The following is a 55318-nucleotide window of genomic DNA, read 5'->3' as shown; positions in this document are numbered from 1 at the left end:
AGTCAGCATCGCCATGTCGGCCAACCTGGTCACGTTCTACATCTTTTATGAATCATTGACTTTGTAGACCTACTGGCTGGTGGCCCACAACGAAGACAAGGCGGCTTTTGCCGCCACACGCAAGTATCTGGCCTATCTGCTCGTCTCGGGATGGTTCCTGTTTGCCGCGGTGGTCCTGACCTTCGCCCTGGCGGGCACCACTCAATTTACCGACGGCGGGATCCTGAGCGCGGCGGACGCGCCCCGTTCCACGCTGGTCATCCTGTTCGTCCTGTTTGCCCTCGGCTCGATGAAGGCGGCCTGGATGCCTTTCCATGCCTGGCTTCCCAGCGCCATGGTGGCACCGACCCCGGTCAGTTCGCTGCTGCACGCCGTGGCCGTGGTCAAAGCCGGCGTATTCGGATTGGTGCGCATTGTCTGTCATGTTTTCGGCGTAGACCTGGTCGGACAGCTGGGCCTCGGCATATGGATGGGTGCCGTGGCGTCCATTACCATGATTCTGGGATCGTTTTTTGCCATCGGGGAGGATAACCTCAAACGGCGGCTGGCGTATTCCACCATCAGTCAATTGTCGTACATCCTCTTCGGTGTGGCCCTGACAAGCCCCTCCGGGGTGAAAGGCGCCATGCTGCACATCCCCTTTCACGGGTTCATGAAGATCACCCTGTTTCTGTGCGCGGGCGCCATCATGGTCGTCACCGGCAAAAAGCAAATCAGCCAATTGGCGGGCATCGGCAGGCAGATGCCGCTCACGATGACAGCCTTTACCATCGGCGCGGTGGGAATGTGCGGGGCCCCGCCCGTGGCCGGATTCATCAGCAAATGGTATCTCTGCCTGGGAACCATCGAGGCCGGCCTGATGATCTTTCTGGGCGTCATCCTGGTCAGCTCGCTTTTGGATGTGATCTACTTCTTTCCGATTGTCAAAACCGCCTTTTTCGATCCGCCGCAGGCGGGTTGCATCGAGGGCGGCAATCAGATTCGAAACCTGGAAAGGGAACGGCCGCTGTACCTGTTCATGGTCGTCCCGCTTGCGCTGACGGCGCTTTTTTCGATGCTCTTTTGCTTTTTTCCGGACGCATTCCATTTGTTGCGCCTGGCCGAGGTGGCCGTCGGCAATCTGTTTTAGCAAAATCACGGGAGATAGATATGGGAACGGTCGAGCAGACACCGGCAGGATTTGTCTACCGGCAGGCCGACGGAGAAATTACGGCCCGCTTTGAGCATATCGAAGAGAAAACGATACTCGCCCACGAAGGCAGTCCGCGCTACCGGCAGGTGTTCAATCTGCTGGTACTGGCCGGGGTGCTGTATCTGGCATACCTTTTTTTTCCGTTTTGAGGGCAGGAACATGAAACCACGCAAAGAACGTACCCTGCTTGACTCCCGGCAGAACCGGCAACGACTGAGAACAATCTTTTATATATCCCTGCTGCTTCTGCTGGTCGTCGATGTTTTTGTGCCCAAGCACGGCCATTTTCCCTGGGAGGATGCCTATGCCTTTTATGCCGCCTACGGCTTTATCGGCTGTGTCGGCCTGATTTTCGTCGCCAAGGGATTGCGCTGGCTGGTGAGGCGAAAGGAAGACTATTATGATTGAGTCGCTGCCGCCTGCCGCCATTCTGATTGCCGGCTCTTTTTTCGTGCCCTGTTTCAGGGGAAAGCTGAAATCAGCCTACCTGCTGGCGCTGCCGGCCCTGGCCTTGGCAAAGCTCTTCACCATGCCCACAGGCACCTACTGGACGGTTCCGTTTCTTGGATACGAGCTGATTTTCGGCCGGGTGGACAAACTGAGCATGGCCTTCGGAACCGTCTTCGTGCTGATCACCTTCATCGGCATGCTCTACGCCCTGCATGTCAGGGACGACTTCCAGCACATGGCCGGTCTGGTGTATGCCGGCGGGGCGCTGGGTGTGACCTTTGCCGGCGACCTGTTCTCTCTCTACATCTTCTGGGAAATCCTGGCCATCGCCTCGGTCTTTTTGATCCTTGCCCGCAGGGAGCCGGCCTCCTCGAGCGCGGCCTTCCGCTATTTCATGTGGCATTTTTTCGGCGGGCTCTGCCTGCTGGCCGGCATCGTCCTTTACGTAACCCAGCGCGGCACTGCCGCGTTCGGCTATATCGGGCTTTCCGACGGTGCCTCGCTGCTCATATTTACCGGATTCTGCCTCAATGCCGCCGTGTTTCCGCTGCATGCATGGCTGCCCGATGCCTATCCCCGGGCCACGGTCAGCGGTGCGGTATTCATGAGCGCCCTGACCACAAAAAGTGCGGTATACATTCTCGCGCGGACATTTCCGGGGACCGACGCCCTGATCTGGGCCGGTGCGTTCATGACCGGTTTCCCGATCTTTTATGCCGTTATCGTCAACGACATGCGCCGGGTGCTGGCCTACAGCCTGATCAATCAAGTCGGATTCATGGTTTGCGGCATCGGCATCGGCACGCCGCTGGCCATCAACGGGGTGGTCGCCCATGCCTTTTGCCACATCATCTACAAAGCCTTGTTGTTCATGTCCACCGGGGCCGTGCTCCACATGACCGGCAGGATCCGGGCCACGGATCTGGGCGGGCTATACAAAACCATGCCTTTTACCGCGGTCTGCTGCATGATCGGGGCAGCATCCATTTCGGCATTCCCCCTGTTCAGTGGCTTTGTGAGCAAGTCCATGACGGTTACCGCAGCCGCCGAGGAACACCTCACGCTGGTGTGGCTGATGCTGATGTTTGCCTCGGCGGGGGTGTTCCATCACGCTGGAATAAAAGTACCCTTTTTCATTTTTTTCGGCCATGATTCCGGGATTCGAAGCCAAGACCCGCCGGTGAACATGCGGCTGGCCATGGGGGCGGCTGCCTTCATCTGTCTTTTCCTGGGCATCTACCCAACGCCGCTCTATGCGATCCTGCCCTACCCGGTGGCCTACATACCGTATACGGCCTTCCATGTGCTGGCCATGCTGGAGCTGCTGATGTTCGGTGCCCTGGCGTTTACCGTGCTGGTTCTCTCCGGACACTATCCCCCGGAAATGCGGGCGGTAAACCTGGACGCCGATTGGTTCGCACGCATTCCCGGCAGGCATTTTATCCGGTTCTGTGGCGGGCCACTCAAACAGGTTGGTCTTTTTTTCGAGTGTGGTCTGGCACGCGTCGTCGCCGTGCTCAGGCGTTTTCCGGCCGATTCGGTCAACCTGGAAAAATGGGTCGATGCTGTTTTTCACTCCGGACTGACCGCCCTGCCGGATCTTTTTTATACCTGGGGCCGGCATCTCAGAACAGAAGTAAAACAGCTGTCCTGGAACCTGGTCTATATCGTGATGCCATTTTGTGCCCTGCTGGCGGTCATGCTGCTCTGGTTGACATAATGCCCGCACACCCGTGGGCGCTGGGATAACCACATGCCTTGCCTGCTTCTACAAATAGTCGGCGTGCCGCTGGTCGCTTCCCTGGCGATGCTCCTGGTTCGGCCGCGCAGAGACCGGTGGCCGGCCTGGGTGGCCATCGCCGCGGTGGCCTATACGACCCTGCTCCTGGTGTCGGCCGGTTTGCGCATAAGCACCGGCGAAACGATTGGCGAGCGCTATCCCATCGGCCCCCAATTCAGCTTCGACCTGGTCGCCGACGGCCTTTCCCTGCCGGTCGGCCTGATCATCAATTTGATCTGCCTGGCGCTGGCTTTATACTCCATCCATTATGTCGACCACCGCATCGAGCTGATATACGGTAAGATCGACGACATCACCCATGGCATCTACTATCGACGCTTTTTCCTTCTCTACCTATATTTTCCCACCGGTTTCATGGGGGTCTGTTTTGCGACCAACCTGTTGTCCGTATACTTTTTCATGGAACTGTTAACCATCATTCCGCTGTATTTCATCATGGCCCAGTTTGGGTATTCGGATTTCATCACGCGCTACAAAGTCGCATTGATGTGTCTGTACTGGGGTGTCGCCGGGGCGACGCTTTTTCTAATCGGCATCATCTGGAGTTACACCCAGACGGGCAGCTTCGAAATCCATCACCTGTCCCGACTGGCCGGGAATCCTTGGACGCTCTGGATTGCCGGTGTAATTTTGATCGGACTGGCCACCAAACTGGCCATCGTTCCCCTGCACGTGTGGATGCCCTGGGTGCATGCCGAACACCCCACCTGCATTGCCGGACTGCTGGCCATTTACGCCAACATTGCCGTGTATGTGGCCATGCGCGTGCTGATTCTGCCGCTGCGGAGCGACATCCTGCCGCTCTCTTTACCGCTCATGGTCGCGGCCCTGGCGACCATGACCTATGGCGCCCTGTTGACGCTGGCCCAGTCCGATGCCAAGCGGTTTTGCGCCTGCTCAACCATCAGCCAGATCTCCTATTCGGTATTCGGTGTTGCCGTCATGACGGCGGAGGGTCTGCAGGGGGGGATGTTTTATTTCCTGAGCCATATCCTGGGCAAGGCCATCCTGTTCTCAACCGCCGGCATCCTGGTCTTTCAGCTCGAAACCAGAAACTTGAAGGAGATGGGCGGTTTGTGGTCACGGATGCCGTTGACCGCTACCTTGTGGTTTTCGGCAGCGCTCATCCTGTCGGCGCTGCCGCCCACCGGCGGTTTCGTGGGCAAGTGGATCCTTTTTGCAGGTGCCTTCAAGGGATATTCGACAAATTCGTGGGCACTGCTGCTAATCGTCGCGGCAATATTGTCGACGCTGCTCACGCTGGTATACACGTTTCTGACCGGGATCCGAATTTTTTTCGGCACGTTGAAACCTGGCAAAGCAAACCGGACCGTCACCGATCCGCCGTTGACCATGAGCTGGCCGCTTCTGCTGCTAGCCGGTGTGGCCCTGTTGATGGGACTCTATCCGGAACCGATTCTTGGGCTGTTCGGCCCGGCGATCGGCAGCTTTTAGCGCCCATATTTTTATTGACACGTTTTGACCGTTGTCCATAAAATGTTGTTAACTATTCGCGGGCGCTGAATTCGACCGGCCTCGTCCGAAGTCGATTTTAATCGCCTCTCTCTTCGCTGACAAGCTTCACAGCCATCGACGTCACCTTGGAACTGCCCGGCTACTGGATCGTTATTTGACACAGCCCACAAGTGCCAGATGTTATTACGGCTTTACTTCCAATCGATCGGAATGCGGGCAGCCCATGATTACTACCGCCAATCTACAAAGAGGAGGGTCGAGTCATGCCAGTAAAATTCAACCAATATTGGACCGTGGATTTTGACAAAACCAAGGAATACGAGAAATTCGTCATTCGCAAGTATATCCCCGGCATCAACAAGCTGGGCATCCATATCGTCGCCGGGTGGACGGTTCTGATCGGCGGCTACAGTGAAAACATTCTCGAAGGCATCAGCAACGACCTAGAGCTTCTTGAAAAGGCGCTCAGAGATATAAAATACCGGCAGTTGAACGACGAACTGCAAAACTACATAAAGAAATACAAAACGAAAGTTCTCGTTAAAACGGGTAAAAAGGACGAATATTCCAAGGACATCAAGAAAAACACGGTCAAGTTTTCTCAAACCTGGGATGTCATCAGCAAGTACAAGGACCTATACGAACGCTATGTCTCCGAAACCTATTACCCCTGTCTGGAAAAGCTTGGCATCAAGGTGGCCCGAGAATGGGAGGTGCTCATCGGAGACGGGCCGCGAATCGTCTGTGAAGGCCGCGCAGAGAATATTGATTCGACCACATTGATCAGCAACCTGCAGAGCAAGACATTTCAAAAAGGCAGGCAAGGGTTAAAGCAGTTTGTCGAAAATTACGAGAGCCGTATTCTCACATTTCACATTCAAAAGGTGCTGGGATATAAATCGGCAAGTTATGAACTTATCGCTGGTTGACTTTTCCGACCTGTTCGACCTCATCCGGTAAGGGCCGTTGTCCCTCGCCGGCTGCCAGCCAGGTTCTATCAACCGATGGTGTTTTTCACGATCCCCACCAGTTTTTCCGGATCGAAAGGCTTTTTGACGAAGGCGATGGCGTCCTTGATGGCGTGGTCGCCGTCGATGCCGCTGATCACGATGACCGGCGTGTCACGCAGATCCTTGTCTTTGCGCAGCTTGCGGTAAAAACGCGGGCCCCACTCGCCGGGCATCTGCAGGTCCAGGGTGATCAGGTCGGGCTTCTCCTTTTTAACCACATCCAGGCCTTCCATGGTGCTCGAGGCGTTGCAGGTTTCGTAGCCGTTGTCACTGAATACAGCTTCCAGATATTTGACCACGATAGGGTCGTCGTCGATGATGAGAATTTTCTTGGGCATGGACACTTTCTCCTAATCGTTTTTCTGTAAAGAGATTTCTCGGGGCTCGAGGCCGCTCTATCATCTTACCACCATCAGGATCGTAATAGACGCATTATCCAATGTTGACTCAGAAGGGGTAGATTATGGTTCAGGCCAAGGCCGCAGCGATGTTGAAACCGGAGGCGTAGCAGCGCTGCGTCGAGGATTTTAACATCGGGAGAACGCCGGTCTGGAGCATAAGATGCCTTTTCAGGGTTAACATTACCTGATGTGGCACTCCCCGCACATAATCGGCCCCTTCTTTTGCGCCTGGTGGCAGCCTTTGCAGTTGGTGTGGAAAGCCTTGATCAGCGACGGCTGGCTGCCGGATCCTTTCAGGTCGTGGCATTCCGAGCAGCTCTGATCCTCCGAGGATTCGTCTTCCAACCGCTTGCCGTCCTCGTAAACGTGATGGCACTCGGCACAGTCGTCGATGCCGGCGGCCTCGTTGTGCACATCGTGGACAAAGACCGACGGCGTGCGCTGGGGGTTGTCGAAGGATGCGTTGTCAACGAGGGTCATATCGTCCTGTGACCATGCCGGAGTGACAACCAGAACGATCCCGATCATCAGTGACAGTGCGATCCGCGTGACGGTTTTCATATTTCCTCCTGCTCCTGCGCGGGGGCTCATGCAGGCTTTTCCATGACTTCGTAGATGATGTCCCCGAAGAATTTGATGTCCAGACCGATTTCATAGTGGTGCACGATGTCGTGCAGGCCGCTGTGGCAGTTGTGGCAGGGGGCCACGAGTACTTCGGCGCCCTTGGTCTTGGCCCCGAAGAGCTGTTCGGCCTTGACCCGGTTGCCCGTGATGCGCGTCATCTTGAAGGGCGGGCCGGTGTTGATCACCCCGCCGCCGGCGCAGCAGCAATAATTGTGCTCCCGGTTGGGGTGCATCTCGATCACGTTCTCGCACAGCGCGTGCGCCACGTAGCGGGCTTTTTCGTGAAGCCCGGCGCCCCGGGAGACGTTGCACGGGTCGTGCAGGGTAATGGGCGGCTCATACTTCTTGGCGATCGTGATGCGGCCCTCCTTGATCAGGTCGTAGTAAAACTCGATGGCGTGCACGATCCTGAAGGGCGGCATGGCCCAGCCCAGCCAGCGGTTGCCCATGTCGTAGACCGAGCGGAAGGCGTGGCCGCATTCCCCCATGACGATTTTCTTCACCTTGAGCCGGGCGGCGGTTTCGAAGTGGGTCCGCTTGATGCGGCCCATGAGTTCGTTGTCTCCGGTGAACATGGCCATGTCGCTGTTGTCCCATCCCACGGAGGCGGGCATGGTCCAGTCGACGCCGGCCACGTGCATGATCACCGCCGCCTGATAGATCAGCTGCGCCTGGAACTTGGGCTCCGGTGCGATGACGCTGTACATGATATCCGCCCCTTCTTTTTCCAGGGGAATGCGCAGGTCGGGGATTTCCGCCTGGGCCTCCTCCTCCTGCCACTGGAGGGTGTCCGGCCACTCGTCCCCTTTGACCCACATCTGGTTCATGGTTACCGAGTGGCTGTGGGCCGTGTCCTGGATGTAGAGCGGGGTAACCCCCAGCCGATGGATGATCCGACGCACCACGCTGATCAGATAGGCGATGTCGATGCCAAAGGGGCAGTACTGGGCGCAGCGTTTGCACAAGTTGCATTCGGTGTGGGCGATGATCGCCGCCTGGCGGATGAATTCCGGGCTGACACGACCCTTTTTCCTGACCATCTCCCAGACGGTCTGTTTGACTTTACCCACCGGTGAATAGCGGGGATCGTTGTCGTGGGAGAGGTAGTAATGGCAGGCTTCCGAGCACAGGCCGCAGTGGATGCAGGTTTCCACGTAGACCTTCAGCCGGGCGCCGGTTTCCGAATCGATGACGCTGTTGATCACCGACTGGATTTTCTCTTCGGTAAGCCGGGAGATGCCGACATCGATGCCTTCATCCACCACCTTGGTCGCTTCTTTTTTTGACGGTTCCGCCATGTCGAGAACTCCTTTTCAGCATACGCCGGGTTTGCGCGGTCGCCGGCTGCTGTTCGGTTCAATTCAATGCACTACCAGTCCCGGGCATGCCGCACCTTGCCAAACTCGGACCCCATGTACGCCCGGGTGAAAGGCGAAAAGAGCATGTGGCTGAGCCGGGTGAAAGGAATGGCTGCCAGCATGATGTCTCCTGCCAGCACATGCAGGCACATCATCAGCGGATAGGACAGCCACTGGTGGTAGGCCAGAAAGCCGGTGACGAAAGGCGCCGCCACGATGGCCAGGATCACGAAATCCGAGACCGACGTGACGAACTTGACTTCCGGCTGGGTGACTCTTCTCACCAGAAAATAAACGGCTCCCAAAATTACGATGATCGTCATGACATCGGCGACGGTGTCGGGCAGGGTCCACCAGCTGATGCCGAATGCCTCGTCCCAGAGCACCACATGGGAGAGCAGCAAGATCGGCGTGGCCAGCAGGCAGAGGTGAAAGGCGAACGTCACCACGGTGAGCACGGGCTGGCGGCGCCAGTTCACCGTGGCAAAGGGGATGATCCAGTGAAAGATCGACCTCAGGCCGTAGCGCCAGCTCATATAGGAAAAGATGAACCGCTCCTTTTCGGCGACGAGCTTCAGCATGCTGGCTATCCGGTATATGCTGCCCCCGAAAAAGAGAATAAAGGCGGCCCATGCCAGCGGTCCACTGACGAAGTTGTAGAAGGTGTGCATGTATTTCTCCTATCCAACGATATCAGAAACAGGCACGATGCGTCGGACGTAATTGCCCGCCTCGACGGTACGCAGCATCAGGTGCGTGCCGTCCGGACTGAAGACCGGGTCCCAGGCGGCATCGCAGGCGTTGGACCAGACCCGGTCGTTCAGGGTGTAGGTGTGCCGGCCCTTTTTTTCCACCCTGGCGGCCACGTCCTTTCCATCCGGACTGAAGACCGGCTTCCAGGCCATGTCCCAGGCATCGGACCACGGGCTGCCGTCCACCACCACGCGGAAGGTTTCTTCGTCCTTTGCCAGGGCGGCAATGCGCTGGCCGTCCGGACTGAAGGTCGCGTCGGTGACCAGCTGGCCGAAGCTGGCCGGCCATGGTTTGCCGTCTACGGCCACGGTCCAGCGGCCGTATTTGGGGGCCACGATGGCCGCCAGCCGGCTACCGTCGGGGCTGAACATCTGGTGCCAGATCTGGACAAAACGCCGATCCCAGAGGATTTTTCCGTTTTCTGCCAACCGCCACATCCCCTTTTCCCGCACCGGCGCCACCACCGTTCCGGTAACCGGGTTGAAGACTGGCTCCCAGACGGTTGCATAGTGGGAATCCCACGGGACTCCATCTACGGCGATGGTATATTCATACAGGTTGAGCCGGACTTCGGCAGCCAGGTGCCCACCGTCCGGGCTGAGGGCCAGGTTCCAGACGTTGACGAAGCGCATGTCCCACGGTTGACCGTCCAGGGCGGCGGTGAAGCTGCCCTTCTGGAATTTATGGATTTCGCCCGAGTCCACGTCCTCCACCTGAACGGCGCCGGCGGTGTGCCGGCCGTCCGGGCTCATGGCAAAATAGGTCATGTTGGCGTAGGTCCGCTCCCAGGGTTCCCCGTTCAGAACCATGGCATAACGCATGTCCTGCTGCACCGCGGCGGCGATGGCGGCGCCGTCGGAGCTGAAGCGCGGCTCCCAGATGTAGCCAAATTTGTTCTCCCAGGCGGCACCGTCCACGGCCATGGTCCATTCGCCCATGTCGGACACCAGGGCGGTGAGCCTGCCGTCCGGAGAGAAACGCAGGTGCCAGATTTTATCAAACACGGCTTCTCCCCAGGCTTCGCCGTTGACGCAGACGGTGAATTCACCTTCGTCCAGGTTGACGATGGCGGCGACCGTTTCGCCGTCGGGGCTGGCATAGGGCTCTTCAACCCATCGGTATGTCGTTCTCCAGGAATCCAGAGAAACATGTTTCTCGCCGGTCTCCCAGTCCCAGCTTCGGGAATCAACCATATTGCCTCCTCGTTGAAACGCTGGCGCGCAGATTCTCAGGCGGTGTCGGATAGTGGGTGCGGATGACCGTTTCTGCTGAAAAAAAACGGGTCGTCCGATAACCATGGTCAGCGGGGTGGTCCCCCAGCGAACGGTCGCTGATCCAAGGCGGTTGCATTTTTTCAACCATGCGTGGCGGTGTCGGATTCATCGGTAAACGGAGATGCTTGTCGTTTGTATACTGATCCGGAGTCGAAACCGCAAGTTTGTTTTTGATCCCATGCACAAAATGAGTGCCCTTACCCAGGCTTGTCTTTTTTCATGGCGGATATGGCGGATTCCACCGTGTCGACGCAAGGGGCGACGCGCGAAATGCCCACCATGTCGAAAATGGTTTTGAAGTTTTCCGACAGCCCGGCAATGTAGACCGGTGTTCCCGTTGCCCGGATCTCCGACAACAGGCGGGTAAGCAGTGCGATACCGGTCCCGTTGACCGCCGAAAAATTGTCGAAGCTGATGACGATCCCTGTGGCTCCCGAATCCAGTGCACGGTGCAAGGATGCCGTGAGCCCTTCCTTGTGTTGGCCGGACAGGGTTCCGTGGATGGACAGGATGCCCACACCGGACGAGATTTCCAATTTGAGGGGCGCCGTGTCCCGACGATCGTCGTCAAGGCGTGCCTCGGCCCGTTTGAGAGCTGCATCGAGGGCGCTGCGGCCGATGGGCTTGTTGATGAAATCAGTGGCGTCGAGATTCAGGGCACGGACCACATGGTCCATGTCGCCATGGCCGGTAATCACGACCACCTCGGTTTCCGGTGCCGTCTTTTTGATTTGCTTGAGTACTTCGAACCCGTCCATACCGGGCATCTTCAGGTCGGTGAATACGATGCCGGGGTGATGTTCGCGGACCAGTCGAAGGCCGGTTTCGCCGTTCTCAGCGGTCAGCACCGAATAGCCGTAGGCATTCAGAAACAGACGGAACATGGTCAAGGTGGCGGTTTCATCGTCGATGACCAGAACCGTTTTCGCGGCATTCATCGTAAAGGCCATTCCTTGAGGGGGTGTTTGGAAAATATGGGGCGTGTGGTTTCTGCCTGACCTCACCATGATACCTAAAACAGGAACATTTGCAACGATTTCCTTGCGGGGCGAAAAGGCTCCGATCTAAGAAACCGATGCAACGCCAGTCGATGATCCCGCCGGCCCACGGCATTTGCACAGGGGCGCCAATCTATTGTATAGGCTTGATTGTGGACCGCGAGCGAACCGGAAATCGATCTTCATCCTTACCTTGAATCCCCGCTGCAGCCTGCCGCGGGAAGAGGTCAATCGAAACGACATGGTTGACGTGCGAACCCTTTCCAGAACGACCCTGCCGAACCGTATCCGGGCTATTGAGCGCCCGCGGCTGATCCAGCAGGTTGCCGGTTCAAGCGCCTGTCGGGTGGTGCTGATCACCGGGCAGGCGGCCCAGGGCAAGTCGACACTGGCGGCGGAGCTTGCCGGTCAGCCCGGCCCGGTCAGTGCCTGGATGCATCTGGAACCATCGGACAGCGACCCGGTGAATTTTTTCCAATTGCTGGTCCATGCCCTGCAGGCATCGCGGCCGTCACTGGATGTATCGGCCTATTTAAAAAACCCCGCCATTGCCCTGGGAACCGACACGGGTGTGGGCCGCATCAATGAACTCGCCGGCCTCCTTCTCAACGACATCATCGCCCGGGCGCCGGTCCGAATCGTGATGGACGGGCTCGACCGCCTCTCAGACGACGCCGAAAGCCTGAAGCTTATCGACACCATCCTCGACAGCATTTCCCCGCCCAGTTGCCTGGTGCTTGTATCCCGGAAGACACCCCCATTGGCGCTTGAACAGTTGAGGATCCGCCAGGAACTCGTCGTTCTCGACAATGACGATCTGGCCTTTAGCGCCGATGAAATCTTCCTCTTTTATTCGAACCTTTACGGTATGCGCCTGGCGCCGCCCCAACTGGCGCGGATCCGTGAGATAACGGACGGATGGGCCGGCGGCCTGGTGCTGGTGTGGGAGGCGTTGCGCCGCATTCCCGAGTCGCAGCGCATCGACTTTATCCACAACGGACTGCCCGTTGCCATGCATGGGAAGCGACTGGCCTTTTTCTCAGAAGCGGTTTTTTCGGGACTGGATGGGACGACCCGCCATTTTCTGATTCGATCGGCCATCTTCGACACCATCGATCCGAAAATGGCTGCGCGCTATTTTGCAAATCAGCCGGTGGGGGATGTTGAACGCATTCTCGACCGCATGATTCGGCAAAACTTGTTCATTCACCGTCTCTCCGACATCAAGACCGGATGGCGATATCGATACAACCAGTTGTTCCGCGACTTCCTGCTCGACAAATTCCACAGTGTCCTGGACAGGGAAGAGCGGCGGGCACTTCTCACCCGGGCCGCCGTCCTGGCCTGGGATGCAGGCAATATCGAGGGGGCCATTCGGTTTTTTCTGCAGGCGGAGGCCTTTGGAAAAGCGGCGGCGGGAATCAAGAAAATTGCCATGGGGCTGTCCGCCCAGGGGCGGTTTGCCGATCTGGCCGGGTGGATCGACATCCTGCCCGCGGAGCTGATTCACGAGGATGCCTGGCTTTCCTTTTACGAAGCCGTGGGTCGACGCATCAGCGGAGGGCGCAGGAACATCCGGGCCTTCTCGAGGGCGCTCGATCGGTTCGAGGCGCAAGGCGATCAACGGGGTCAACTGCTGGCGATGGCCTATCTCATAGAAGCCGCCGTTTTCATCGGCCATCCGGCAGCAATGTTGAACCGCTGGCTCGAGGCGGCCTGGGCCATGCTCGAAAAGGCCAGCGGGAACCGTTATTATCCCTTTGCCAAGGCGGTGTTGTGGATGCAGGCGGCCTTCGGATACCTCTCCGGTGCCAGCGACGTTCAAAAAGGCCTGTCGGCCTGCCGCAACGCCATGCTGCTGGCCCACACGATCCAGGACGACACGCTCACGGTCAATGCCACCATCATCCATGTATTCGGGCTCACGCTGACCGGGGAATTCGCTGCAGCGGAAAAAGCCCTTGCCACGATCCGCCAGCTGGTGTCGGCTGCCTATCCTGAATACCGCGCCCTGCAAAATATCGTGCGCATGAAGCTCGCCCTGTCAAAAGGCGACCTGGCGCGTGCCCAGCGCCTGCTTGAGGACAATCATGAAGATATCGACAGGTTCGGGTTGCTTTTTCTTTACCCCATCCACGTGGACCTGGCCGGCCTGCTTCAGATTCGTCAACAACGCTTCGATGCGGTGAGCCGCACCGTCCGTCATCTCAACGATGTGGCCATACTGGCGGCCAACCCGTTTTACAATGGGCTGGCCCTTCGCCTGCGGGCGCTCAAAGCCTATCATCAAGGGCGCTTCGAACGCGCGCGAATGTGGGCCGGGCAGGCGGTCGAGGTGATTGCCCAAAGCCTGGGGGAGAGTATCCACCTGTTTCGCTGTCGCCTGATCCGGGGTATGGCGGCCTATCATTTGAACGATCTGGCCAGCGCCCGGCAGGAGTTGGCATCGGCCCAAAACTTTTTCAGCCGGGTGTCCATCCAGCAGTCGCTGGCCGAGGTTCGCCTGGGCCTTTCCCTCGTGGAAACAGCCATGGGCAATGGGGGTGAGGCGGCCCGGCATCTGGAATCCGCCCTTTCACTGGCAGCCTCACAGGGATATGATTCCTTTGCCATGCTGTCCGGCTGCGACGTCCTGGCGGCCTGCACGCCCGCCCTTCAATCCACCCGCAGCGAATCGGCGCGCCTCGCCCGCCGCATCCTGGACCACCTGCCCTCGCCGCCGACCCTGGTGCCCGGTCCGACAGCCGACGCGCACACACAACCGCCAACCCGGGGCCAGACGGGAATGGTCGGCGTCGATGATACCCGAGCCTGCCTTGACATCCAATCCCTGGGCGGCTTCGAAGTTCGCCGCCATGGTGGATCCGCCATTGCCGATGCCCAGTGGGCGGGCATTCGCCAGAAACTATTGCTCAAGGCCATTCTCGTCAACGGGTGCCGGGAGATCCCCAAGGACATCCTCATGGATGCCCTGTGGCCGGACAGCAGCCACGAGGCTGCCTTGAAGCGCTTCAAGGTGACGCTCCACCGGCTGCGTAGAATTCTGGAGCCGAAGGTGGACCGGCGGAACGGGTCGTCCTGCATTTTGCTCAAGGACGGCCTGGTGAGCCTGGACATGCGGCGCTGCCGGGTGGACGTCAACGATTTTCTGGAGGCCTGCGACGAGATCCGGCAGCTCAAGCGCGATGACGATGAAGACCGGATCCTGTCGGCCTGCCGGCGGGCCGTTGACATCTATCGGGGGGATTTTCTCCCCGAAGAGATCTATCTGAGCTGGGCCGAAATGAAACGTGCCGCCCTGAAGGACAGATACCTCGCCGTGCTCATGGAGATGGCGGAGCTTTTTGAGCGAAAGGGTGATCTGGATGAAGCGGCCCGGTACTGCAGTATCGCGACACAGGCGGACCCCCTGGCCGAGCAGGCCCACCAGCGGCTCATGCGCCTGTTTCAACGCCAGGGACGACGCAGCGCCGCCCTCAAAGTGTACCGGGACCTGGTCAACACCCTTGCCGTGGAGCTGGATACCGTTCCCGACCCGGCGACCACCCGCATGTACAAGGAGTTAATGAAAGCTGGAAGCGCAAAGCCGACCGTTCAGCGTTAACACACTAAATGATCCCAACCGCCGCGAGGATCCCGACCGTCCTGACCCGTTGCCCTGTAACCTCCCCTGTATCCTTTCTGTAACCGTGGCCATGGTAAATGAAACAATCTGAAATCCGTGCCTGGTCCGGCCTGGCATCAGGCGGTTCGGGAAAGGCTAATCGGTTAACGAAAAGGAGAACGACCATGGACATCAATCGCAGGCAGTTCATCCAGATCACCGGCGCCGGCGCTGCCGGCCTGGCCGTGGGCGGGCTGGGTTTCGACCTGAAGCCGGTCAGGGCCCATGCCGGTATGCTGAAAACCAAGTATGCCAAGGAGACCACGACCATCTGCTGCTACTGCGCGGTGGGCTGCGGCGCCATCGTCCACACCAGCAAGCGGGGCGACGGCCGGGTCATCAACATCGAAGGGGATCCCGACCACGTGATCAACCGCGGCGCCCTCTGTTCCAAAGGCGCCTCCCTGAAGCAGCTGGTGGAAAACGAAAACCGGCTGACCACGCCCATGTATCGCGCGCCCTATTCGGACCAATGGCAGGCGGTTTCCTGGGACTGGGCCCTGGAAAAAATCGCCCACCGCGTCAAGGAGACCCGCGATGCCTCCTTTACCGCCAAAAACGACAAGGGGCAGGTGGTCAACCGCACGACGGCCATTGCCTCGGTGGGCAGCGCCGCCCTGGACAACGAAGAGTGCTGGACCTACCAGGCCCTGATGCGGGCCCTGGGGCTGGTGTACATCGAACACCAGGCGCGCATCTGACACAGCGCCACGGTTGCGGCTCTGGCAGAGTCGTTCGGACGCGGTGCAATGACCAACCACTGGATCGACATCAAAAACAGCGACTGTATCCTGATCATGGGGAGCAACGCCGCTGAAAACCACCCCGTCTCCTTCAAGTACGTGACCGAGGCCATGGAGAAGGGCGCCACCCTGATCAGCGTGGACCCCCGCTTTACCCGGACCTCGTCCAAGGCGGATATCTACGCGCCGCTGCGATCCGGCAGCGACATCGCCTTTCTCGGGGGCATGATCAAATACATTTTGGACAGCAGGCGGTACAGCCAGGAGTACGTATCGCTCTACACCAACGCGCCATTTATCGTCAGCAAGACCTTCGGTTTCAAGGACGGCCTTTTTTCCGGGTTCGAGAAAACCCCGAAAGGTCCGACCCTGGGCAAATACGACAAGCGCCAATGGGCTTTCGAAATGGACGAAAACGGCGTGCCCAAAATGGACCGGTCACTGAAACACAAGCGCTGCGTCTTCCAGCTGCTCAAGAAACACTTCGAGCGCTACGATCTTGAAACCGTTTCGGCGGTTACGGGAACCGGCCAGGAAGACCTGCAGCGGATCTACGATGTCTACAGCCAAACCGGGGAACGGGGCAAAGCCGGTACGATCATGTATGCCATGGGGTGGACCCAGCATACCACCGGCACCCAGAACATCCGCACCATGGCCATCATCCAGCTGCTGCTGGGCAACATGGGCGTGGCCGGCGGCGGCGTCAACGCCCTGCGCGGCGAATCCAACGTTCAAGGATCCACGGACCACTGCCTGCTGTGGCACATCTGGCCGGGTTACCTGAAAACGCCGCGGGCATCCAACACCAGCCTGGCGGTCTACAACGACACCTGGACACCGGCCAGCAAGGATCCGCTGTCCGCCAACTGGTGGCAGAACTATCCCAAGTACAGCGTGTCCATGCTGAAATCCTTTTTTGGCGAAAATGCCGATGCCGCCAACGACTTCGGCTACGACTGGCTGCCCAAGGTGGATGACGGTGTAGGCTACTCCTGGTTCGACCTCTTCGACGCCATGTACAAAGAGACGATCAAAGGTTTTTTGGCCTGGGGCCAGAACCCGGCCTGCAGCGGCTCCAACGCCGGCAAGGTGCGTGAAGCCATGGGCAACCTGGACTGGATGGTCAACGTCAACCTGTTCGACAACGAAACCGGGTCGTTCTGGAAAGGTCCGGGCATGGATCCGGGGGCCATCAAAACCGAGGTGTTCATGCTTCCGGCCTGTGCGTCGGTGGAGAAGGAGGGCAGCATTACGAACAGCGGGCGGTGGATGCAGTGGCGCTACCGGGGTCCCAACCCCATGGGCGACAGTCGGCCGGACGGCGATATCATCCTGACGCTGGGAGAGAAGATCAAAGAGGCCTACAAGAGCGGCGGCGTGTTTCCGGAACCGATCGCCAACCTGAAGTGGGACTATGCCACCGACGGCGCCTACGATCCGCACAAGGTTGCCAGGGAGATCAACGGCTATTTTGTCAAGGATGTCACCATCAAGGACAAGACCTATAAAAAAGGGACCCTGGTGCCCAGCTTCGCCTTCCTCCAGGCCGACGGCTCCACCTCGTCGGGCAACTGGCTCTACTGCAACAGCTATACGGAAAAAGGCAACATGAGCGCCCGCCGCGGGCAGGAGGACGCGGCGAACAACATCGGGCTGTTTCCGGAATTCGCCTGGTGCTGGCCGGTCAACCGGCGCATCATTTACAACCGGGCTTCGGTGGATGCCAAGGGCGTGCCCTGGGACCGCAAGGACTGGGTCGTTTACTTCAAGGGGGATGAAAAGGACGGCAAGTATGTCTCCAGCAAATGGATAGGCGATGTACCCGACGGCGGCTGGTATCCGATGCAGAACCCGGACGGTTCCTGGCGGGCGGACACCAAATATCCCTTTATCATGAGAAAACACGGCCATGCCCAGATCTTCGGGCCGGGGCTGGCCGACGGGCCTTTCCCCGAACATTACGAGCCGCTGGAGTGCCCGGTGGAGAAAAATTACCTCAACGCCCAGATGGTGAACCCCACCGCGGCGGTCTATTCCACCAAGGCCGATGCCCACGCCACCTGCGACCCGCGGTTCCCCTATGTGGCCACCACCTACCGGGTCAGCGAGCACTGGCAGACCGGCCTGATGACGCGCACCCAGAGCTGGCTCATGGAGCTGCAGCCCCAGATGTTCGTGGAGATCAGCGAAGAACTGGCCGGACTCAAGGGTATCCGCAACGGAGAACGGGTCAATGTGACCTCGGCCCGCGGCAAGGTGGAATGCAGCGCCGTTGTCACCAAGCGGTTCAAGCCCTTCATGGTCGCCGGCCTGACGGTACACCAGGTGGGAATTCCCTGGCACTACGGCTGGCGATGGCCGTCATCCGGCAAGGAGGACAGCGCCAACCTGCTTACCCCGCCGGCCGGCGATCCCAACACCCGCATTCCGGAAACCAAGGCCTTCATGGTCAACGTGGTTAAAGTCTAAAAGGAGGGACTCGGCATGAGCAACGCATTTTTTATCGACACCACAAGGTGCACCGGATGCAGGGGCTGCCAGGTGGCCTGCAAGCAGTGGCATGACCTGCCCGCCGAAGAGACCCGAAATCGGGGAACCTTCGAGAACCCGCCGGACCTCTCTTATTCCACATACAAGCTGGTCCGCATGCGTGAAACGGAAACCGACGGCAAGCTCAAATGGCTGTTCTTCCCGGAGCAGTGTCGCCACTGCATCGAACCGCCGTGCCTGGAAACGGCCCAGGATGAGAGCGCCATTTTCAAGGATGAAAAAACCGGCGCGGTGATTTTTACCGCCAATACCAAAAACCTGTTTGCCGACGAGATTATCGAATCCTGCCCCTACAACATCCCGCGCAAGGCGGCCGACGACACCCTGGCCAAGTGCGACATGTGCAACGATCGTGTGACCAACGGTCTGCTGCCGGCCTGCGTGCAGACCTGCCCGACGGGCACCATGAACTTTGGCGACCGCGAGCAGATGGTCTCGCTGGCACAGCAGCGGCTGGCCCAGGTCAGTAAAAGACATGATAAGGCCCAACTGGTGGATGCAGACGATGTCAACGTGATTTACCTGGTCAGCGAGGCACCTGCCTTGTATTATGAATTTGTCATGGCATCGACAGGTTCCCACGGGTTGAGCCGGCACATGGCCCTGAGAAAAATGGTCGGCCCCTTCCGGCGGGCATTGCGCCAACTGGCATAGGAAGACCATCGACTGACTGCCAGGGGACGGGGCCATGGCTCCATCCTGATTTTCTCTCGCACGTGAAAGGAGAGGCGGCTGTATCTGCAGCACCTCTCCTTTTTTTGCTGCATTGCCGGCAGACCTATTGTACAGTTGCTATTTCCCAACAGGTGTCCCATGGAAAGGAACGATCCAATGAACAGCAATCCCCTCAGGGATGCGGCGGCAGTGGAACAGGCCGTTTCGCAGATGGCCTCGAAGCGGCCGGCCTATTCGGCCATTATCGGGTTTTATGGGGCGGTTTTTGTGGCCCAGGCCCATGCGGCGGAAAGCACGTCTCCGGCTGAGATCCGGCTTGACGACGCACTCCTGGAAATGAAAACCAGGGAGGGCTTCTCGCTCGTCGAACCGGCGGCATTTACGGTCGACACCCCGGCGGCTGAAAAACTGTTGTCACAGATCTGCGGGATCGCCATGCGGTCCGGTGAGAAGCTGGGTGCCGCCGGTGAGGCGCTGGCCCGGGCCATGGGCGACGGTGTGGCCATGGATGGGCTGTTTGCCGATGTCCTGGTGGACAAAGGACGGATCGCAACGCTTGCCGGGGCTATGGACGTATCGCCGCAGATGGTTTCCCTGTTGCTCTATCTGGCCGTCAAACCCAGTGTCGAGGCGGGTGCCCGGCAGCTGGCCGCCCGGTTGACCGGCAGCCGGGAAGATCAAAGCAGCTGCCCGGTCTGCGGCAGTGCACCCATTATCGGTGAACTGGATGCCGAAGGCCAGCAATGGATCCACTGCGGCCTGTGCTGGCACCGCTGGCCGGCAAAACGGCTGGCCTGCCCGTTTTGCCACAACCGGGACAGTTCGTCGTTGGAATACCTGTACAGCGAGGATGAGCCGGAATACCGGGTGAACCTGTGCGGGGGATGCCGGCGCTACCTGAAGGTGGCCGACACCCGCAAGATGGACCGCGGCTTTTATCCCCCGCTGGAGCAGGTGGCGTCCCTTCACCTGGACATGCTGGCCGAGGAGAAAGGGTATCGTCATGCCGTGGCCTCGACCATTCCGACAGCTTTATAATTGACATGCCGAGAAGAGGAAAATGACCGGATATCAAAAGATTAAATTATCCGTCTTTTCGGCAGATCGCCAACCACACACTTCCTGCCGGCGTCGGGCTCGGTTCATTGGCCTCACAGCTCGGTATTAATGGATTTTCCCACATGTTTTACTTGCTGCCAGGCATGGGTGCCGATTCGAAAATGTATCAAGGCGCCTGGCTGGATATCAACCCAGCCGTCTGCATCGACTGGCCGCCCTATGAAGGCGAGGCCACGCTGTCCGAATTGGCCGGGAAGGTGGCGGCGCACTACCCCATCCAAGACAACGATATCCTGATCGGATCATCCATGGGCGGCATGGTCGCACTCGAGATTGCAAGACGGATTCGATTGGACAGGGTCGTTTTGGTTGGCAGCGCGATTGACGGTTCCGAGATGAATGGGTTGTTGACGCTCCTGACGCCATTTGTCGACGCCGCCCCCTTAGAATTCTTCCAAAAGCTCGCCGCCCGGCAAGACGGCTTGTTTCAGCAGATGTTCGCCGCTTCCGACCCTGATTTCATGAGGGCCATGTGCAAAGCGATTTCCACATGGGACGGCTATCCGGGTGATCTCACACGCGTCACCCGAATCCACGGCGAGAAGGACAAGGTCATCAAATGTCCACGCGACTGCCAGGTTATTAAAGGCGCGGGGCACCTGCTTCCGATCACCCATGCCAGCGCGTGTGTGGAGATCATTCGCCGATCGATTCCGTGAAGGCGGTCTCCAACGAACGACCGCATCGTTTGGAAATGACGCCTATCCCATGAACCCGGTATAGAGGAAGGCCCCATAGGCGACCGTCAGCAGGGCGCCCATGATGCGGGGAAGCCGGCCGATGAGCGAGACAAAAAAGAGATGAATCAACCCCGCCCCGAGGATGACCATGATCCCCAGATTCATCTGTTCCGGGACCTGAATGGCGGAAAACAGGGCAAACAGGCCGATGCACATGGGGATGCAGATGTGGCCGTCGCCCACCTGCGAACTGTAGACGATGTCAGCCCGTCCGGCCCAGCCGTAGTAGGCGGCCAGCACCGCATTGGGCAGCACCATGAGGCAGCCGCTGAGAACGCCCAGTTGGTCGTAAAGGATGAACCCCGGGCCGAGCGCCATGACCCAGGCCACCAGGCGGTCGATGCCGTGGAGAACGCCTGCGCCCAAAGCCACCACCAGCAGCGTATCCACCAGGATGGTCCACGACAGGGAGCGGCGCTGGTGGATGTTGTATTTGAGCACATCGAATACGTGCAGTACCTGCCAGAACAGAAAAATACCCACCAGGACCAGGCCGTCGCTGAAATCCAGCCGGCCGTCACGCCCTAAGGCCCACAGGGCCCCGGTGAAAAAAAAGAGGCCCACGAGGGTCAGGATCAGGGAGAGGGTGTTCAGGCGATGAAGCTTGGACACCGGCTTGTTGCCGGCCTGGGTCGACCGGGAGGGGATGATGTTGAGGGTCCAAATCAGTGCCGGAAGGCCGATGAGCAGCGTCAGGTTGGTGACGTTGTTGACGATGCAGTTTTCGACGATGACCGATCCACTGCCCCCCTGCCGGCCAAGGGAGAATGCGAACATCAGGTTGGGAAAGCCGGATGCATAGGGCATGATCAGCGTGCCCAGCACGGTGCCTTCGAGCCCTTTGCGCTCCAGCACGTTGAGGCGGTATACCATGAGCATGGAACAGGCCAGGAACAGGGCCAGGGAGAACCACGGATCCAGGGCCTCGGCAAGGCGATACCATCCGTTCAGCTGCTGGAGACCGGCCCGGCAATAGGCCGCGGCCTGGTCTGCATAGGCCAAAAGGGGCGTGATAAATCCGTTGTCACTCATCGGGGTGGCCGGCAACCAGTTCTTTCCAGCGCTGATCCAACGCTTTGAGCTGTCCAACGAGGGTTTCCAGATCGTCCACGTCGGTCCGGGGAATGTCGAGCTTTTCAGCGTAGGTGTATAGCTTTAGCTTTTCGGGAAGGGTGAAATTGCCGTCCATGGAGGCGATCATGATGGCGTCCTTGAGCACGCGAAGGGCGGTCAGGCGGGACACTTTATGGGTGCCGATTTCAAAATCCCTGCCCGTGTCCTTGAGAACCTTTTCGTAGTCGACGCCCAACTGAATCGCCTGTTTGCGGATGAATCGATACTCCGGCAGACCATTGTTCTTGTCGGCCCTGGCGATGGAAATCAGCATCTTCACGTAGGTTTCGCGGTCGAACACGATGGTGCGTTTATCCTGACTGTCGCCTGGCATCCCTTTTTCCTCTCTTGTCGTCGCTGGATGATTGATGGTGCACGGTACGGTGCGGTACGATCCATAAAAAGTGCAACAACCGTTCCATATCGTTGTGTTTTATGATGGTTGTCGTTTCCGGACGCAGCCGGCCGGCGGTCCGTCGGTCCGGACGGCCCCCATCCCGATTGCCGGGGGCTGCTTCATTTCATACACCGTGTATGGGGGCGCATACATGGCGCCTATATCACAAAACCGGCCAGGGTTCACCTGAGAATTGCACCCTGGCAATCGGCACACGATCGCCGAAACGGTTGCCAATTGATCCGAATTATGATTTGGAACCGGTCTTTAATCGGTTTAAACAAGGCCGCAGGCATGCCCGACAGCGATATCAGGACCATACCGTTCAATTACACCTCGGCCGATGACAGCCAGATCCTGCGCCTGCTCCTCGGCGATGCAGGATTCAACCGGCTGCAGAAAAGCCGGTTGTTGAAGACCGCCGGACCGGCCGTTCACCCCCTGAAGCGTTTTTTTGGCGACCTGTTCATGTTGCGGCGAAATCCCTTCGTTCGTAATGACCTGATCGTTTCTCCCCGTCGCCACCGGCGGTTTTTCGAGGCTGTTCGCACGGATCTGGCGATGGCGACACGGGCGGTGGCAGACCTTCCCGAATCGATGCCGGTGGTGGAGGACTGCCGGCGCTGCCTGGATGAAGCCGATGCCGATATTCGCCACATCCGTGACGGTCAGCGTCAGATTTTCCGTCGCCTGGCACCTGTCGTGGGCCGGAAGAACATCTTTACCGATCCGTTTACCCTCAACGCCCACGTGACCGACGCCACCAACTGGCGACTCTGCCTCCCGCTGGCCGTGGTGCGCCCCACCCACGAAGCCCAGGTTCCGAAAGTGATCAAGGCCCTTGCCAGGGCCGGCTTGAAGGTGATTCCCCGGGGCGGGGGAACCGGTCTCACCGGCGGCAGCGTGCCCCTTGAAAACGACTGCGTGATCATCAACACCGAACAGCTCAACCGCATCCACGGCATCGAGACGGTCGAGATACCGGCGCCGGATCAGGGAAATCGCCAGGTTGCGGCAATTCACCTGGAATCCGGCGTGATCACCGATGCGGCCATGGCCTATGCCCAACAACAGGGGTGGGTCTTTGCCACGGACCCCACCAGCGCCTGGGCCTGCACGATCGGCGGCAACATCGCCGAAAACGCCGGCGGCAAGACCGCCGTTCTGTGGGGCACGGCGATCGACAACCTGCTCTCATTCGCCATCGCCATGCCCGACGGTCGCCTGTACACGGTTCGGCGGCTGGATCACAGCCTGCGGCGCATCCTGCCCGAAGACCGGGTGCGCTTCGCCGTCGAGGACGACACGGGGCAGCGCCTTCGCACCGTGGACCTGGAAGGGCTTCAGATCCGCCAGGCCGGCCTGGGCAAAGACATCACCAACAAGACCCTTTCCGGGCTGCCCGGCATCCAGAAGGAAGGGACCGACGGGATCATCACCTCGGCCCGTTTCATTCTCCACCGGGCTTATCCCCGGCAGGCAACCTGCTGCCTGGAGTTTTTCGGTGCGGATATGGACGAGGCCAGCCGGGCGATCTCCGCCATCTGCGAGGCTTTTGTCAACCGCGGCCAGGAGGCCCTCATGGCCCTGGAGCACTTCGACGACGCCTACGTGCGCGCCATCGGCTACAAGGTCAAGGCCCCCCGGCAGGATCTGCCCAAGGCCGTGCTGCTGGTGGACATGGTGGGGCACGACGACAGCCACATCCGGCGGGGCCTCGATCGGCTGGAGGGGCTCATGGCCGAATTTCCCAACACCCATCTGTTCGTGGCCGAAAACGAACAGGAGGCCCGGCGCTTCTGGCGGGACCGCAAGCGACTGGGGGCCATCGCCGCGCGGACCCAATCCTTCAAGCTCAACGAAGACATCGTTCTGCCCATTCCCGCGCTGGCCGAGTTCGCCCAGTTTGCCGATGACATCAACGCCGAGGAGCAGCGTGACAACCAGCTGGCCCTGGTCTTCAGCCTGGGCGCCCACCTGGAAACGGCCCAACCCCTGGAAGACCCCGAGTGGCTGGCCGCCAAACTGCCTGCGGCCAAAACGCTGCTCATGGCCGCCCTGGAGCGCATCCGGCTGGCCGGCAAGCACCATCTTCAGGAGGAGACCCACATCCGGCAGCTGAAAGCCGAATTGAACGAGCTGTTCAGCGGCTACGTGAAGATCAACCGCGAGATCGACGACCTATACATGGAGACGCGCTCGCACCTGATCGTCATCGCCACCCACATGCACGCCGGGGACGGCAACATCCACGTCAATATTCCGGTATTTTCCAACGACCGGGAGATGATGATCCGGGCTGCGGAAACGGCCGATGCGGTCATGACCAAGGCCGTGGCGCTGGGCGGGGCCGTCAGCGGTGAGCACGGCATCGGGTTCACCAAGTTCAAGTACCTGGAAGCGCATCGCATCGAAGAATTGAACCGTTACCGCCGGCAGGTGGACCCCGACGGGATCATGAATCCGGGCAAGCTGTGCGATCCCCGCGCCCCTCAGTTGGTTTTCGCCCCCTCCTTCAACCTTCTCGAGCTGGAGGCGAGCATCCTGCGCCATGCCGAACTGGAAGCCCTGGCGGAACAGATTTCCGGCTGCGTGCGCTGCGGACGCTGCAAGACGCCCTGTTGCGTTTTTCATCCCGAGCAGAACCTGTTCTACCACCCCAGGAACAAGAACCTGGCCGTGGTGGCTCTCATCGAGGCGATTCTTTATGAGACCCAGCGGTTTCGATCTACCGGGTTCAACGCCTTGAAATATCTGGGGCAGGTGGCCGATCATTGCACCATCTGCCACAAATGCCAGGCGCCCTGCCCGGTGGACATTGATACGGGTGTCGTATCCATTCTCGAGCGGGAGATCCTGGCCTCGCACCGATACCGTAAAACCGCTCCGGCCACCGCTCTGGCCCTGGCCTATCTGGACAGCCGCTCCGCGGCCGTCAATGCCCTTTTCAGGCCTACGGCCCTGTGGGCGGGCAGCCGGCTGCAGCGGGCCGGCGCCTGGATGCTCAAGCGGCTGCCGGGATCGGCAGGGTGCGCTGCGACCCTCGGGTTTGGCCTGTTGCAGACCGCCATGCCGCCGATTCCGGCCGGGACCCTTTTCAGCCGGCTGCCCGCCTGCGGGGTCGGCCAGGCGGTGGTGATCGAACCCGAAGGCGAGGCGACGCGCACCATCTTCTATTTTCCGGGGTGCGGCTCCGAGCGTTTATACTCCCGGGTTGCGCTGGCGGCGGTCCATATATTAATCCACACCGGGTGCCGCGTGATCCTGCCGCCGCCGTTTCTGTGCTGCGGATTTCCCGCACGGGTCAATGCCAAGGGGGAGATGCACCGCCGCCAGGCCATGCGCAGTGCGGTCATCCTGACCCAGATCCGCGAGCGATTCGGACACTTGCACGTCGATGCCGTGGGGGTCAGCTGCGGGACCTGTCGGGAATCCCTTGCCGCCATGAACGCCGAATCGATTTTCGGCTGCCGGCTGACGGACGTCAGCCGGCTGGCCATTGAAAACGGCCTGGATGCAGGCATCCCACCCGGGCGGTTTTACCACGCCCCATGCCACGACTCGCTGGACGGACAAGGCGAAGCGCTGCTGGCGCGCCTGGAAAAGGGGACCATCGCCGTGCCCCACTGCTGCGGTGAAGCCGGCACCCTGGCCCTGAGCCGGCCCGATATCGCCGCCGCCATGCGGGCACGAAAACGGGATGCGTTCCAAGCGGTTTTTCATGGGGCTGACGGGCCAACGGTCATGCTCACCAACTGCCCGTCCTGCCTGTCCGGCCTGGGGCGCAATGGATCGACCGGATTCAAGGCCCGGCACCTGGCCGAAGAGCTGGCGATCGGCGTGGACGGCGAGGATTGGCTGGGCAAGGGCCGGGGCTGGCGGCAGCGCGCGAGCCTCGTGGATATTTAATGTCGGCCGGAAACCAACTTTCCCCGGGACGGGCACCCCAATTAAAATCCAACACACGACCCTGGTGGAATACGACGAGGTGGATACGGATTTTCGGATGAAGCTGCCGGTCCTGTTTCAGCGCCTCCAGCGTGGGGCGCTGCATCATTCGGAATCGGTGGGGTTGGGCTCGGCGGATATGGTCGCGGCCGGTGCGGTGTGGATATTAAACCGCATGCGGGTGGACATCTACCGCATGCCCGTATACCGGGAGGCCGTCACCCTCAGGACCTGGCACAAGGGATCGGCCGGGTTTCGGGCCGGCCGGGATTTTTTGATGGTGTGCGGTGGCGAGACGCTGGCGGCAGCCACCAGCCTGTGGCTCTATTACGACCTGAAGCGCAAACGCATCGCCAAAATCCCGCGTCGCGTCTCCGAACCCTACACGACCGAAACGGATGAGGTCATGGCGGCCGGTGCCATTGACTTTGCGGTGGACAAGACGTTCGCGCCGGCGCAGACGATAACCCTCACCACGCGGGAAGGGGACTACGACCCCAACGGGCACGTGAACAACACGGTTTACCTGGAGTACCTGGACACGCTGGTCAAGCGCTGCGGCGTAGCCGGTGAAAGGGTGGGCCAGGTGGGGATTCAATATGTCAAGGAGATCGGCCGGGATGTCCACATGCTCCAAGCCGGTGTGGCGGCAGCGGACGACAACATCCTCAAGTTCCGGTTTTTCGATTCAACGGCCGTCTACGCCGCAGGATTCGTCGCTGTCGCTAAACCGGGCTGAACAAACTGGTTCGATAGTCATTCAATTGATTATATACTCAATCTTTAATCATCACGCTTAAACAAAATAACACCCAGGCCGGGTATCGGCAGTTGAATGGACCCGTTGTCGATGATTCCCTCGATGACGCCACCGGATGGGGTGTGCAGGCGGATAACGTTCTGGTTCACATCCCAACGAAAGGGTGCGTTGTCCGTTTCAATGGACCATAACCCTTTGCCGTTGGCCTCCAACGCGAGGGTGGCCGATATGCGGCCACCCTCGCTTACGTCCAGTGCATGGTATTTACCCACCATCTTTTCATGTCGGTCGCACTGCCAGACCATCAACGGTATCACCAGCATCAACAGGACGACACTCGTCGCCGATTTTATGGAAGGATGTTTTTCCATTACATCTCCCCGGCAATCCATTCGATTTTTCGTTCCAGCCGAAAGATCCGATCATAACTATAGACATGCGCGGCCATGGCGATCCACGCTATATCTCTCACCAGGGTTTTCCAGCCGATGGTATCACCCAGGGTGTGAAAGCAGCCGCAATCAATGGGTGATTTCCATATCAGGTTGACCGCAATGCTCACCGTGAACATCACCAGTAATGCGCCTGCAACGGCAATGGCCGAGCGGACGCGAATACCGCATACCAGCATAATCCCCACGATTAACTCGATCCACGGCATGGTAATGGCCATCGGATTGACGCCCCAGTAGGGAATCATGCGATAGCTGGCAATGGTCTCGGCAAATTCGGCCGTATAGTTTATTTTAACCATTCCTGCGTAGACAAACAGGCCGGCGATATAGAGGCGCAAAGCCAGCGCCAGATAGGGATGGGTCAACATCGCTTTCAACTGGGTCATCATGTTCATGGCGATAGGGCAAGCCCCTTGGCCTGCCATGTTTTCAACCCGCCGGTGAGAATGGAGACGTTCGGATGCCCTCGCTCCTTGAGCCGGTGGGCAACTTCCTCGTCGTAATGGCGGCTGATGTTTCGTCCGTAAACTACAATCGGTTGTTGCGGATCGATCTGGCTGAAACGCATCATATAAACAAAATCGAACAGCGCCAACGGTAAATTAAGGGCGCCGAGAATATGCTGTTGCTTATAAAATTCAACCGGCCGGGCGTCGACGAGGAGGGTTTGTTGTGTCTGAAGAAGCGTGTTGACGTCGTTGATGGTGACCCGCGGCGATGGGGGGTAACGCCAAATTGGTGGAAAGATGGGGATGCCTGACGGGCTGGCAAAATTATAGACCAGGCCCAGTACTGTGCCGGCGATAAGGATCAAGGCGGCATCCATGATCGACACCCGGGTGGACCGGGCCATGGCTTTGGCAATGGCGGATTTTATGCGTTCACCGGCCTTTTCCAGACCGGCAATGGTGCTTCGGCTCTCGGAAAGGGCCTGAACGGTTTTTTCCAGTTCGATGTTTTTTTGTTGTTGTTCGGCATTGAGCCGCTGGATGGTTTCAAAGGATTTGCTGTTTTTTAGAAAAACCAGAAAGTTGTGCGTAAAAGCCAGGAGGAGTTCCCGCTCCTTGGCGCCATATTGGGTTTCGACCAACCTTTTACCCAGGCATACCAACCCTCTGGCGGATTCATCGACTTTAAATAGAATGGCGATACTGGTGGGTGAAAACAGATCGAGTGATTTCAATTGTTCCGCCGGTAAAATGATGGCCTGCATGACCCCTAGTCGGTTGCCCTGTCGAGAACCAAACACGACATCTAACTTCTCCTTGACCACGGCCGGCTGGGTATGAACGGCAGTTTCGGTTTCGACACCACGGATAGCGGCATAAGCGTTTTGCGAGGCGTCGTCCCCATAGAGAACACTTCCTTGTTGCACGCTGAAGATCCCCATCACTACCAGTAAAAAAGCATCGATGACGCTATCGCTCTCCTTGAGTCCACTGAGCTCATTCACGATGTCGTTAAATCCGGAGAGCCGAAAAAGGGCCTCCTCCAATTCTTTTTTGGCGGCCTGGTTGCGCAAGGCGCATTCGGTGGCGCTCTGCCTGGCCTGATTCAACTCATTTTCCAGCGTATGCATGACCGCATTGGCGGCGATGGCGCGAAGGGCTGCCATCATTTGATCCACCAGGTTGTAGAGGAAGTCGACCTCAATCTCCCCAAAAGGGGTTTCGCTGATGGTGGCGCCTAGTCCCATCATGCCGCTCACCGTCTTTCCCATGCGCCATCCGGCCACAATGCGAATGCCGGCGGAGGTAAGCGGGCTTGGTGGACCCGGCAGGTCGCGGAGAACCCGGATATCGGTATGAAAAGGATACGGCGTGCTGTCCAACGCGGCCACATGTTGATCGATAAGCTGCTGGAAGTTGTTTTTAATCAGATCAAGTGTCTCACGATCCATGCCGCGGCCCGCCACTTTGACATCGTTGGCTTCCGGTTGGAGCAATCCGCTGAATCCACAAATGGTTCCCAACGCACCCATGGCGGTGAGCAGTGCGCTTTCCATGACCTTGAATGACGATTCGAGACGGTCGAACTCCACCGCTGCGTCGCAGAGGGTCTTGCGAAAGAAGTCGTATCGCTCGTTTTTTAGTGTGGATGGAACCTGATCGGATGCGTTTGTCTTCATAACCCGATTCACCGGCGGTGAATTGACCCTGACGCTTACTGACCGGCCAGGGATTTAAGGGTGGCATAAAATGCGTTCATATCTTCAATGATGCCCAGGTGGGTCCACAGGACCTTGCCTTCTCTGGTAGTCACGATGTTAAACGGTGTCCGCGGTTCTCCCAAGCATTTGTGAACGTCAAAGTTCCCGTCCGCAATAATGGGATAGGGGACCTGGGACTCCTTGACCAGATAGGCCACCTCCAGGGGTGAGGCGCCGACGGCGATGCCCACGAATTTTATTTTTTGGGACATCGCGGCATCCTTTTGAATGCGATGATAAAGCCGGTTGATATGCGGCCGTTGCTTGTGGCACTGGGGACAGTAGACGCCAAGGATTTCCACCATGACCATCGCTGAATTCACATCGGCCAGCCGAAACGGTTTTTGGGTCGCGATGCCCAGGTAGTCGCACGCTTTTTGGGACGCCGGCGCATTCAGGAGCATTGGGGGCATCTGGGAGCCTTCACGGGGTACGGCGGCCGAGTCGCAGTTGCCCACGCCGCTCCAGCCGGCAATGATGACGAGGATGCCAAGCACCCAAATGCGTTGTCTGGTTCGCATCATGGCAGATATCTCCATTGAACATATGACGGCTAAACGATTTGGATCGGTTGCCCGTGGATTGCTGGGCTCAACGCAGGTGATCGCCCATCGCCCATTCTACGCGAAAATGACAGACCGACCCCATGGGCCAAGCGCTTTTAATCGGCATCCAGGTATGCTTTGGCCGAACGGTCGTCGGGAAAGATGCCAGCCAGTCGCGTGATGCCCACCATGTCAAAAATCTGCTTGAAGTTTTCAGATATGCCGGTAATGGCTACTTTTTGTTGCCGTTTGCCGCTTTCCGACAGCAATTGAATCAATATGCCGATTCCGGCGCCATTGATGGATGCATTGTCATTAAAACGCAGAAGGAGTTTGGGCGTTTCTGCCGGATCCACGTCGGCGCAGGCGGCCATCAGCTCTCTTTCGGAACCGGCATTGACGTTGCCTTTGATCTCGATGATGCGAATGTCGTTCTCTTGAGCCGTGCCAGTGATGGAGGCATCCGTTTTTGACGATTTGATGCGTTCTTCAGCACGGTTCAGCGCGGCGTCAAGGGCGGATCGGTGAATGGGCTTGTTGATAAAATCGGTGGCTTCGTGATTCAGGGCTTCAACCGCCAGATCCATGTCACCGTGACCGGTAATGACAATCACTTCGGTTTCAGGTGCCTGACTTTTAATGCGGTCCAAGACTTCAAAGCCATCCATTCCAGGCATTTTGACATCGGTGAAGACAATCGCAGGGGATTCGGCCGCAAACATTTCCAACCCCTGCACACCGTTTTCGGCCAGCAGCACCTCATATCCATATGCCTTGAGAAACAGCAGGAACATGCCCAGGGTGGGCTTCTCATCATCAATGACCAGAATTTTGTGCTTTGACATGGCGAAATCTCCATCTGATCCGGTTCGATGAAATAATTTCAAGCGTTAGCCCATCGTCAACAAAAGGCAACGGGCCCACCAGGGGCGTCACGGCACCGCCGGAAAGCTCAGGTGAAAGGTGGTACCCTGGCCTTCCTGGCTGTCGATTCGGATTGTGCCGCCGTAATCTTCCACGATACCGCTGGTAATGGAGAGTCCAAGGCCCATGCCTTCGCCCATTTTTTTGGTCGTGAAAAAGGCTTCGAAAATCTGAGCCTTCACTGCCGGATCGATGCCTATGCCCGTGTCTGACACGGCCACCACCACTTGATCTTCTTCAGTATAACTTCTGATGATGATGTTTCGCTGATTGTTTCTCATGCTGGACTCTTCTTTTAGATTGATAGCATCCCGTGCGTTGGTCAGCAAGTTGAAGATGACCTGCTCGATGCGGTTGTGGTGGGCCAGAATGGGCGGCAAGTTTGCCGTCAGCTGAAGTTGGACATCGATGTTCTGCAATCGAAGCTGGCGTCCAATGATGTCCAGCACGGAGTTGATGGGATCGTTGATCAAGATCTTCTCTTTGGTAAAGTCCGTCTTGCGCCCGAAGTCTCTCAGCCGACGGATAATTCCTTCGGCCCGATCTACCTGGCTGCTGACTTCACGCACGATCTGAAAAAGTTCCTGCTCGGGGATGCGCTCTTCTTTTTCAATCATCATTTCCAAAAATTCACTGCCCATCTTGATGGCGTTGAGCGGCTGATTGAGTTCATGGGCAATACCGGCGGACATCTCTCCCAGGGTCGTCATCTTGCTGGCTTGAATCAACTGGCTGTCTTTTTCCACCATCTCGGAGATGTCGGTGGTGGCCACAATCAGCGCGTTCTTGTTTTCATAAGGCGCCGGGCAGGCATGCACATTCACGTAAAACGCCTGGCGCCCCTTCTTGAAGTACTGTACCTTTGAACTGATTGTGGTGACATGGCCTGCCTGCTGGGCGTTGAATTCGGTCCATTGGTTTGCATCCAGTTCAAAAGGGCCCAAATCGGTGAACGGCCGGCCCACCAGCTCCTCTTTGGTATAGCCGTATATCTCCTCGGCACTGGGATTGGCGCTGAGAATCCGCAGTGTTTTTCGATCCAGGACAAAAATGGGATTGGGGCCGCTGGCAAACAAAGAACGGTATTTGTTGTCCGACTCCTTTAGTTTGGCCTGTGACTCCTTGATCCGGTTGGTCATATTGATGAAGGATCGGGAGAGCTGGCGAACTTCATCTTTGACCTCGTTTTGGTGGGGTCCCTTTTCCAGGTCCAACTGAACGTCGAAAATGCCCCGGCTGATTTCATCGGAGACCCTGGTCAGTCGGGTGATGGGTTGAGTGATATATTTCGATAGATGGTGGCTGATGATAAAAAAGAAAAGGATTACCACGGAAACAAAACCCAGAAAGGTGGTGCGTAGTTTGTTGATCAGCTGGTCGATGTGCTTTTTATAGAGGCCGACGTGCACGGATCCGATGCGATAGATGCCCTCGTTTACAGCCACGGCCACATCGTAGACCTCATCCCTGCCCGTGTTCATCAATTGGATGCGATGGTCCTGTTCAGGATCGATGCGGTTGGCGCCGGCGATCTGCTGAGGGAAATCGCTGGTAAACGTGTGGGCCGTGATCTGGCCCTGTTTGTCCAGGATAAAGACATAACCGACCAATTCCCTCCGCGCGCCCAGGCGGGCATCGAAGATCAGGCTGGTCAACTGGTCGACATCGTTGGTGAGGAGGTAGCCCCTGCAGCTTTCGGCGATGCTATAGGCGATGCCCAGACCCCGCTGCTTGAGCTCCGATGTCAGTGTGGAAATCAATATCCAGCGGGTGAACAGGGCGATCAGGACACTGATCAGCAAGATGACGGCCGTGACCGAGAAGAAGATCTTGTTCTTCAGGCTGGAGTTTCGGATGCGGTCGATCAGTGATTGCGCCATACAAATTTTCCATCCTGCAGATGGGTAAAGTATACTCTTTCAAGGCCCTGATGGTCCCTATGGCTGAAGGACAGCAGGTTGGCAATGCCTAAGTCCAGTTCCTGGATTGACTCGATCGCATTGATAAACCTTTCGCGGTTCAGTTCCCGGCCGGCGCGTTCGAGCCCTTCCACCAGTACCTTGGCGTTGACATAGCCCTCCAGGCTGACGAAGTTGGGTTGATCCGAGGGATAGTAGCGCTTCAGTAAAGAGACGTATTCACGGGCTCCCCAAAGCTGCTTGTTGCTGTCCGACACCTCTGGTGGCGGCACCACCTGGGTGACGATGATTTTTTCATCGATCCGGCCCAACAGCCGGGCCAATTCATCGGCACCCACGAAGGAGACATTGTAGAAAACCGGTGAAAAGCGCTTCTCTCTGGCCAGGCGAATGAACTTGGCACAGGGTTCATAGGTGCCGATCATGACCACGGCTTCCGCCCGGGCGTCCATGATCTTGCGCAGCCCCTCCTCGACATCCAGGGTGCCGCGGATATAGGTGCCCGTGGCCACCGGCACCATTCCGTAAGGGCGCAGGGCGATCTCGGTGCCCTTCAGGCCGTCGAACCCATAGGCGTCGTACTGATAGAAGACGGCGATTCTTTTGAGCTTCATCGATTCGACGAGATGCGATACCGCCGCGCCGGTCTCCTGATAGTAGGATGCACGCACGTTGATCAGGTAGCGGTTGAGCGGATCCCGAAGGGCGTTGGCGCCGGTGAACATGCCGACCACGGGAATCCGGGCCTCCTCGACCAGGGGGAGAATCTTGAGCGTGGTGGGCGTGCCCACATAACAAAAGAGCGCGAAGACCTTGTCCTGAACGATCAGCTTCTGGGTGTTGGTTACGCATCGGGGCGGGTCGTAGCCGTCATCATAGGCAATGACCTTGATCCTGCGGCCGTGAATGCCGCCTTGCTGGTTGACATGCTGGATGTAGGCCAGGGCACCGTGAAGGGTCTGGGTGCCCAGATAGCCGGCGTGCCCGCCCAGGGCCAGGGAGGAGCCGACGAGGATCTCGCCGTCGCTTATCCCGAGGGATTGGGTGGTGACAGTCTGGTTTTCATTGGTGTTGCCGCAGGCCAGGACCAGGACGGCCAACATCCAGGTGATGATGCAGTTCTTCATCGGATCACGCCTCGAATGGTTCCATGGAGGCATTCATAGGAACATGTTCCGGGGATTTTTTCAACACCCTGCTGCTAAACCGCCGTCCACACCGAAACCGACCCGCCGTCCACATGGAACTCCCCCCATCCGTCGTCATTGATGACGACGGTCCCATGGCGATGGCCCAGGCGATCCGCAAACCGGCTTCCGCTGTGGCGCCGGCCCACCTCCATCCATCGGGAACCGCCGGGGCCGTCGCTCAGCAGCACGGCGAGACCGGACCGGGGATGGGCGTCGTCTCCCTGCCGGGTCCAGCCGATCGTGTCGGGGTGATCCCAGTAGTCGCGCTGGATGCCGTAGGCCCGGGTACGGCGAAGTTCGAGCAGTGCCGGCAGGTCGGCCACCGGTGCCAGGATGATGGGGTACGGGTGGCCGTCCCTGCCGTTGTCCGTATAGGCGGCACCGTAGTAGTCCGGGTAAAAGACGCATGGATAGCCCTCCTGCCGCAGCAGGATGAGGGCGTAGGCCAGGGGTTTGAACCAGTCGGCCACCGGTGATTCCAGTGCCTGCAGGGGCTGGGTGTCGTGATTCTCCACCAATGTGACCGCCAGGGCCGGCTGCTGCTGCATCAAGGTGTTGTCCAGAATGCGGCGCATGTCGAAGTGGCCCCCGGCGCGTGACGCCTCGTGGAAGTTGCGGTGCAGGGGGGCGTCGAACAGGGACATCTTGCCGTGGGTGGCGGCGATGTAGCGGTGCAGCACTTCCACATCGTCGGGGTTCCAGTATTCGCCGACGGCGAAAAGCGGCCGGCCCGCGAGCTTGCGCATGTGGTCGAGCCAGCTGCGGAAAAAGCTGAACTGAATGTGCTTGACCGCATCCAGCCGGAAGCCGTCCACACCCGTGGTTTCCAGGTACCAGGCGCCCCAGCGGGCCAGCTCGGTGCGCACTTCCGGATCGTTCATGTCCAGGTCCGAGAACATCAGGTAGTCGTAGTTGCCGTATTCATCGCCGACCAGTTCCTCCCAGTCCTTGTCCTGGCCGAGAAATTTGAAGATGGTGTTCTCATCCAGGTTTTCGGCCCGGTCGACGCCGTCAAAATGGCGATAACGCCAATGAAAATCGGAGTAGCGACCCTGACGGCCGGGAAAGGTGAATTCGGTGTGGGCCTCGATCCACTCGTCTTCACCCGTGGTGAACCGGCGGTCATGGGGATAGACGCGGACGGCCTTGACCCATTCGGTGCGGTCGGCGCCGCCGCGATGGTTGAAGACCATGTCGGCGTAGACCTGCAGGCCTGCCGAGTGGGACGCATCGACGGCAGCTAGATACTGATCCCGCGTGCCGTATTTGGTGCGTTCGCTGTCCTTTTGCATGAACTCGCCCAGGTCGTAGAGATCGTACGGGCCGTAGCCCACGTCGTTTATGCCGGCGGCGCCCTTGAAGGCCGGCGGCAGCCACAGGGCCGTGATGCCGGCTCCGGCTAAACGCGGCGCTTCGCGCTCGACTTTTTCCCACAGGTTGTCGTCGGCCGACACATACCAGTGGAAGTACTGCATCATCGTGCCGTTTGAGATAGACATGATGACCTCCTTGTTGAGTTGTTGGATAGGAAAAAACTATAAAAACGATGTGTTCGATGCGGGCGTTCAGGCAATTTCAAAGTGATGCGGGAAGGAGGTGCGGTGGCGCGGTGTCCTGTTTTCATGAGATACCAACCAGCCGGTGCGATCTATTTCAGGCGGATATCATATTTCAGCGCAGGCAGCTTGTTTTGCCGCAATGGCGCATCATACGCGGCTGTGTCTTCAGGTGTCAATAACCGGTGATGCGTGTTTATCCAAATCGAGTGCGTGGGTGGACGGATAGTGCTCAAAGTCGTTGAGGGGGTGGTGTCAGGTTGTTTTCGGACCGCCTGATCCGGCGTCGGGCAGGTCGGGCATCTTTCCGGCCTGCACCGGAAAAGATGCCCCGGTTCCCCTATCGGCCGGGATATTGCGCCTGTCGCTCAGATCATTTTTTTGGAAAAATAGGCGCGGCCGATCTCCACGTTGAACTGCCTGCACCAGATCACGACACTGTCGTAATCGTCCGGGTCGACGCCCGCCGGCAAGTCGAACGAGACGGTGCCCGAGAACTGCTTCAGCATGCCCATCTCCACACCGTGCATGCGATCCGCGTCTTTGGTCAGGTAGACGTAGCCGTCCGGCACCTTGTCCACCTCGATGTCGCTCAGGGTCAGCACCTGCTTGTTCATATGCATGCCGACAGCCACCTTGCCCGAAGCATGGTGGCCATCGCTGCCCATCAGCATATCGTTCATCTTGCCGTCCATTGCGCCGTGCATGCCGGCATCCATTTTCTTGTCCATCATGCCGTTGGTCCCGGCACACGAAGCCACCCAGCCCAACAGGGCCAGGCTCACCATCGCGATCCACAGGTTACGCATCATTTTCATCATCCACCTTCCTTTCTATTCTTTCGATGGGGTTTGAGGCAAAGGATAAGGCGGCGTGATGAAGCTTGTGTAAGGGCCTCGTAAAGATTGGGTAAAGAATGTTGGCGAGGGTTGTTCGGGTCGGTGGTTCGTGAACCGGGTGTCGCTATTTTTCACCAGTCGGGCCGGAGGGGCGCAGGGGGACATTGATCGGATATCGGATCTGCCCGCGGCGGTCAATTTAAAATCGACCCTGGCGACGGTTTCGGGATGCCGCCGGCCTGGACAGGGTGAACCCCCCCGGCGGCAAGCCGCCGGGGGGGTCACTTAAGGGCACTATTTATATTTGGCCTTCCACGCTTTCATCTTCTCCGCCGGCCAGGCCACGCAGAACGCCGGCCGGCCTTTCATGACCATGTGCATGCAGGCGTCGCCGCAGTCCGGATTGCAGTGCAGAATGTCGGCTTCCCGGCCGTCGCGGACCTTCTGCGGCCAAAGCGGATCGGCCCAGAGCACGCGGGCCAGGCCGATCAGGTCGGTTTTCCCCTCGGCAATAGCCCGCTCTGCAAACGTGCCGCCGGCAAAGCGACCCGCCGAGACCACCGGTACGTCGACGGCCGAACGGACAGCGGCGGCCAGATCGAGCATGTAGCCTTCCTGCTTGGATTTTTCCACGATTTCCGGCAGGGAAAAAGATTCATACGTGCCGCCCATGACTGAAATGTAGGCGATGCCGGCGTGGTCCAGGCTTTTGGCGAACTGCGTCGACTCATCCACCTGCAGGCCGTCCGGCAGCCATTCGTCGGCCAGAAAGCGGTATCCCACCGGAAGGTCACCGATCGCTGATTTGACCCGTGCGAGTACCTCCAGGGCAAACCGCTGCCTGTTTTCCAGGCTGCCCCCGTATGCATCGGTTCGCCGGTTGGTCCGCGGGGAGAGAAACTGGGCCAGCAGGTAGCCGGTGCCGCCGTGCAGTTCCACCATGTCGAATCCGGCGGTTTGGGCCCTGGCCGCCGCGCTGGCGTACTTGTCGACGATCCTGTCGATTTGACGCTTTTCCAACGCCTCCGGCAGGCGGCCGAAGGTGTTCACCGCCGACGGCGCCACCGGTTGGTCGGTGGCGTGGGCAAAGCGACCGGCGTGGTTGATCTGCAGGCAGGCCAGTGAACCTTCCTGTTTGATGGCTTCAGCCAGCCTTTTCAAACCGGCCAGGTTGTCGTCGGTGTCGGCCCGCAGGGTCCGGTTCGAGCCGCTGCCGGCGGGGTGGTCCACCGTGGCATTTTCGACCACCACCATGGCCACGCCGCTTCGGGCCATGAGCCGGTAGTGTTCCAGCAGCATCTCGCTGACCGTGCCGCCCTGGCCGGCGTAACCCAGGTAGAGCGGCGCCATGGTGAGGCGGTTTTTCAGGGTCAGGCCCTGGATGGTGAGCGGTGAAAACAGACGGGGGTGCATGGCGCTCCTCCTTGGGTATCATGCGGATGGTATTGAACCCGTCGCACAACGGGTAGCATGCTCGGCAGTGGAAACGGTCCACCGCCTTGCCGTGCCAGGCCTACCGGGCTATTCCCCCCGGTATTCGAGCAACTCCTTGTAGCCCTCCGGATTATCTTTCACGCCGGCCTGGTACTCTTCGATCGCCTGCTGGTAGAGGGCCGGTTCCATGTCCGGAAAGCTCTTGCTGCTGTCCAGTTCGGTATAGGTACAGCCGGAGATTGCTTGTTGGGCCTCGGCAGCGGTCATTGGAAAAAAGCCGGAGGTTCTTGCCCGCCAGACGCCCATGGTGACACCCTGGCGCAGGAAATAGTGTTTCCCGGCTTGAAAATCGAGCTGGGCGACACCCGTGTTTTCCGTTGCCGCAACGACGTAATGCATGCCCGGCGGCACATGGGTGATGAAGTACGACTTGCCCATCGTCTCTCCGATGAATCGGCCATCCAGATAATTCCAGAACACGATACCGCCTCCCATGAACGTATCGCGGACAATCACCAATAGGGCGGAATCCGGTTTGGCGGCGAGTTCAGGCGGTTGTTCAGGTTTGAGCATCTGGGTGGTCGCACATCCGGTAAGCAGGGCGATACAGACGGTCATCAGCAGCACGCGTTTCATAAAACCTCCTCTTGTTTTGGGTTCGGCTTTCCGATCAGCTATCAGCTTTCCTTTTTCATTGCCACGATTGTCCTCACATCAGATTCCTCAGCAGCGGCCCCACCGCCGTCGGCCGGCCCACCAGTTGGGGAAGCCATCGTTTGAGCAGAGCGACCAGCGGCATGCAAAGCACCAGGCTGGCCAGCGTCATGGTGCAGCCGGTCCAGAACACGGTCGACGGCGACCCCGGCAGGTGGCCGACAACCCATCTGGCCATCGGCGGGTTGATGTAGTGGTAGAAGATGCCGTTGAGGCACATCAGAATCAGGGTGTTTTGCCCCATCCAGACCGTCGGCGCCCAGGCAGGCAGTGCCCTGGCGATGAACAGCACCATCAGGCAGCCGGCCACGGCCGTCAGGGGGAACCAGATGAAATGGCCGTGGGAAGAGAAGAGAATGACCACGGCATCCAGCGGCGGGAAACTGAAAAGACCGCTGTTCAGCCGGTAGGTGAAAAGAACGATGAGAAACGCGGCCACGGCCGCAGGCACCAGGACAGGCACAGAATGCACCTGCCTGAGAAACGCCCGGCGGCGCATGGTGACGCCCAGCAGGTAGAACGCATACATGACGATCGCTTCGTGGATGAACAGATAGTTCCAGCCGATGACCCGGCCCTTGATCGGGTTGACGATATCGACGTGCCAGTTGAGCAGGTATCCGACGACATAGAAGAGAACCATGCCGGCCACGATTTTCCTGTCGTCGGTCAACACCCGGAAGGCCCAATAGTGGACCATCTCCACCGAAAAGATGATCATCAGAAACCACGAGGGCACACAAAACATGGGGATGCCGAACACGGTGTTTGCCAGGCCGTCCATGTAGCCCTGCACGCTGGGCAGCTTGAGGTGGAAGAAATCCCCGGGAAACACGGCTGCGGCCAGCATGAACACCACGGTGAAGAAAACCAGCGGCAGCAGGCGCGACACCATCCGCTGTTTCAAAAACCGGCCGAATCCGAGCGACAGGTCGCTCTGCTTGGCCACGTAGCCGGCCAGCACGAAAAAAAGGACCATGTGGAAGGAGTAAATGAATTTGTACTGCGCCGCCGCTGTCGGGTTGTTCAGGTACATGACCCGTTCGATGAAATGCCCGTAAAAGACCAGTGCCATGGCCATCAGCCGGGCCGTATCGATAAAGCGGATGCGCTGTACGGTTGAATGGTTTCGAATGCTTCGGTTTGTGCCCATGACTTTTTTCAACACTCGGTTACAGAGAAAAGCCGCTCATTGACTGCATCCCCTGAGGTCAATCGGCCACCTGCCGGTCACGCGATCGCCTCTTGTCAGGTAATAGTGATCGAACAGATTGACCGTCGGGTCGCAGTGAGACGTCACCAGTTCCAGGACGTCGCCGAGCCGCGGCAGTGCTGAATCGTCAGAGCGGGTGATCCGGCCGTATTCGTCGCCGAACCAATCATACGTCCAGGCGCCATCGGCGGGCGCGATAACCTGTGGCGTGCCGCCATCCCGGTAAAGCGATTTCAGACCCGCGTCTACGGTCACAAAATGGTCGTGGTTGGCGCTGACGACCGTGGTGAGCAGTCGCAGGGCCGGGTCGAATGGTGCCGGCAGCGAACCGTTGCCGGCTGACTCGATTTCAAGATACTCCGTGTCCATGCACACATACGATCCCACCTGAAGCTCGGTGGTTTCGGGAACGGCCAGGTCGATGTCGAAGGTTCCCGTGCCGGAAGCGCTGAAGATGGCGCAGTCCGGCAGGCTGGCCTGCAGCTCGCGAAAAATATGAACCGCGTCCTGCAGGCACCGGCGGGACGCGTGCTTTCTTTCTTCATACCTGCGAATGTGCTGGACCTGGCCGGCGTAGGCCTGAATGCCCCGCAGGCGAAGGCGCGGACAGGCAACGATCTGCCCGGCCAGCGCGAGCGCGTCGGACGGCCTCGCTCCGGTCCGGTGCAGGCCGACATCCACATCGAGGAGCACGTCCATGGACAATCTTCTTGCACCCAACCCCGCGTCGAGCAGGGCGATATTGCCGGGGTGATCGATGACGACCATCGTCGAGGGCGCCGCTGCGACCAGATCGACGAGCCGCTCCACTTTGGCCGTTGTCGCCACCGGCCCCGTGATCAGGATGTCGTCAAAGCCGGCCCCGACCAACGCCTCGGCTTCGGAGACCTTGGCGACACAGACGCCGATCGCCCCGGCATCGATTTGAAGCCGGGCCAGGGCCGAGCACTTGTGCGTCTTGACATGGGGGCGCAGGTCCTTGCCGGCATCCCGGGCGGCGGCCTGCATCTTCGCAAGGTTGCGCTCGAGGATATCCAGATCCAGCACCAGACAAGGCGTTTCGAGGTCACGCGGGTATGTTTTCTTGACGGTCAACTGATGCAATAATCTCCCGACGCGATAAATACGGTTATTGGGGGTGCGCAGCGCGCGGTTCGCGAGGCTTTTTAGCATGAAGCGGTTGGCCGGTTCCCTCCGGCCCACCATACGCTTCGATAAGAATACGGTTCTTCCCGCTGTTTTTTACGCGGTACATCAGCGTGTCGGCCACCCTCACGGCTTCGTCCAGGCTTGACGGCGCGTTAAGGAAAACGGCAACGCCAATGCTCAGGCCGATCGGCCAGCCCTGCTCTCCCGCTTTTTCCAAAATGGATTCTCGGATGTTTTCGAACACGGTGGTGGCTCCGGAAATAGTGGTTTCCGGCAGGAGCACGACGAATTCATCCCCGCCCAAGCGACCCACCAGGTCGGCCTTGCGAACCGAGTCCAATAATACGGAAGCGACCACCTGGAGCACCCGATCCCCCTCGGCATGCCCAAAGGTGTCGTTCACGCTTTTGAAATTGTCCAGATCGATGTATCCGATGGCCGTCGGCCGCTCGAAACGGTCAGCGATGCGCAAAATGGCTTGGGCGGACTCGGAGAAGGCGAGTCCGTTCATGACCCCCGTGAGACCGTCGAGCCGTGCCATGCTCCTTTCCTTTTCCAGTTGGGCTTTGACGGTCGTCAGCAGCCACGCGGTGACGATAAAAAACAGGAAGCGGACAGCGGCGTTCCAGACCGGAATGAAGGGTTGGCTGTAGTGGCTGCCCGCCGTGATATCGACGATGAGCCAGACGAATGCGCTGACGATGCTGAGCAGGGCGCCGTGATACAGCCCCGCATACCAGGCGGCGAATGCAATGGGTAGGAGGTAGAAAATGGAAAAGGACAATTCGTATCCGGTGGTGTGATCCGCTGCGGCAAGCACGAGAATAAGAAACAGGCATGTCGGTGTAACCTGCAACGACGATCGTGCTTTGAGAAATGCATCAATGCGGGATATCATGACGGGCCTCTCACCCTTTTCCCGGCCAACGCCGCCGTATCTCCGTGAAAAGTGATGCCGGTCGCCTTTGGTGCCGGACTGCACGGCGGTCATTCGAGTTTCGCGCCGCGCTCCGCCAGGAGTTCGCGCAGTACGGACCGGTGACAGCGGTGCTCGTTTTCGCAGTAACAGCCAATGGACAGGTTGGTGTGATCGGACAGCGCGGCGAGCAGATCGAGGATCCTGCTCTTTTCGGGGGTGGCCATCTCGGCGCGGTATTTTTTAACAAATGCCGCCCACGCTTTCTCGGATTCGGCAGCCTGTCCGATTTTCATGAGTTCAGCGGTCGGTGCAACGTTGGGGAGCCACACGTCATACCAGTTTTGCGAAGCGTACTCTTTTTTGGGCACGCCCCGCGGCGGGCGCCTCACCGTCCCGATGCGCAGGCCCTCTTCCCGGGAGCGCTCGGTTCCCAGACGCACGATTCGGATGGTCATAGCATTTTTCCTCCCGGCTCTTAAATACACGGATAACCCTGTTCAACGCAAGAATTCACTTAGCGGCCGCTGACAACCGTTAAGCGAAGCGCCTGGTTGAACAACTATCCTTCGTAGGCGAGCAGTACGATTTCCGCCGCCTCTTTGCGCAAGGGGATGAGCGACTGATAGGCCGGTGACGCATACCAGCCATCGATCGCTTTCGTGTCGGGAAAGCGGATGACGACCGTGTCGGCGTGCCGGTGTTCACCCGACAGGACCGCAGCCAGCTTCCCCCTGAAGACCAGTTCCGCACCCCACGGTGCAAGGGTCGCCGGGACCTGATTGCGGTATTCGTTCCACTTTTCAGCGTCTTTTACGGTAATGTGTCCAATTACGTATGCATAGCTCATTTTTTTTCCTATGATATGGATCCACCCTCATGGCATTTCCACCGTTCGGTTCGTCTATGGTCGCCCGGCTGCGCTCCGGAACTGGCGCGGGGCGCCAACCTGTCCCACCCACCCGACGCCTCGCCGCACAGGCAAAAGTCCCCCCCTGGCCGCAGGTTCCGCTGGCGCCGATGATTACCACCTTGACAGGTTTGGCAACATTCGTACTCATGGCCATCGTATTCTCCGGTACGACCCGTTGGGTTCCTGTGCCGGCCTATCGATCGTCCATAGCGATGACGATTTTTCCTTTGTGGCGTCCTTCACCGAAATAGCGCAACGCCTCGGGCACTTCACGCAACCCATAGGTCCTGACGACGATGGAAACGAGCTTACCGGCTTCGATAAGCGTCTTCAGATCGGCCAGACCTTTGTTTGGCCCCTCGGCCACCAGACTGAATTGCCTGGTTTGGCGGGTGAGCGAGCCCCAGTAGCCCAGTAAGAGGAGCTGGAGGACGCGCGCAATGGAGCCGCCGACCATGGCGTAGGTTCCCCCAGGCCTCAGCGCGCGTTTATAATCAAACATGGAGCGATATCCCTGGCAGTCAACAATCAGATCGTACTGTTCACCGGTTGCCGTGAAATCTTTTTGCCGGTAGTCGATAACCCGGTCCGCGCCAACCGAGCGCACGACATCCAATTTGTGCGAGGCGTCCACGCCGGTTACTTCTGCCCCGGAGAGCTTGGCGATCTGAACGGCAAAGGTACCCACGCCGCCGCCAGCCCCGTTGATCAACACCCTCTGGCCCGGCAGCAATTCTATCGCTTTGCGAACGCCCTGCAGGGCCAGTACGCCTGCCTGGGGCACGGCGGCGGCTTGCGCGAACGTCGAATTGGCAGGTTTAGCTTCCAGGGCCGTTTCGCATGCACAGGCATATTCCGCAAAGCCATTCCAATTGTCCCACAGGTCACCGAACACCGCATCTCCCGGTTGGAATCGCGTCACCCCCCGGCCGACGGCCGCCACCGTCCCGGCGATGTCCGCCCCCAATATCTGCTTGCCCGGCTTTGGCTTCAGGATGCCGAACATGAGGCGGTTGATGAACGGCTTTCCGGTCAAAAACTCCCAGTCCCACGAATTGACCGACGACGCGTGAACACGCACCAGTATTTCATCGTCCTTCGGCACGGGCGTTGGGACCGCTTTGAGTTCAAGGCGGTCCGGTGATCCATAGTGGCTGAAAACCATCGCTTTCATGGACGTCCTTCGTGGGCACCAGCCATAACTGCGGTCGGTCCCCGCCGGGCTGGGGTGGGTCGGATCAGGGTCGTGCCCGTGCCTCTGAACGACCCGGTGCGTTGTCAGGCATGCTGTTAAACCGCTATAGATGAACGTTCAAATTCAACTGCCGATCATTTTTAAGCGCCGCCAGGTTCTCTTTCAGCCGGGTCCAGTAACGATCTTGTTTTGAGAATACGGCGGTCTCAATCGGTTCGGTCAAATCGGGGAAGTGACGGCTCAGGATCTTTTTTACGGTTGCCCACTGTTGACCCCAACGATCATCGATGGCAAGGCCGTAGACCCAAATGACCTCGGCATGCGGTGCCAGCCGATCGATCAACTCAACCGCATCGGTGAGGTAAGGGATCACCGGGCAGACCAGGGCCCCGGTCCTGACACCGGCCTGCTTCAGGCGACGGAGCGCTTCGATCCTTTTTTCGGTGTCCATGGTCGCGGCCTCGAACAGCCGGCGTGTCGAATTGTCGTTGAAGGCCACTGAAACACTGACGGCGGCGTTTTTCATTTTTTTGAGGACATCGATGTCGCGAACAACCAGATCGGACTTGGTGAGAATGCTTGCAGAGAATCCCTTTTTCAGGAACAGCTCCAGGGCGTTTCGGGTTTGCCGGTATTCGGCCTCACAGGGTTGGTACGGATCGGTATGGTACCCCATATAGATGGTCTGGGGAGCGATCTTGTCAATTTCTTCGCTCAGCTGGTCGACGATATGGTTATGGATCTGGATTTCCTTTGACCAATCCGTTTCGGCGGTAGCCAGGGCATAGCAGTAGTGGCAGTAATGTTCACAGCCCACGTAGGGATCGACCTGATAATCGATGTCCTTCAAGCCGCACGGCAGGATGATTTTCCTGTGGGTGCATACCGACACGTTCATAATTATTTATCGCTTTTGGTTTACGATTCCTTGTCAGCCAGGGGGCTTTCCCAATCTTTCGCAAATCCCCACTGCTAACGCATAAATAATATCGGATGCCAAATGGTCGGCAATGGTTCTATCATACAGTATCTTCGATTCAGCCGGAAAATCCTCGTCACCTATCCAGTACAATACAGCCACGGGGATCCGGGGTGTTATCCGGAAGCGAAAGGCAGCGTCCGCCATGGTGAGCGGTATGCCATGCAGTTGCTCACATCTGGCTTTGAATGCTTCGATATTATTGTCAAATCGGAGCGATATCAATTTTGTCGGGATTTCATGAGGGCCACGGAAAAATGTGGTGCCACCCGGAATGTCTTTCTCTGATATCCACTCGCTGGACAGTTCTGTTTCTTTTGATTGAAGAAGATAATGGATCATAAATAAATAAAAGTAATCATGGATGCCGTGGGTGTTTTTAGCCATGCAACTGATTTTTGATTGAGTCGGAAATATCCGGTATTCGTCTCCCCACACAGATAGTCGATAATACCCATTACTATCGTCATACCCACATATGGCCCGCCTGCAAACATCCTTCGGATCTTGTTGGGAGAGCGCTTGAAAATGAATGTTGTCAATTAAATCGGTCATCATCTCTCCATGGGGCCACTGCCACCAGGCTGATGGTTGAACACTGGGGCGCGGCTTTTTGAACCGCGATAGCGGGCGCATTGCCCGTCGCTTGCCGCGCGGAATCTTCAATACTTACATCCAACATGATCCTCAACGTTCGCCCGGTTTTCCCGGGCTTGCCCTAATGCACCTACCCCAAAGGCTTTTTCATGAAGTATTTGGTGTGTTCGCCGGAGAAGTGTTCCAATTCTCCGAAAATCCGGTAGCCCTGTTTTTCATAAAACCGCGGGCTCTGGAAGCTGTAGGTGTACAGGTACGCACCGCGGCAATTTCTTTCAGACGCTTCCTTTTCCGCCAAAAAGAGCAACCGTTTGCCGATTCCTTTTCCCCGGTAATCTTCACCGACCCAGAGGCTTGCGATATAAAGCCACCCGCCCCCGATTTGTCCGTGGATGCCGGCGATTATCGAATCAGGGCTGTCAACTCCCTTGATAATGAAGTGTTCATACGAATAACCCTGGACTGTCGAGCAGTTGAAATCGAGCAGTTGCCGCTCCAGGAAAGCGATTTCTTTCTCACCGGGCTGGTTGTCGAATACGATTTCCATGTTTTCCATGTGTACGCCGCGTTTGAACCTGACGGCCGGGTGCCAGCGCATCGTCAATCCGATGCCGTTGACGTCAAGCCCGCGGTGGTCTGAAAACGGTCCTTTCTGGGCTGACATTCATGTAACGGCCGTCGATGTCTATCCCTGCCCGGTGAGGTCAGGCAAGGCCCCTTGCCGATAAAAGCAGCAACCCAGCTCCCGACGCCATGTTTAAATATATAATGAAATCAGATATCAGCGAGTTGAAGCGGTCTGACGTCCGGAAGACGAGCCGGTGTACGATAAACGGAATGATCCCGCCAAGGCCAAATACGATACCGAAAACCATTCCAACCGCAGAGTTCTTTTCCACTTCGAGCAAACCGTAGAAAAGTAGGAGCAGCAGCGGAACGTGAAGAAGTAAAAATCCGGTAATCCTGCCCGGAAGGTGAAGTATCTCCCACTCCTTTTCGTAAGCGGATTCAAGTTCGTGCAGGACCAGCAGGATGGCATTCAGGATATACAGCAGCGTGACCGTTTTCACTTGACCCTCCTCATTCCGCTTTCCGTGATTCGCCTGGCGTGCTCGCGCTTCCCATGCTTTACAGCCATTTATACATGACCAGTGCATCAACGTAGCCCAGAACCGGGTGGTTGAATGCGTTGGGCAGACGGCCCACGGTTTCAAAGCCCAGTTTGCTCCACAACCGGACAGCGCCCGCGTTGCTGGAGGCAACAAAATTAAACTGCATGGCTTTGTACCCCAGCGCCCGGGCGACTTCCTGGGAATGCTCACACATGGCCGTGGCGAGCCCTCTGCCCCGGGCTGTCGAAGCAACCATGTAGCCGCAATTGCAGACGTGGCTGCCCGGGCCGGCCTGGTTGGTCTTGAGGAAGTAGGTGCCTAAGATGTTTCCCTCTTCCTCGAAAACGTATGTTTTTCTCGGTGCTTCGAACCAGATTTGAAACGCCTGTTCTTTGGTTGTGTCCACGGCATACGCATACGTCTCACCCGCCGTAACGATTTCACGGAAGATCGGCCAGATGGAATCGAAATCCTCTTTTTCTGCTTCCCTGATTGTCATGGTGACCCATTTATCCGGCTATTTTTTGCTCTTGAAATAGTCCAGGGCCTTGAGAACGAAGCGCGCATAAGCACCGGCCTGTCCTCCGCCCATTTCGATCGCCACATCGATGGTTTCATAAATCTGCTCATCCGTGGCACCCGCCTGAAGCGCCTGGTCAAGATGCCATTCCATGCACGGTTCGCATTTGGTGACGATGGAAATGGAAAGGGCCATCAGCTCTTTGGTCTTTTTACTCAGCGCCCCGTCACCGAATGCCTTCTCTTCCAGCTCAAGAAACGGCTTGTATGTTTTGACATGCTTGAGAAACGAGATGTGCAGGCGTTTGCGGTCCTCGATGCTCTGCTCGATTTTTTTAACGCTCAGATCTGACACCGCCTCCTCCTTAAGCTTGCGTATTACAGCACCGCCGATCAACCACCGTGCTTTTTTGCTTCGGCTGCCAGAGCACGGTCAGATGATAACGGTTCAACGATAAAACCGTTCCGGCCTGCTGCTGATTCGATGTTCACCGATTGAGTGCCTGACGCAGAAATGCCACGGCCCGTTCGCGGCTGTCGTTTGCCGCTTCGGCATCCCACTGAAGGGTGGCGGTCTGGTCGCGGGCATAAGGTGCGTATCCGGTCCACGATTCACGGCGATCGAATCCATGATGGACACCCGGATACATGATCAGCGAGACGACACCCGGCTGCGCCTCGTTCAACCCGTCGCAAAAGGGCTTGCACGCCTCTCCATCGCCCCAGGAATCGTTTTCCCCGCTGAGGATCAGGATCGGGGCCCCGGTTGGTCCGGAGTCATCATAATATCGGTCCAGCCAGCTGCACACCGGATAGAACCCCACGTGGGCGGCAAATCCGGGCTGGTCCGGTCCCAGCCAGCGGTCGACCACCTTTCGTGAAGCGACGGCCACGCTCAGGTGGCCCCCCAGGGAAAAGCCCATGATGGCGATCCGCCGGGGATCGACGCGCGGGTCGGCGCGCAGCGCCGTTAATGCGCCAAAGGCCCACGGCTGGAACGTGGCCATGGGCGGGCGGTTGGAACCGGAGGTAAACACGCCGGTTTTGAAATCGACTTCGAATGTCCCCAACCCCGCATCGAGCAGCGCCGGCCGATGGAAGTCGTACCGGCTGTCGACCCCGGCGGTCCCGTGCACCAGGACAACCACGGGCACCGGGTTTTCAGCCTCTTCCGGCAAGGTCAAGATGCCTTTGAAATGCCGGGGGGAGGGTTCGAGCCCCTCGAATCGCAGTGTTTCGTGTTTGGCCAGAGGGGCACACCCCAAAAGGGCCGCCCAGGCGAGTATCGACAGCGCAATACGAACCGATGCCTTCATGGAAAGACTCCTCTGCTTCATCCATCGCCTAACATGGCGTCCAGGGGGCATGCGTGTCGCCTTCCGGTGGATGCGGCGGCAGGACCGCATCCGCGGCCGGGTGCTGTCCGGCGGCCGGATCCGCCAGGTTCATGACCCGAGCAGGCATTTTTCAGGATCCTGCCTGGCCTCATAGTAGCGGGCTTCGACCAGGTTCCCTTCAGGGTCATTGAAATAGATCGATGTTCCGGTTCCGCGGGCTCCCCAACGGGCCACCGGTCCTTCGACGATGCCGGTTCCGTTTGTCTGGAGCCGTTCGACGAGTTCCTCCCACTTGGGCCTGTCCAGGGCAATGCAGAAATGGTTCAGAACCGTCCGGCCTCGTTCAGCACCGGCTCCCTTTTGCCACAACCGCTTCGGGAAAAGATCGATCACCGTCATCGTATTCAGCCGAACCGACGGAAAGGGCACCTTGCCGGCGCGGTACGCATCCAGTCGCTCGGTCGGCATCATCAGCACATTCGAATAAAAGGCAATCATCTTCTCGTCGTCTTCCACGTTCAAGACAATGTGATCCATAATACATTCCATCTTCGATCCTTTCCCAAACCATTGCTGGTTGCCGCTGGCGGCCGCGCAGGTTTTATCCTGCTTGTGCCGTGCTGCCGTTACCCTGTCGCCCCTCGCAATCCCCCAAGCGAACATTAAGGTATCCCGAGGCCATCATGCATAAAACACGGGATCCCGCCATTGGTGTCGCTCCTTGGGTATCCTGAAAAGCCTTTTGGGATGATCGTGCCCCGCGACGCCTTTGCCTTTTTATGGCACCGATGGCTGACAGGCTGTTGAAAAATTGTTGCGCTCGCGCATGTCGTTTTTCAACACCCTGCTAATGAACCCTGCTCAATTTTACGATAAAGTGCAACCAACGCATGGGTGCGATAGATCGATCCCGCCGTCGTCACTTGACCCCTTACCACGAAAAACCGGCATTCGATTTTTCCGCTATCCGGTGAAAACGGTACATATCGAACAGTCCGGCTTCAATCGGTTTGTCGTGGAGAAATTTACGGTAATGCCAGTCGGACTCCTCCCAGAAGCCGGCGCTGTTTCTCTGGATGCCGTATCGTTTGGCGAAGTGGTAATAGTCGAGCTCGTTTTTAATCTTCAGATAGGCGTCAATGCGATCGTCGATCTGATCGATGGGAATGCGGCTGAAGGCGTTGGGATAACTGCCCACATACCCTTTGACGACTGTGAGCGTGTCATTTTCGACAATGCGCCGCCGACCCTCATTGAACAGCATCGAGTTATTGCTCAAGGCCTTGTTGCGCAGGATCGTATACGCCAGATCCTCGGTATCGTCGTCGGTGACCACATGCACAAACGTGACGTCGGGCAAGGCCTGGACCTGGAGGCCGCGGATACCGGCGATACGCCGCATGGCCTCGTCTGCCCGCTGCTCGTCCGGGCCGGCATTGGCGTCGATGCAACCGCCGTCGGGGCAGCGGTTGATGGAGTCATCCGGATTGGTGGCCGTCCCGGCGTGCGCGATCAATTTTTGGAAAAACTCCGCTTTGGGATCTTCGGTTTGATAGACGACCCTCGTGGTGCGCTCAAGCCCCCGGAACTGATCGTCCAGGTAGTTCTCAGCGCCCTTGCGGGCGTCCGTGTACCACTCCGCCCAGAGTTCCCGGCGGTTTTCAATGGGCAGGAAGCTCAGAAAATTATTCTCGCCCTCCATGCGCAGAAAATCCATGTACAGGCGTGTTTCGAGCTGATGCCCGACATTGCCGTACACATTGAATCCGGCCACCAGCAGATAGTGGACCCGTTCGAACAGCGGATAATCGAGCACCCAGCCGGTTTTGGGGATTTTGCCGACAAACCCTTTGACCACGCTGGCACTGTCAAAATGCCTGAAAACCGTCAGCAGGGCATTGTCGTTGACACCGTCGCCGTTCCAGATGTGATCGATGTCATTGCCCTTGTTGTCGGGATTCAATTCCATCAGATAGGTTTCCTTGGCAATCAGGTATTGCTTCTGCAACGCGGCATAGTGGCGCCATGTGCTCAGCAGTCGCAGGGTGCTTTCCCTCTCCGACGGGATGCTCAGCAGCTCGCCGACCTGGCTGAGAAAACTCGAATCGTTGCTGATCGTATCCCTTTCCGGATCGAAGAAGGCCACAAAAAAATGATCGTTGATCACGTTGAGCGCCACTTGGCCGCGGCATACGGGCCCTTTGATAAAGCCTTCGACAAAGAAGCGCGCATCATCCAGCATGAACCGATAGCGTGACAGGGCCGGCAGCGCCTCGAAGGTTTTGAACGGGTTGGCCGTGATGGCCGGATCGTAGGACGGCAGGAAGGTGACCGTATAGTCGTCCCCCAGGAAGAGTTCCCGGTAGCGGTCCATCTTCTCGCGGGTCATGTGATAGACCGTGTGGTCCTTAACGGCGATCGTCGCTTCGATCCTGCGAAACCGGTAGTGGAACGCCTCCACCCCGGGATCGTCGTATGGACGGACCGTGTTGATCTCCACCACGGGTTCACCTGGTGGCGTCTTGGAGCGGACCAGGCGGTAGAATTCGCGCGCGGGCAGCGATTCAAAATGGATGCGGCCGATGAACAGGTGCTCGTAGAGATATCGGGACATCAGCTGTTCTTTCAGGGAGCTCCCGTTTAAAAAGGCTTCCCACTGTCCGATGACCCGGGCGGACTGATTAGAGGGCGGTGGGTTGGGCGTGATGCGGGCCCCCTGCCGCAGCCAGTCCACAATGGTCTCCCGTTCCCTGTCGGTAAGGCCGGGAAGCGCATAAGGCATCCCCCAGAGCGGATATTTCTTTTTAAAATCGTCGAAGTCTTCCGCAGTGGTGCAAATATAGTCGCGGTCCAGGCGAATATCAAAGGTCTCCGGCAGCAGATCGGTCTGGGGCAGTGGATTATTCTTTTTGAGCTGGAGCATCAGATAAAGCAGAGAGTTGTCCAGATTGGCGACCGGAGTCTGGTTCCTTTCATTCAACACCGGATGAAAATTCAATTCCCGCCACCCTTGAGCAGAATCGGCGTCGATGTGCAGCCGGGTGGGCGGGTCTGCCGTCAACCTGGCCGAATTGTAGACGAGGGCCTTGGTCCCCCCCCGATCGAGGCCTTCGAAACAGGTCGTTTTCAGCTGGCAGGGAGCATCGTAGCAGCTGTGGCAGACGCTGCAGCGCCGCTCCAATATCGGCTGGACATCCTCATAAAAGGACACTTCTCCGGCGGCGTGGGCCTTCACCAGCCGGTCTACGCCAACCTTCGAAGGGCCATACTGTTGATTGAACTTCCAAGCATTGAACGCACTGCACCCGCTAAGAATCACCATCACCAGGACAATTGACCATTTTTTTTGCATCTATCGGCTCCAGCTGTTGATATTAATTGCCGGTCAGCGCGATCTCGCGTATCGCTCCGGCCGGGAGATCGACAAACTCGGGCACATTGGCGGCGTAGCGGCTGTCGCTGAAACGGGACAGGCACACCGGGGGAGTGTCCATCCCGTCTTCGTCGATATGGGTCAGGAAGATTTCCGTAAACGCCGAATTGACTTTGGAGGAGAACAACAGCCACTTCCCATTGGGAGAGAAGCTATGCCAGGAATTGAAGCGCTCGCGGTTGCAGCGCATCCGGCGGGGCCGGCCGCCGGCCGCCGGGATAATATAAAGCTCGCTGTCCGGCTGGAGCATGATGCCGGATTTGCTGCGGGTAAAGACGACCCACCGGCCGTCGGGCGAGTACCTGGCAAAATAGTTGCTCATCCCGTTATGGCTGGCCCCGTTCAAAGGCTCCGGAGTCCCGCCCCCGCCGTTGTTGAACGGGATCTGGTAGAGATCGAACTGGATCGGGTACCTGCGGTTCAGGGTGTGGATGTCGGCGTCTTCGATCCGGGTGCGGATGTCGGTGATGTCGTCGTGATACTCGTTTCTGGTCCTGGCGCGCGCAAACAAAACCACCTTTTCATCCCAGCTCCAGCTGGGGTCGGTTTGTATGAACTCACGATCGTCGGCCCCCGGCAAACGACGAAACCGCTGCCGGACAACATCGTACCAGGCCAGCACGCCGTAGGTGGGAAAAAAGAGCTGGCAAAAAGCCGGATCATTGGTCAAGGCGAAATAGGATATCTCATGCACCGTGCCGATCATGTAGTTCCCGCTGGGCGACAGTTTGGCAAAGACACCCCTGGTTGGTGGCAGCAGGTCGGGTTTCGGAAAATCACTCCAGCTCATGAAGTCTTTTTTGGCAAGGTCGATGGTCTTTCCCACCGGCGCAATGAATTGGGCACCGCTGTCCCCCTCGATATTCATCTCCATGCTGATCAGCCGGCCATCCCTGGAAAATTGATGGCAACTGGCGCAGGTCGGCAGGTTCTGCATGACCACAGCCGGCTTGCCGTAGGAGGCAATGTCTCCAAGGCGCCATTTCACCTGCCTCAGGGCGCGCGGGCTGATTTCGAAGGGCAGCGGGACCTGGCGGTAAAAGATGGATGCGTCCACCCGATCCGTTGACGTGGAAATACGGATATGTCCGCCGGATGTCAGGGCCTTCGCCGGCGCCAAACGCACCCCGAAAACCGAAACGTCGACACGTTCGGCCACAGACATGGCCTTGATCGTCTCCCAGGTCGTTTTGCCCGGTGTCCACTGCGGCCTGTCGGTAAGCGCATAAACCGGGCTTTGCCTGTCGGCGAAACGGAACACCACAAGCCAGTGGGTGGAAGCGGTGCTGCGGTCCGCCCATCGGAATGTGGGAGCGGCGATCTCGGGAGGAAAAACCGCCCCATCATAGGGATAGGTGATGGTCAGGTCCGTGCCCGATAGCACCGGTTTCAGTTCCGCCTCTGCCACCAACTGCTGCCACACCGTCCGGTCGTTTGGTGGCAGCACGCCCGGTTCTTTCCGACCTTGGTTAACATTGAAGGCGCAATGGCATAAGGCGGCAGCCATCAGCATTAAAATGAAAATGAAACGGTTACCCTTTCTCATCGTCCATCCTGAAGGCATCCTCCTGCCAGCTTTGCCGATCGCATTCCGGCCGGTGTTTTAATGATCTATTCAAAGCGCAGACTCTGGAAAATCGGTTCGATCGTGCGCGTACTTTTCCATGGATGTGCTGCATCATCTCGGCAAGCATGCGGGGCTGCATGCCCTGCTGCTCAGGAGTGGAAACGGTCCAGGTGTTTGCAGGGAATACCTCAGTCGAGGCGGTTGCGTGGGAATTAAAAAAAGTAAATGGCGTAAAAACGCCAAGGAGAAGGCATGACAGATCGATTCTTTTCAGGAGTGATTTCATCATGACCGTATAGGTGTATCTTTTTAAATCTATTCGCTTTTTTGTGGGACGAACGGAAATGCGAACCCGCCGGCCCAAAGCACATCCCAAAAGACCATCACAGGTATTCCGGTCGGGGGAAGTGCCTTGATACGAGGGGTTGGCCGTTTTACCGATTACTCGAAGCCAGCCCAATCCCTGCCCCGATGAACGTGCCGCCGATTATCCTGTTGATATATTTGCCAACGGCAGCCGTTGAGAACAGTGTCAATATCTTCTGGCCACCGACGGCGTACAGCATGAAACAGCCAAAGGCGATGATCCCCCCGGTTCCCATCAGCACAGCGAATTGGGGGATATATGCGGCGTCAGGGTCGATGAACTGAGGAAACACCGCCGTAAAAAATACGATCGCCTTGGGATTTCCTGCCGTCACAAGGGCCGCCTGCAGGTACATTTTGCGAAGAGGTGCCTTTGATTGCAAATGGGGGCCCGATTCCTTGGAAACAATGATATCGGGTGAGCGCCAGACGCTGATCCCCACATAGATGATGTACGCGGCTCCGGCCCACTTGATGATGGTGAACAACCCTTCAGACGCTATTAGAACTGCTCCCAGGCCCGCAATGGAGATGGCGGCCTGGACAAAGGTTACTGAAACATTGCCCAGCGCCGATGCAATTGTCCGCTTCGCCCCGTATTTCATGCCATGCGTCAATGCCAGCAACATGCTCGGTCCCGGTACAATGGAAGCCACAAAAACGGTCAGTGAATAAACCAGAAAGAAATCGACAGACATTTACACTCCCATTTTCTTGACACATCGTTGTCGCCAACCAGCCGGCCACAGGCTTTTGGCATCAGCAAGATCTTCCAGCTAAAACGGGCGCGTCGCCCCGGCCGGGTTGCTCGGTGGGTCAGGCATTCCAGCGTGTCATTGTTGTGGATCTCTTATCATGTATCGATTCGTGACACCGAATATTTCGGACTCGGAAACAACCTTGAAACCGAATTTCTCGTAAAAGCGTACATTCTTTTCCAGATCGGTTTCCAGGTATGCTTTTGACCGGCAGGCATCCACTTCCTTGCAGAAACATTCCATAAGCCTGGAGCCAATGCCTTTTCCCTGATGGGTTGGCAGCACGCCAATCGGCCCAAGGTGCCAGTGTTGTTCAACCGGATCATGCACGGCCCATTCCCTGAACCAGACCGATTTTCTCCAATCCAGATCGTTTTCATCTTCACATCCGGCTGGATCGTCAACTGTTTTGCCCAAGCATGAATTCATC

At 58.1% G+C, this 55318-nt stretch carries 51 protein-coding genes; 13 read left to right on the top strand and 38 right to left on the bottom strand.

The features are described 5' to 3' along the window. The first annotated feature begins 79 nt into the window (after window positions 1-79). The 6 genes from ACZCED_RS16580 to ACZCED_RS16555 all read left to right on the top strand — a co-directional run bounded on the left by ACZCED_RS16580 (window position 80) and on the right by ACZCED_RS16555 (window position 5848). On the top strand, window positions 80-1129 hold the full coding sequence (locus tag ACZCED_RS16580; protein WP_464861228.1) for a proton-conducting transporter transmembrane domain-containing protein: 1050 nt from the start codon (window positions 80-82) through the stop codon (window positions 1127-1129). A gap of 20 nt (window positions 1130-1149) precedes the next feature. Beyond that, on the top strand, window positions 1150-1341 hold the full coding sequence (locus ACZCED_RS16575; protein WP_464861227.1) for a hypothetical protein: 192 nt from the start codon (window positions 1150-1152) through the stop codon (window positions 1339-1341). Window positions 1342-1351: 10 nt separating this feature from the next. Continuing rightward, window positions 1352-1600, top strand: coding sequence for a hypothetical protein (locus ACZCED_RS16570; RefSeq protein ID WP_462968296.1), 249 nt, complete (start codon window positions 1352-1354; stop codon window positions 1598-1600). Next, the gene (locus ACZCED_RS16565; protein WP_464861226.1) at window positions 1593-3362 is read left to right on the top strand and encodes a Na(+)/H(+) antiporter subunit D; all 1770 of its coding nucleotides are present in this window, start codon (window positions 1593-1595) and stop codon (window positions 3360-3362) included. Before ACZCED_RS16570 ends, ACZCED_RS16565 begins: the two co-directional genes overlap by 8 nt. A 33-nt stretch (window positions 3363-3395) precedes the next feature. Continuing rightward, on the top strand, window positions 3396-4898 hold the full coding sequence (locus ACZCED_RS16560; protein WP_464861225.1) for a complex I subunit 5 family protein: 1503 nt from the start codon (window positions 3396-3398) through the stop codon (window positions 4896-4898). A 284-nt stretch (window positions 4899-5182) separates the two neighbouring features. Continuing rightward, window positions 5183-5848: a hypothetical protein gene (locus ACZCED_RS16555; RefSeq protein WP_462968293.1), complete on the top strand. Its 666-nt coding sequence runs from the start codon at window positions 5183-5185 to the stop codon at window positions 5846-5848. Window positions 5849-5916: 68 nt separating this feature from the next. On the opposite strand, the gene divK is transcribed toward ACZCED_RS16555, so the two are convergent. The 6 genes from divK to ACZCED_RS16525 form a co-directional block, all read right to left on the bottom strand. After that, on the bottom strand, window positions 5917-6267 hold the full coding sequence (gene divK, locus ACZCED_RS16550) for a DVU0259 family response regulator domain-containing protein (RefSeq protein WP_462968292.1): 351 nt from the start codon (window positions 6265-6267) through the stop codon (window positions 5917-5919). 243 nt (window positions 6268-6510) lie between these two features. Further along, entirely contained in the window at window positions 6511-6891 is a 381-nt protein-coding gene (gene tmcA / locus ACZCED_RS16545) for an acidic tetraheme cytochrome c3 TmcA (RefSeq protein ID WP_462968291.1), read from the bottom strand. 26 nt (window positions 6892-6917) lie between these two features. After that, complete coding sequence (gene tmcB / locus ACZCED_RS16540) at window positions 6918-8252, bottom strand: electron transfer complex ferredoxin TmcB (RefSeq protein WP_464861224.1); 1335 nt, start codon at window positions 8250-8252, stop codon at window positions 6918-6920. A 71-nt stretch (window positions 8253-8323) separates the two neighbouring features. Continuing rightward, window positions 8324-8983, bottom strand: coding sequence for a TmcC family electron transfer complex membrane anchor subunit (tmcC, locus tag ACZCED_RS16535; protein WP_462968198.1), 660 nt, complete (start codon window positions 8981-8983; stop codon window positions 8324-8326). 9 nt (window positions 8984-8992) lie between these two features. Further along, entirely contained in the window at window positions 8993-10258 is a 1266-nt protein-coding gene (tmcD, locus tag ACZCED_RS16530) for an electron transfer complex subunit TmcD (protein ID WP_462968197.1), read from the bottom strand. A gap of 278 nt (window positions 10259-10536) precedes the next feature. Further along, on the bottom strand, window positions 10537-11277 hold the full coding sequence (locus ACZCED_RS16525; protein ID WP_462968196.1) for an STAS domain-containing protein: 741 nt from the start codon (window positions 11275-11277) through the stop codon (window positions 10537-10539). A 301-nt stretch (window positions 11278-11578) separates the two neighbouring features. Here ACZCED_RS16525 and ACZCED_RS16520 point away from each other — a divergent pair, with 301 nt between their 5' ends. The 5 genes from ACZCED_RS16520 (at window position 11579) to ACZCED_RS16500 (ending at window position 20750) form a co-directional block, all read left to right on the top strand. After that, window positions 11579-14941 (top strand): BTAD domain-containing putative transcriptional regulator, encoded by a 3363-nt coding sequence (locus ACZCED_RS16520; protein WP_462968195.1) that lies wholly within the window; start codon window positions 11579-11581, stop codon window positions 14939-14941. Window positions 14942-15126: 185 nt separating this feature from the next. After that, window positions 15127-18216 carry a formate dehydrogenase-N subunit alpha gene (gene fdnG, locus ACZCED_RS16515; protein WP_462968194.1) on the top strand — a complete coding sequence of 1030 codons (3090 nt, stop codon included), beginning with the start codon at window positions 15127-15129 and terminating at the stop codon, window positions 18214-18216. A 15-nt stretch (window positions 18217-18231) separates the two neighbouring features. Continuing rightward, window positions 18232-18951, top strand: coding sequence for a 4Fe-4S dicluster domain-containing protein (locus ACZCED_RS16510; RefSeq protein ID WP_464861223.1), 720 nt, complete (start codon window positions 18232-18234; stop codon window positions 18949-18951). Between the two features lie 177 nt (window positions 18952-19128). Next, on the top strand, window positions 19129-20010 hold the full coding sequence (locus ACZCED_RS16505; protein ID WP_462968192.1) for a formate dehydrogenase accessory protein FdhE: 882 nt from the start codon (window positions 19129-19131) through the stop codon (window positions 20008-20010). Window positions 20011-20153: 143 nt separating this feature from the next. Then, the gene (locus ACZCED_RS16500; protein WP_462968191.1) at window positions 20154-20750 is read left to right on the top strand and encodes an alpha/beta fold hydrolase; all 597 of its coding nucleotides are present in this window, start codon (window positions 20154-20156) and stop codon (window positions 20748-20750) included. A 42-nt stretch (window positions 20751-20792) separates the two neighbouring features. Here ACZCED_RS16500 and ACZCED_RS16495 read toward each other — a convergent pair whose 3' ends face one another. Then, the gene (locus ACZCED_RS16495) at window positions 20793-21863 is read right to left on the bottom strand and encodes a hypothetical protein (RefSeq protein WP_462968190.1); all 1071 of its coding nucleotides are present in this window, start codon (window positions 21861-21863) and stop codon (window positions 20793-20795) included. Continuing rightward, the gene (locus ACZCED_RS16490) at window positions 21856-22278 is read right to left on the bottom strand and encodes a hypothetical protein (protein ID WP_462968189.1); all 423 of its coding nucleotides are present in this window, start codon (window positions 22276-22278) and stop codon (window positions 21856-21858) included. Before ACZCED_RS16490 ends, ACZCED_RS16495 begins: the two co-directional genes overlap by 8 nt. A 357-nt stretch (window positions 22279-22635) precedes the next feature. Between ACZCED_RS16490 and ACZCED_RS16485 the strand changes: the two genes are divergently transcribed. Together ACZCED_RS16485 and ACZCED_RS16480 are read left to right on the top strand one after the other, a co-directional pair. Continuing rightward, window positions 22636-26250 (top strand): DUF3683 domain-containing protein, encoded by a 3615-nt coding sequence (locus tag ACZCED_RS16485; RefSeq protein ID WP_464861222.1) that lies wholly within the window; start codon window positions 22636-22638, stop codon window positions 26248-26250. A gap of 64 nt (window positions 26251-26314) precedes the next feature. Then, complete coding sequence (locus ACZCED_RS16480) at window positions 26315-27028, top strand: acyl-[acyl-carrier-protein] thioesterase (RefSeq protein ID WP_464861221.1); 714 nt, start codon at window positions 26315-26317, stop codon at window positions 27026-27028. 44 nt (window positions 27029-27072) lie between these two features. On the opposite strand, the gene ACZCED_RS16475 is transcribed toward ACZCED_RS16480, so the two are convergent. The 30 genes from ACZCED_RS16475 to ACZCED_RS16330 form a co-directional block, all read right to left on the bottom strand. After that, window positions 27073-27420, bottom strand: coding sequence for a hypothetical protein (locus ACZCED_RS16475; protein WP_464861220.1), 348 nt, complete (start codon window positions 27418-27420; stop codon window positions 27073-27075). Continuing rightward, window positions 27420-27899, bottom strand: coding sequence for a MauE/DoxX family redox-associated membrane protein (locus ACZCED_RS16470; RefSeq protein ID WP_464861219.1), 480 nt, complete (start codon window positions 27897-27899; stop codon window positions 27420-27422). The genes ACZCED_RS16475 and ACZCED_RS16470 overlap by 1 nt, the downstream gene beginning before the upstream one ends. Further along, complete coding sequence (locus ACZCED_RS16465; RefSeq protein WP_464861218.1) at window positions 27896-29632, bottom strand: rhodanese-like domain-containing protein; 1737 nt, start codon at window positions 29630-29632, stop codon at window positions 27896-27898. The genes ACZCED_RS16470 and ACZCED_RS16465 overlap by 4 nt, the downstream gene beginning before the upstream one ends. 35 nt (window positions 29633-29667) lie before the next feature. Then, window positions 29668-30237: a TlpA disulfide reductase family protein gene (locus tag ACZCED_RS16460; RefSeq protein WP_462968184.1), complete on the bottom strand. Its 570-nt coding sequence runs from the start codon at window positions 30235-30237 to the stop codon at window positions 29668-29670. Between the two features lie 137 nt (window positions 30238-30374). After that, a complete protein-coding gene (locus ACZCED_RS16455) occupies window positions 30375-31103 on the bottom strand; it encodes an STAS domain-containing protein (protein ID WP_462968183.1) in 729 nt (242 codons plus the stop codon). A gap of 87 nt (window positions 31104-31190) precedes the next feature. Next, complete coding sequence (locus ACZCED_RS16450; RefSeq protein WP_462968182.1) at window positions 31191-33062, bottom strand: ATP-binding protein; 1872 nt, start codon at window positions 33060-33062, stop codon at window positions 31191-31193. Continuing rightward, the gene (locus ACZCED_RS16445; RefSeq protein ID WP_462968181.1) at window positions 33047-34228 is read right to left on the bottom strand and encodes an ABC transporter substrate-binding protein; all 1182 of its coding nucleotides are present in this window, start codon (window positions 34226-34228) and stop codon (window positions 33047-33049) included. The genes ACZCED_RS16450 and ACZCED_RS16445 overlap by 16 nt, the downstream gene beginning before the upstream one ends. Window positions 34229-34302: 74 nt before the next feature. Further along, window positions 34303-35790: an alpha-amylase gene (locus ACZCED_RS16440; RefSeq protein ID WP_464861217.1), complete on the bottom strand. Its 1488-nt coding sequence runs from the start codon at window positions 35788-35790 to the stop codon at window positions 34303-34305. A gap of 425 nt (window positions 35791-36215) precedes the next feature. Further along, window positions 36216-36668 (bottom strand): DM13 domain-containing protein, encoded by a 453-nt coding sequence (locus ACZCED_RS16435; RefSeq protein WP_464861216.1) that lies wholly within the window; start codon window positions 36666-36668, stop codon window positions 36216-36218. A gap of 312 nt (window positions 36669-36980) precedes the next feature. Further along, a complete protein-coding gene (locus ACZCED_RS16430; RefSeq protein WP_464861215.1) occupies window positions 36981-38099 on the bottom strand; it encodes an oxidoreductase in 1119 nt (372 codons plus the stop codon). Window positions 38100-38207: 108 nt separating this feature from the next. Further along, entirely contained in the window at window positions 38208-38756 is a 549-nt protein-coding gene (locus ACZCED_RS16425; RefSeq protein WP_462968177.1) for a DUF2846 domain-containing protein, read from the bottom strand. Window positions 38757-38829: 73 nt separating this feature from the next. Continuing rightward, window positions 38830-39987, bottom strand: coding sequence for an acyltransferase family protein (locus tag ACZCED_RS16420; protein ID WP_464861214.1), 1158 nt, complete (start codon window positions 39985-39987; stop codon window positions 38830-38832). Window positions 39988-40023: 36 nt separating this feature from the next. Further along, window positions 40024-41142, bottom strand: coding sequence for a DSD1 family PLP-dependent enzyme (locus tag ACZCED_RS16415; protein ID WP_462968175.1), 1119 nt, complete (start codon window positions 41140-41142; stop codon window positions 40024-40026). Between the two features lie 34 nt (window positions 41143-41176). Continuing rightward, window positions 41177-42094: a GGDEF domain-containing protein gene (locus tag ACZCED_RS16410; RefSeq protein ID WP_464861213.1), complete on the bottom strand. Its 918-nt coding sequence runs from the start codon at window positions 42092-42094 to the stop codon at window positions 41177-41179. Between the two features lie 89 nt (window positions 42095-42183). Beyond that, a complete protein-coding gene (locus ACZCED_RS16405) occupies window positions 42184-42570 on the bottom strand; it encodes a DUF488 domain-containing protein (RefSeq protein ID WP_462968173.1) in 387 nt (128 codons plus the stop codon). 104 nt (window positions 42571-42674) lie between these two features. Continuing rightward, window positions 42675-42962: a DUF1330 domain-containing protein gene (locus tag ACZCED_RS16400; RefSeq protein ID WP_462968172.1), complete on the bottom strand. Its 288-nt coding sequence runs from the start codon at window positions 42960-42962 to the stop codon at window positions 42675-42677. A 256-nt stretch (window positions 42963-43218) separates the two neighbouring features. Then, window positions 43219-44199 carry an NAD(P)-dependent alcohol dehydrogenase gene (locus ACZCED_RS16395; RefSeq protein WP_464861212.1) on the bottom strand — a complete coding sequence of 327 codons (981 nt, stop codon included), beginning with the start codon at window positions 44197-44199 and terminating at the stop codon, window positions 43219-43221. 124 nt (window positions 44200-44323) lie between these two features. Then, on the bottom strand, window positions 44324-45118 hold the full coding sequence (locus ACZCED_RS16390; RefSeq protein WP_464861211.1) for an SPL family radical SAM protein: 795 nt from the start codon (window positions 45116-45118) through the stop codon (window positions 44324-44326). Between the two features lie 33 nt (window positions 45119-45151). Further along, the gene (locus tag ACZCED_RS16385; protein ID WP_464861210.1) at window positions 45152-45865 is read right to left on the bottom strand and encodes a DUF3786 domain-containing protein; all 714 of its coding nucleotides are present in this window, start codon (window positions 45863-45865) and stop codon (window positions 45152-45154) included. A 61-nt stretch (window positions 45866-45926) separates the two neighbouring features. Next, window positions 45927-46460, bottom strand: a complete 534-nt coding sequence (locus ACZCED_RS16380; protein WP_462968168.1) for a GNAT family N-acetyltransferase — start codon at window positions 46458-46460, stop codon at window positions 45927-45929. 40 nt (window positions 46461-46500) lie between these two features. Beyond that, on the bottom strand, window positions 46501-46866 hold the full coding sequence (locus ACZCED_RS16375) for a DUF6713 family protein (RefSeq protein ID WP_462968167.1): 366 nt from the start codon (window positions 46864-46866) through the stop codon (window positions 46501-46503). A 58-nt stretch (window positions 46867-46924) separates the two neighbouring features. Next, window positions 46925-47407, bottom strand: coding sequence for an N-acetyltransferase family protein (locus ACZCED_RS16370; protein ID WP_462968166.1), 483 nt, complete (start codon window positions 47405-47407; stop codon window positions 46925-46927). Window positions 47408-47425: 18 nt separating this feature from the next. Continuing rightward, window positions 47426-47782 (bottom strand): carboxymuconolactone decarboxylase family protein, encoded by a 357-nt coding sequence (locus ACZCED_RS16365; RefSeq protein WP_462968165.1) that lies wholly within the window; start codon window positions 47780-47782, stop codon window positions 47426-47428. A gap of 133 nt (window positions 47783-47915) precedes the next feature. Next, entirely contained in the window at window positions 47916-48743 is an 828-nt protein-coding gene (locus ACZCED_RS16360) for a dienelactone hydrolase family protein (RefSeq protein WP_464861209.1), read from the bottom strand. Window positions 48744-48872: 129 nt separating this feature from the next. After that, complete coding sequence (locus ACZCED_RS16355; protein ID WP_464861208.1) at window positions 48873-49301, bottom strand: VOC family protein; 429 nt, start codon at window positions 49299-49301, stop codon at window positions 48873-48875. Window positions 49302-49695: 394 nt separating this feature from the next. Then, window positions 49696-52116, bottom strand: coding sequence for a fatty acid cis/trans isomerase (locus ACZCED_RS16350; RefSeq protein WP_464861207.1), 2421 nt, complete (start codon window positions 52114-52116; stop codon window positions 49696-49698). Between the two features lie 22 nt (window positions 52117-52138). Beyond that, window positions 52139-53644 carry a TolB family protein gene (locus tag ACZCED_RS16345; protein WP_464861206.1) on the bottom strand — a complete coding sequence of 502 codons (1506 nt, stop codon included), beginning with the start codon at window positions 53642-53644 and terminating at the stop codon, window positions 52139-52141. 85 nt (window positions 53645-53729) lie between these two features. Continuing rightward, on the bottom strand, window positions 53730-54053 hold the full coding sequence (locus ACZCED_RS16340) for a hypothetical protein (protein WP_464861205.1): 324 nt from the start codon (window positions 54051-54053) through the stop codon (window positions 53730-53732). A gap of 145 nt (window positions 54054-54198) precedes the next feature. Further along, entirely contained in the window at window positions 54199-54828 is a 630-nt protein-coding gene (locus ACZCED_RS16335) for a LysE family translocator (protein WP_464861204.1), read from the bottom strand. A gap of 135 nt (window positions 54829-54963) precedes the next feature. Next, complete coding sequence (locus tag ACZCED_RS16330; protein ID WP_464861203.1) at window positions 54964-55218, bottom strand: GNAT family N-acetyltransferase; 255 nt, start codon at window positions 55216-55218, stop codon at window positions 54964-54966. Window positions 55219-55318 lie beyond the last annotated feature (100 nt).

Source organism: Desulfosarcina sp. (assembly GCF_055467485.1).
Note: the sequence above shows the minus strand (reverse complement) of the source record. Positions and strands in the feature narration are given on the sequence as shown.

Coding starts and splice junctions, on each gene's coding strand:
- ACZCED_RS16575 (WP_464861227.1), top strand. CDS start 1,150: ATGGGAACGGTCGAGCAGACACCGGCAGGATTTGTCTACCGGCAGGCC.
- ACZCED_RS16570 (WP_462968296.1), top strand. CDS start 1,352: ATGAAACCACGCAAAGAACGTACCCTGCTTGACTCCCGGCAGAACCGG.
- ACZCED_RS16565 (WP_464861226.1), top strand. CDS start 1,593: ATGATTGAGTCGCTGCCGCCTGCCGCCATTCTGATTGCCGGCTCTTTT.
- ACZCED_RS16560 (WP_464861225.1), top strand. CDS start 3,396: ATGCCTTGCCTGCTTCTACAAATAGTCGGCGTGCCGCTGGTCGCTTCC.
- ACZCED_RS16555 (WP_462968293.1), top strand. CDS start 5,183: ATGCCAGTAAAATTCAACCAATATTGGACCGTGGATTTTGACAAAACC.
- divK (WP_462968292.1), bottom strand. CDS start 6,267: ATGCCCAAGAAAATTCTCATCATCGACGACGACCCTATCGTGGTCAAA.
- tmcA (WP_462968291.1), bottom strand. CDS start 6,891: ATGAAAACCGTCACGCGGATCGCACTGTCACTGATGATCGGGATCGTT.
- tmcB (WP_464861224.1), bottom strand. CDS start 8,252: ATGGCGGAACCGTCAAAAAAAGAAGCGACCAAGGTGGTGGATGAAGGC.
- tmcC (WP_462968198.1), bottom strand. CDS start 8,983: ATGCACACCTTCTACAACTTCGTCAGTGGACCGCTGGCATGGGCCGCC.
- tmcD (WP_462968197.1), bottom strand. CDS start 10,258: ATGGTTGATTCCCGAAGCTGGGACTGGGAGACCGGCGAGAAACATGTT.
- ACZCED_RS16525 (WP_462968196.1), bottom strand. CDS start 11,277: ATGAATGCCGCGAAAACGGTTCTGGTCATCGACGATGAAACCGCCACC.
- ACZCED_RS16520 (WP_462968195.1), top strand. CDS start 11,579: ATGGTTGACGTGCGAACCCTTTCCAGAACGACCCTGCCGAACCGTATC.
- ACZCED_RS16510 (WP_464861223.1), top strand. CDS start 18,232: ATGAGCAACGCATTTTTTATCGACACCACAAGGTGCACCGGATGCAGG.
- ACZCED_RS16505 (WP_462968192.1), top strand. CDS start 19,129: ATGAACAGCAATCCCCTCAGGGATGCGGCGGCAGTGGAACAGGCCGTT.
- ACZCED_RS16500 (WP_462968191.1), top strand. CDS start 20,154: ATGTTTTACTTGCTGCCAGGCATGGGTGCCGATTCGAAAATGTATCAA.
- ACZCED_RS16495 (WP_462968190.1), bottom strand. CDS start 21,863: ATGAGTGACAACGGATTTATCACGCCCCTTTTGGCCTATGCAGACCAG.
- ACZCED_RS16490 (WP_462968189.1), bottom strand. CDS start 22,278: ATGCCAGGCGACAGTCAGGATAAACGCACCATCGTGTTCGACCGCGAA.
- ACZCED_RS16485 (WP_464861222.1), top strand. CDS start 22,636: ATGCCCGACAGCGATATCAGGACCATACCGTTCAATTACACCTCGGCC.
- ACZCED_RS16475 (WP_464861220.1), bottom strand. CDS start 27,420: ATGGAAAAACATCCTTCCATAAAATCGGCGACGAGTGTCGTCCTGTTG.
- ACZCED_RS16470 (WP_464861219.1), bottom strand. CDS start 27,899: ATGAACATGATGACCCAGTTGAAAGCGATGTTGACCCATCCCTATCTG.
- ACZCED_RS16465 (WP_464861218.1), bottom strand. CDS start 29,632: ATGAAGACAAACGCATCCGATCAGGTTCCATCCACACTAAAAAACGAG.
- ACZCED_RS16460 (WP_462968184.1), bottom strand. CDS start 30,237: ATGATGCGAACCAGACAACGCATTTGGGTGCTTGGCATCCTCGTCATC.
- ACZCED_RS16455 (WP_462968183.1), bottom strand. CDS start 31,103: ATGTCAAAGCACAAAATTCTGGTCATTGATGATGAGAAGCCCACCCTG.
- ACZCED_RS16450 (WP_462968182.1), bottom strand. CDS start 33,062: ATGGCGCAATCACTGATCGACCGCATCCGAAACTCCAGCCTGAAGAAC.
- ACZCED_RS16445 (WP_462968181.1), bottom strand. CDS start 34,228: ATGAAGAACTGCATCATCACCTGGATGTTGGCCGTCCTGGTCCTGGCC.
- ACZCED_RS16440 (WP_464861217.1), bottom strand. CDS start 35,790: ATGTCTATCTCAAACGGCACGATGATGCAGTACTTCCACTGGTATGTG.
- ACZCED_RS16435 (WP_464861216.1), bottom strand. CDS start 36,668: ATGATGAAAATGATGCGTAACCTGTGGATCGCGATGGTGAGCCTGGCC.
- ACZCED_RS16430 (WP_464861215.1), bottom strand. CDS start 38,099: ATGCACCCCCGTCTGTTTTCACCGCTCACCATCCAGGGCCTGACCCTG.
- ACZCED_RS16425 (WP_462968177.1), bottom strand. CDS start 38,756: ATGAAACGCGTGCTGCTGATGACCGTCTGTATCGCCCTGCTTACCGGA.
- ACZCED_RS16420 (WP_464861214.1), bottom strand. CDS start 39,987: ATGGGCACAAACCGAAGCATTCGAAACCATTCAACCGTACAGCGCATC.
- ACZCED_RS16410 (WP_464861213.1), bottom strand. CDS start 42,094: ATGATATCCCGCATTGATGCATTTCTCAAAGCACGATCGTCGTTGCAG.
- ACZCED_RS16405 (WP_462968173.1), bottom strand. CDS start 42,570: ATGACCATCCGAATCGTGCGTCTGGGAACCGAGCGCTCCCGGGAAGAG.
- ACZCED_RS16400 (WP_462968172.1), bottom strand. CDS start 42,962: ATGAGCTATGCATACGTAATTGGACACATTACCGTAAAAGACGCTGAA.
- ACZCED_RS16395 (WP_464861212.1), bottom strand. CDS start 44,199: ATGAAAGCGATGGTTTTCAGCCACTATGGATCACCGGACCGCCTTGAA.
- ACZCED_RS16390 (WP_464861211.1), bottom strand. CDS start 45,118: ATGAACGTGTCGGTATGCACCCACAGGAAAATCATCCTGCCGTGCGGC.
- ACZCED_RS16380 (WP_462968168.1), bottom strand. CDS start 46,460: ATGTCAGCCCAGAAAGGACCGTTTTCAGACCACCGCGGGCTTGACGTC.
- ACZCED_RS16370 (WP_462968166.1), bottom strand. CDS start 47,407: ATGACAATCAGGGAAGCAGAAAAAGAGGATTTCGATTCCATCTGGCCG.
- ACZCED_RS16360 (WP_464861209.1), bottom strand. CDS start 48,743: ATGAAGGCATCGGTTCGTATTGCGCTGTCGATACTCGCCTGGGCGGCC.
- ACZCED_RS16355 (WP_464861208.1), bottom strand. CDS start 49,301: ATGGATCACATTGTCTTGAACGTGGAAGACGACGAGAAGATGATTGCC.
- ACZCED_RS16350 (WP_464861207.1), bottom strand. CDS start 52,116: ATGCAAAAAAAATGGTCAATTGTCCTGGTGATGGTGATTCTTAGCGGG.
- ACZCED_RS16340 (WP_464861205.1), bottom strand. CDS start 54,053: ATGATGAAATCACTCCTGAAAAGAATCGATCTGTCATGCCTTCTCCTT.
- ACZCED_RS16335 (WP_464861204.1), bottom strand. CDS start 54,828: ATGTCTGTCGATTTCTTTCTGGTTTATTCACTGACCGTTTTTGTGGCT.